General features: G+C 70.6%; 55 protein-coding genes and 1 pseudogene. 26 read left to right on the plus strand and 30 right to left on the minus strand.

The genetic code is table 11. From position 1 onward, the window contains the following. Window positions 1-594: pseudogene (locus Pka01_RS38955) on the minus strand (hypothetical protein); the annotation flags it as partial. Window positions 595-885: 291 nt separating this feature from the next. On the opposite strand from Pka01_RS38955, the gene Pka01_RS38960 reads away from it, so the two are divergent. After that, window positions 886-1,380 (plus strand): beta-class carbonic anhydrase, encoded by a 495-nt coding sequence (locus Pka01_RS38960; protein WP_203888037.1) that lies wholly within the window; start codon window positions 886-888, stop codon window positions 1,378-1,380. On the opposite strand, the gene Pka01_RS38965 is transcribed toward Pka01_RS38960, so the two are convergent. From Pka01_RS38965 to Pka01_RS38975, 3 genes are read right to left on the minus strand one after another with little or no spacing between them, the layout of a single operon-like run. Next, complete coding sequence (locus tag Pka01_RS38965; RefSeq protein WP_203888038.1) at window positions 1,370-2,449, minus strand: methyltransferase; 1,080 nt, start codon at window positions 2,447-2,449, stop codon at window positions 1,370-1,372. The two genes, Pka01_RS38960 and Pka01_RS38965, sit on opposite strands and share 11 nt — an antisense overlap. A 5-nt stretch (window positions 2,450-2,454) precedes the next feature. Then, entirely contained in the window at window positions 2,455-2,829 is a 375-nt protein-coding gene (locus Pka01_RS38970; protein ID WP_203888039.1) for a winged helix-turn-helix transcriptional regulator, read from the minus strand. Window positions 2,830-2,839: 10 nt separating this feature from the next. Further along, window positions 2,840-3,427 carry an NADPH-dependent FMN reductase gene (locus tag Pka01_RS38975; protein ID WP_203888040.1) on the minus strand — a complete coding sequence of 196 codons (588 nt, stop codon included), beginning with the start codon at window positions 3,425-3,427 and terminating at the stop codon, window positions 2,840-2,842. A gap of 213 nt (window positions 3,428-3,640) precedes the next feature. Here Pka01_RS38975 and Pka01_RS38980 point away from each other — a divergent pair, with 213 nt between their 5' ends. Next, complete coding sequence (locus Pka01_RS38980; RefSeq protein WP_203888041.1) at window positions 3,641-4,465, plus strand: ArsR/SmtB family transcription factor; 825 nt, start codon at window positions 3,641-3,643, stop codon at window positions 4,463-4,465. Window positions 4,466-4,511: 46 nt separating this feature from the next. Here the strand turns inward: Pka01_RS38980 and Pka01_RS38985 are convergent, their stop codons facing one another. Next, window positions 4,512-4,940: a DUF3147 family protein gene (locus tag Pka01_RS38985; RefSeq protein ID WP_203888042.1), complete on the minus strand. Its 429-nt coding sequence runs from the start codon at window positions 4,938-4,940 to the stop codon at window positions 4,512-4,514. A gap of 20 nt (window positions 4,941-4,960) precedes the next feature. Beyond that, window positions 4,961-5,311, minus strand: coding sequence for a hypothetical protein (locus tag Pka01_RS38990; protein WP_203888043.1), 351 nt, complete (start codon window positions 5,309-5,311; stop codon window positions 4,961-4,963). 240 nt (window positions 5,312-5,551) lie between these two features. On the opposite strand from Pka01_RS38990, the gene Pka01_RS38995 reads away from it, so the two are divergent. The 5 genes from Pka01_RS38995 to Pka01_RS39015 all read left to right on the plus strand — a co-directional run bounded on the left by Pka01_RS38995 (window position 5,552) and on the right by Pka01_RS39015 (window position 9,658). Then, window positions 5,552-6,412, plus strand: a complete 861-nt coding sequence (locus Pka01_RS38995; protein ID WP_203888044.1) for a class I SAM-dependent methyltransferase — start codon at window positions 5,552-5,554, stop codon at window positions 6,410-6,412. A gap of 163 nt (window positions 6,413-6,575) precedes the next feature. Continuing rightward, window positions 6,576-6,968, plus strand: coding sequence for a hypothetical protein (locus tag Pka01_RS39000; RefSeq protein ID WP_203888045.1), 393 nt, complete (start codon window positions 6,576-6,578; stop codon window positions 6,966-6,968). 90 nt (window positions 6,969-7,058) lie between these two features. Then, the gene (locus tag Pka01_RS39005; protein ID WP_203888046.1) at window positions 7,059-7,559 is read left to right on the plus strand and encodes a hypothetical protein; all 501 of its coding nucleotides are present in this window, start codon (window positions 7,059-7,061) and stop codon (window positions 7,557-7,559) included. Window positions 7,560-7,577: 18 nt separating this feature from the next. After that, on the plus strand, window positions 7,578-8,255 hold the full coding sequence (locus Pka01_RS39010; RefSeq protein WP_203888047.1) for a response regulator transcription factor: 678 nt from the start codon (window positions 7,578-7,580) through the stop codon (window positions 8,253-8,255). Continuing rightward, the gene (locus tag Pka01_RS39015; RefSeq protein WP_239116259.1) at window positions 8,252-9,658 is read left to right on the plus strand and encodes a sensor histidine kinase; all 1,407 of its coding nucleotides are present in this window, start codon (window positions 8,252-8,254) and stop codon (window positions 9,656-9,658) included. Before Pka01_RS39010 ends, Pka01_RS39015 begins: the two co-directional genes overlap by 4 nt. Window positions 9,659-9,679: 21 nt before the next feature. Here Pka01_RS39015 and Pka01_RS39020 read toward each other — a convergent pair whose 3' ends face one another. Next, on the minus strand, window positions 9,680-10,417 hold the full coding sequence (locus Pka01_RS39020; protein ID WP_203888048.1) for an ATP-binding protein: 738 nt from the start codon (window positions 10,415-10,417) through the stop codon (window positions 9,680-9,682). A gap of 156 nt (window positions 10,418-10,573) precedes the next feature. On the opposite strand from Pka01_RS39020, the gene Pka01_RS39025 reads away from it, so the two are divergent. Beyond that, window positions 10,574-11,407 (plus strand): SDR family oxidoreductase, encoded by an 834-nt coding sequence (locus Pka01_RS39025; protein ID WP_203888049.1) that lies wholly within the window; start codon window positions 10,574-10,576, stop codon window positions 11,405-11,407. Between the two features lie 49 nt (window positions 11,408-11,456). Here Pka01_RS39025 and Pka01_RS39030 read toward each other — a convergent pair whose 3' ends face one another. From Pka01_RS39030 to Pka01_RS39080, 11 genes are all read right to left on the minus strand, one after another. Continuing rightward, window positions 11,457-11,915, minus strand: coding sequence for a hypothetical protein (locus tag Pka01_RS39030; protein WP_203888050.1), 459 nt, complete (start codon window positions 11,913-11,915; stop codon window positions 11,457-11,459). A gap of 54 nt (window positions 11,916-11,969) precedes the next feature. Further along, window positions 11,970-12,338 (minus strand): gas vesicle protein K, encoded by a 369-nt coding sequence (locus Pka01_RS39035; protein WP_203888051.1) that lies wholly within the window; start codon window positions 12,336-12,338, stop codon window positions 11,970-11,972. Beyond that, window positions 12,319-12,561, minus strand: coding sequence for a gas vesicle protein (locus tag Pka01_RS39040; RefSeq protein WP_203888052.1), 243 nt, complete (start codon window positions 12,559-12,561; stop codon window positions 12,319-12,321). The genes Pka01_RS39035 and Pka01_RS39040 overlap by 20 nt, the downstream gene beginning before the upstream one ends. Next, window positions 12,558-13,415 (minus strand): GvpL/GvpF family gas vesicle protein, encoded by an 858-nt coding sequence (locus Pka01_RS39045; protein ID WP_203888053.1) that lies wholly within the window; start codon window positions 13,413-13,415, stop codon window positions 12,558-12,560. Before Pka01_RS39045 ends, Pka01_RS39040 begins: the two co-directional genes overlap by 4 nt. Then, entirely contained in the window at window positions 13,408-13,932 is a 525-nt protein-coding gene (locus Pka01_RS41070) for a gas vesicle protein (protein WP_239116260.1), read from the minus strand. The genes Pka01_RS39045 and Pka01_RS41070 overlap by 8 nt, the downstream gene beginning before the upstream one ends. 5 nt (window positions 13,933-13,937) lie before the next feature. After that, the gene (gene gvpO / locus Pka01_RS39055; RefSeq protein ID WP_239116261.1) at window positions 13,938-14,333 is read right to left on the minus strand and encodes a gas vesicle protein GvpO; all 396 of its coding nucleotides are present in this window, start codon (window positions 14,331-14,333) and stop codon (window positions 13,938-13,940) included. Between the two features lie 4 nt (window positions 14,334-14,337). Continuing rightward, window positions 14,338-14,571 (minus strand): gas vesicle protein GvpG, encoded by a 234-nt coding sequence (locus tag Pka01_RS39060; protein ID WP_203888054.1) that lies wholly within the window; start codon window positions 14,569-14,571, stop codon window positions 14,338-14,340. A 25-nt stretch (window positions 14,572-14,596) separates the two neighbouring features. Continuing rightward, window positions 14,597-15,382 carry a GvpL/GvpF family gas vesicle protein gene (locus tag Pka01_RS39065; protein WP_203888055.1) on the minus strand — a complete coding sequence of 262 codons (786 nt, stop codon included), beginning with the start codon at window positions 15,380-15,382 and terminating at the stop codon, window positions 14,597-14,599. Between the two features lies 1 nt (window position 15,383). Continuing rightward, on the minus strand, window positions 15,384-15,794 hold the full coding sequence (gene gvpJ, locus Pka01_RS39070; protein WP_203888056.1) for a gas vesicle protein GvpJ: 411 nt from the start codon (window positions 15,792-15,794) through the stop codon (window positions 15,384-15,386). 149 nt (window positions 15,795-15,943) lie between these two features. After that, window positions 15,944-17,233, minus strand: coding sequence for an SRPBCC family protein (locus tag Pka01_RS39075; RefSeq protein ID WP_203888057.1), 1,290 nt, complete (start codon window positions 17,231-17,233; stop codon window positions 15,944-15,946). Window positions 17,234-17,239: 6 nt separating this feature from the next. Continuing rightward, a complete protein-coding gene (locus tag Pka01_RS39080; RefSeq protein ID WP_203888058.1) occupies window positions 17,240-17,887 on the minus strand; it encodes a hypothetical protein in 648 nt (215 codons plus the stop codon). Between the two features lie 297 nt (window positions 17,888-18,184). Between Pka01_RS39080 and Pka01_RS39085 the strand changes: the two genes are divergently transcribed. From Pka01_RS39085 to Pka01_RS39115, 7 genes are all read left to right on the plus strand, one after another. Further along, entirely contained in the window at window positions 18,185-18,706 is a 522-nt protein-coding gene (locus Pka01_RS39085; RefSeq protein WP_203888059.1) for an Asp23/Gls24 family envelope stress response protein, read from the plus strand. Further along, a complete protein-coding gene (locus tag Pka01_RS39090) occupies window positions 18,703-19,023 on the plus strand; it encodes an Asp23/Gls24 family envelope stress response protein (RefSeq protein ID WP_203888060.1) in 321 nt (106 codons plus the stop codon). Before Pka01_RS39085 ends, Pka01_RS39090 begins: the two co-directional genes overlap by 4 nt. Next, complete coding sequence (locus Pka01_RS39095; RefSeq protein WP_203888061.1) at window positions 19,020-19,205, plus strand: hypothetical protein; 186 nt, start codon at window positions 19,020-19,022, stop codon at window positions 19,203-19,205. Before Pka01_RS39090 ends, Pka01_RS39095 begins: the two co-directional genes overlap by 4 nt. Next, on the plus strand, window positions 19,202-19,504 hold the full coding sequence (locus Pka01_RS39100) for an Asp23/Gls24 family envelope stress response protein (protein ID WP_203888062.1): 303 nt from the start codon (window positions 19,202-19,204) through the stop codon (window positions 19,502-19,504). The genes Pka01_RS39095 and Pka01_RS39100 overlap by 4 nt, the downstream gene beginning before the upstream one ends. Continuing rightward, window positions 19,501-20,133 carry a DUF6286 domain-containing protein gene (locus tag Pka01_RS39105; protein WP_203888063.1) on the plus strand — a complete coding sequence of 211 codons (633 nt, stop codon included), beginning with the start codon at window positions 19,501-19,503 and terminating at the stop codon, window positions 20,131-20,133. The genes Pka01_RS39100 and Pka01_RS39105 overlap by 4 nt, the downstream gene beginning before the upstream one ends. Next, window positions 20,130-20,732, plus strand: coding sequence for an Asp23/Gls24 family envelope stress response protein (locus Pka01_RS39110; protein ID WP_203888064.1), 603 nt, complete (start codon window positions 20,130-20,132; stop codon window positions 20,730-20,732). Before Pka01_RS39105 ends, Pka01_RS39110 begins: the two co-directional genes overlap by 4 nt. A gap of 201 nt (window positions 20,733-20,933) precedes the next feature. Further along, a complete protein-coding gene (locus tag Pka01_RS39115; protein ID WP_203888065.1) occupies window positions 20,934-21,359 on the plus strand; it encodes a hypothetical protein in 426 nt (141 codons plus the stop codon). Here Pka01_RS39115 and Pka01_RS39120 read toward each other — a convergent pair. Genes Pka01_RS39120 through Pka01_RS39130 form a run of 3 tightly spaced genes read right to left on the minus strand, consistent with a single transcriptional unit; the run spans window position 21,350 to window position 24,289 of the window. Then, a complete protein-coding gene (locus tag Pka01_RS39120; protein WP_239116262.1) occupies window positions 21,350-22,609 on the minus strand; it encodes an MFS transporter in 1,260 nt (419 codons plus the stop codon). The two genes, Pka01_RS39115 and Pka01_RS39120, sit on opposite strands and share 10 nt — an antisense overlap. 25 nt (window positions 22,610-22,634) lie before the next feature. Further along, window positions 22,635-23,102 carry a MarR family winged helix-turn-helix transcriptional regulator gene (locus tag Pka01_RS39125; RefSeq protein WP_239116263.1) on the minus strand — a complete coding sequence of 156 codons (468 nt, stop codon included), beginning with the start codon at window positions 23,100-23,102 and terminating at the stop codon, window positions 22,635-22,637. Between the two features lie 29 nt (window positions 23,103-23,131). Next, on the minus strand, window positions 23,132-24,289 hold the full coding sequence (locus Pka01_RS39130) for a permease (protein WP_203888067.1): 1,158 nt from the start codon (window positions 24,287-24,289) through the stop codon (window positions 23,132-23,134). A gap of 217 nt (window positions 24,290-24,506) precedes the next feature. Here Pka01_RS39130 and Pka01_RS39135 point away from each other — a divergent pair, with 217 nt between their 5' ends. Next, complete coding sequence (locus Pka01_RS39135; protein ID WP_203888068.1) at window positions 24,507-25,880, plus strand: sensor histidine kinase; 1,374 nt, start codon at window positions 24,507-24,509, stop codon at window positions 25,878-25,880. A 40-nt stretch (window positions 25,881-25,920) separates the two neighbouring features. On the opposite strand, the gene Pka01_RS39140 is transcribed toward Pka01_RS39135, so the two are convergent. Further along, window positions 25,921-26,358 carry a VOC family protein gene (locus Pka01_RS39140; protein WP_203888069.1) on the minus strand — a complete coding sequence of 146 codons (438 nt, stop codon included), beginning with the start codon at window positions 26,356-26,358 and terminating at the stop codon, window positions 25,921-25,923. A 194-nt stretch (window positions 26,359-26,552) separates the two neighbouring features. On the opposite strand from Pka01_RS39140, the gene Pka01_RS39145 reads away from it, so the two are divergent. Further along, a complete protein-coding gene (locus Pka01_RS39145; protein WP_203888070.1) occupies window positions 26,553-28,151 on the plus strand; it encodes an acetyl-CoA acetyltransferase in 1,599 nt (532 codons plus the stop codon). Window positions 28,152-28,423: 272 nt separating this feature from the next. Here Pka01_RS39145 and fmdA read toward each other — a convergent pair whose 3' ends face one another. The 3 genes from fmdA to Pka01_RS39160 all read right to left on the minus strand — a co-directional run bounded on the left by fmdA (window position 28,424) and on the right by Pka01_RS39160 (window position 31,326). After that, entirely contained in the window at window positions 28,424-29,671 is a 1,248-nt protein-coding gene (gene fmdA / locus Pka01_RS39150) for a formamidase (protein WP_203888071.1), read from the minus strand. 102 nt (window positions 29,672-29,773) lie between these two features. Next, window positions 29,774-30,013, minus strand: a complete 240-nt coding sequence (locus Pka01_RS39155; RefSeq protein WP_203888072.1) for an FmdB family zinc ribbon protein — start codon at window positions 30,011-30,013, stop codon at window positions 29,774-29,776. Window positions 30,014-30,096: 83 nt separating this feature from the next. Continuing rightward, window positions 30,097-31,326 (minus strand): glycosyltransferase, encoded by a 1,230-nt coding sequence (locus Pka01_RS39160; RefSeq protein ID WP_203888073.1) that lies wholly within the window; start codon window positions 31,324-31,326, stop codon window positions 30,097-30,099. Window positions 31,327-31,425: 99 nt separating this feature from the next. On the opposite strand from Pka01_RS39160, the gene Pka01_RS39165 reads away from it, so the two are divergent. Beyond that, window positions 31,426-32,019 (plus strand): TetR/AcrR family transcriptional regulator, encoded by a 594-nt coding sequence (locus Pka01_RS39165; protein ID WP_203888074.1) that lies wholly within the window; start codon window positions 31,426-31,428, stop codon window positions 32,017-32,019. Here the strand turns inward: Pka01_RS39165 and Pka01_RS39170 are convergent. Continuing rightward, window positions 32,006-33,229, minus strand: coding sequence for an RNA polymerase sigma factor (locus Pka01_RS39170; protein ID WP_203888075.1), 1,224 nt, complete (start codon window positions 33,227-33,229; stop codon window positions 32,006-32,008). The two genes, Pka01_RS39165 and Pka01_RS39170, sit on opposite strands and share 14 nt — an antisense overlap. A 149-nt stretch (window positions 33,230-33,378) precedes the next feature. On the opposite strand from Pka01_RS39170, the gene Pka01_RS39175 reads away from it, so the two are divergent. Beyond that, a complete protein-coding gene (locus tag Pka01_RS39175; RefSeq protein ID WP_203888076.1) occupies window positions 33,379-33,894 on the plus strand; it encodes a P-loop nucleotide/nucleoside kinase family protein in 516 nt (171 codons plus the stop codon). 73 nt (window positions 33,895-33,967) lie between these two features. Continuing rightward, window positions 33,968-34,924 (plus strand): DUF1152 domain-containing protein, encoded by a 957-nt coding sequence (locus Pka01_RS39180; RefSeq protein ID WP_239116265.1) that lies wholly within the window; start codon window positions 33,968-33,970, stop codon window positions 34,922-34,924. 381 nt (window positions 34,925-35,305) lie between these two features. On the opposite strand, the gene Pka01_RS39185 is transcribed toward Pka01_RS39180, so the two are convergent. Then, window positions 35,306-35,854: a dihydrofolate reductase family protein gene (locus Pka01_RS39185; RefSeq protein ID WP_203888077.1), complete on the minus strand. Its 549-nt coding sequence runs from the start codon at window positions 35,852-35,854 to the stop codon at window positions 35,306-35,308. Window positions 35,855-36,094: 240 nt separating this feature from the next. On the opposite strand from Pka01_RS39185, the gene Pka01_RS39190 reads away from it, so the two are divergent. Both Pka01_RS39190 and Pka01_RS39195 read left to right on the plus strand, forming a co-directional pair. Next, window positions 36,095-36,733 carry a TetR/AcrR family transcriptional regulator gene (locus tag Pka01_RS39190; RefSeq protein WP_203888090.1) on the plus strand — a complete coding sequence of 213 codons (639 nt, stop codon included), beginning with the start codon at window positions 36,095-36,097 and terminating at the stop codon, window positions 36,731-36,733. 85 nt (window positions 36,734-36,818) lie between these two features. Beyond that, window positions 36,819-38,336, plus strand: coding sequence for an MFS transporter (locus Pka01_RS39195; protein WP_203888078.1), 1,518 nt, complete (start codon window positions 36,819-36,821; stop codon window positions 38,334-38,336). Between the two features lie 112 nt (window positions 38,337-38,448). On the opposite strand, the gene valS is transcribed toward Pka01_RS39195, so the two are convergent. Next, complete coding sequence (gene valS, locus Pka01_RS39200; protein WP_203888079.1) at window positions 38,449-40,962, minus strand: valine--tRNA ligase; 2,514 nt, start codon at window positions 40,960-40,962, stop codon at window positions 38,449-38,451. A gap of 325 nt (window positions 40,963-41,287) precedes the next feature. Here valS and Pka01_RS39205 point away from each other — a divergent pair, with 325 nt between their 5' ends. The 3 genes from Pka01_RS39205 (at window position 41,288) to Pka01_RS39215 (ending at window position 44,741) form a co-directional block, all read left to right on the plus strand. Beyond that, window positions 41,288-42,364: an NBR1-Ig-like domain-containing protein gene (locus Pka01_RS39205; protein WP_203888080.1), complete on the plus strand. Its 1,077-nt coding sequence runs from the start codon at window positions 41,288-41,290 to the stop codon at window positions 42,362-42,364. A 62-nt stretch (window positions 42,365-42,426) separates the two neighbouring features. Then, the gene (locus tag Pka01_RS39210; protein WP_203888081.1) at window positions 42,427-42,906 is read left to right on the plus strand and encodes a hypothetical protein; all 480 of its coding nucleotides are present in this window, start codon (window positions 42,427-42,429) and stop codon (window positions 42,904-42,906) included. Between the two features lie 122 nt (window positions 42,907-43,028). After that, window positions 43,029-44,741: an NlpC/P60 family protein gene (locus Pka01_RS39215; protein WP_203888082.1), complete on the plus strand. Its 1,713-nt coding sequence runs from the start codon at window positions 43,029-43,031 to the stop codon at window positions 44,739-44,741. Between the two features lie 64 nt (window positions 44,742-44,805). On the opposite strand, the gene Pka01_RS39220 is transcribed toward Pka01_RS39215, so the two are convergent. Together Pka01_RS39220 and Pka01_RS39225 are read right to left on the minus strand one after the other, a co-directional pair. After that, window positions 44,806-45,672, minus strand: a complete 867-nt coding sequence (locus Pka01_RS39220) for an ABC transporter permease (protein WP_203888083.1) — start codon at window positions 45,670-45,672, stop codon at window positions 44,806-44,808. Continuing rightward, window positions 45,669-46,652 (minus strand): ATP-binding cassette domain-containing protein, encoded by a 984-nt coding sequence (locus Pka01_RS39225; protein ID WP_203888084.1) that lies wholly within the window; start codon window positions 46,650-46,652, stop codon window positions 45,669-45,671. Before Pka01_RS39225 ends, Pka01_RS39220 begins: the two co-directional genes overlap by 4 nt. Before the next feature lie 88 nt (window positions 46,653-46,740). On the opposite strand from Pka01_RS39225, the gene Pka01_RS39230 reads away from it, so the two are divergent. Continuing rightward, complete coding sequence (locus tag Pka01_RS39230) at window positions 46,741-47,376, plus strand: TetR/AcrR family transcriptional regulator (RefSeq protein ID WP_203888085.1); 636 nt, start codon at window positions 46,741-46,743, stop codon at window positions 47,374-47,376. Window positions 47,377-47,703: the final 327 nt, after the last annotated feature.

A 47,703-nucleotide genomic window follows, 5' to 3' on the forward strand; every position in this document is an offset into this window, starting at 1 on the left:
AGCGGTTTTGGCGCGGATCATGGCCACGGGGCGCAGGGTGCGTCCGACCACCCACCACGTCGCCCACGCCGCGAGCGCGGCCGCCACCAGGACGCCCGCGCCGGTCAGCAGCTCCAGTTCGTACGTGGACAACAGGCGCGGCTCGGCCATCCCCGCGTAGACGAAATGTTGCCGTCCCTGCCAGAGCACCCGCGTCTCCAGCGGCGGGACCCGGATGGCGGTAAGGACGACGCATCCGTCCTGGTCGGTGCACTGGGTGGTGTGCGCGATGCGGTCGTCGACCGGTGGCCGCAGGGTGCTCAGGGGTGACCGGCCCGCCGCGGCGCTCTCCGCCACGACAGTGCCCCGCTCGTCGATGAGCTGGAGGAGATCGATCCGGTTCTTCGGCAGAGCGGGGTAGGCCGTGCCGGGCTGAAGGGACCCGATCCAGTCGCTCGCGAGGCGCTCGGTCTCCTTGAAGATGTTGTCGTGGACGCGGGTCCAGATCGCGAGATCGAGTCCGACGCCTATCACCGCGAAGATGACCAGGGAGATGACTGCGGCGACCAGCGTGAAACGCGCCTGGATGGAGTGGGGGCGTAGATTCGGGAACACCGCCCTCCTCCTGTCCTGGTCGCCGGATCAGCCTGGTCACGTCGTTGGAAAACGACCCCGATGAAAACGACTTCTCGGTCAAAACACTATTGATGAGCGCCCGTGGTTACGGCAAAAGATGGGGGCAGGGCTGATATCCGAACCAAAACCAGGCCTACTTATGACCGCGACTTTGAATTCCACCACCTCGGGCGGAGATCATCTTTTAATGGCCGACTAGATACCCATTGACACTGTAGGAAATACAGATAATGGTGCAGGGGCCACCGCCCCGTCAGGAGAGGGGGACCCATGAGCGTCACCGACGAACTCCTCGCCAACGCCGAGCGCTACGCCGCGACCTTCGACAAGGGCGGCCTGCCGCTTCCCCCTGCCAAACAGGTCGCGATCCTCGCCTGCATGGACGCCAGGCTCAACGTCTACGGCCTGCTCGGCCTGCAGGAGGGCGACGCCCACGTCATCCGCAACGCCGGCGGCGTCGTGACCGCCGACGAGCGCCGGAGCCTCGCGATCAGCCAGCGCCTCCTCGGCACCCGGGAGATCATCCTCATCCATCACACCGGCTGCGGGATGCTGACCTTCTCCGACGACGCGTTCAAGGAGTCGATCCGGGCGGAGGCGGGCATCAAGCCCGACTGGTCCGCGGAGGCGTTCTCCGACCTCGACGAGGACGTCCGCCAGTCGGCCGCCCGGATCAGGGCCGATCCGTTCATCCCCCACACCGACGCGATGCGCGGCTTCGTCTACGAGGTGGAGACCGGCCGGCTGCGCGAGGTCAAGATCTGAGGGTCGCCTCGACGACGGAGTAGGGATTGCCCGAAGGACCGGGAACGACCCGGTCGAAGGTGAATCCCGCGCGGCTCAGCAGCGACGCGTACTCCCGCGGCGTCCGCTCCCTGCCCGTCAGCATGGCCATCATGATCAGGTCGGTGCCCCTGGCGAGGTGCGGTTCGTTGCCGTCCTCGGGAAGGACCATCTCGATCACGACGAGCCGCGCTCCGGCGCGGGCGGCGGCGGCGATGTTGCCCAGGATGCGCGCGCAGGCCTCGTCGTCCCAGTCGTGCAGGATGGCCGAAAGGAGGTAGACGTCGGCGGTGGGCACGCTCTCGAAGAAGTCACCGGCGACGAACTCGGCGCGTCCTGCCGTCCCGTCGCCGGTCTCGGCCCGAATCGAGGCCTGGATCGAGGCCTGGATCGAAGCCCGAGTCGAGGCCCGGACCTCGGCCACGACGTGGGGCAGGTCGAAGACGACGGCGCGCCGGCCGGGCTCGTCGCCGATCAACTGGGCGGACACCGATCCGTCGGCCCCGCCGACGTCCACCACCGTGGCGCCCTCGGGCAGCCGGTAGTTCCGGAGGAGGTCGGCCTTGAGCGCGGCCGTGACGTCCGCCATCGCTCCGGTGAACCGCCTCCCCTGCTCGGGCTCGCCGGAGAGCCAGTCGAAGAACGGCCGGCCGTAGTACGCGGTCGCGGCGGGAACGCCGGTGCGCACGGTGTCCACCAGGCCCGCGAACGGCGCGTAGTGCGTCTCCATCCAGGACAGGGCCAGGTCGCGTACCGATCCGGCGACGCCGCGGGCCAGCGTCGCGCCGAGCGGGGTGACGGAGTAGACGTCGTCTCCCTCGTCGGCGAAGACCCCCAGGCCCGCGAGGTCACGCAGGAGCCTGCGCAGCATCCCGGCGTCGCACTCGAGGCAGGCGGCGAGGTCGTCCACACTCCGCGGACCCGCGAGCAGTGCCGTGGCGAGATCGAGCCGGGCCACGACGTACAGCGCCTGCGACAACTGGAAGCCGGCCAGCAGCCGCGTCATGGTCAGGACCTGAGGGCCCTCGGCGGACTCGCGGCCGGCGGACATGGGCCCTAGTCTCCCCCGGCCTCACCGGCGCCCTGCGCGGCGCCGACGGGCTCCTCGTCGCCGGGAAGCGGGATCCACTTGTGCGACCAGGCCTTCACCGCGTCGAGCACCACCTCGAGGTCGAGGCCCTTCTCGGTGAGGTGGTACTCGACCTGGACGGGGGTCGACGCGATGACCCGGCGCTCCACGATCTCCTCGGCCTCCAGGGTGCGCAGCCGTTCGGCCAGCATGGTGTCGCTCAGCCCGGGAACCGAGGACTTGATCTGCGCGTACCGGTGATGTCCGGTGAACAGGGCGCGCAGGATGGCCCCCGTCCATCGGGCCCCGATCAGTTCGATGGCCGCGTGATAACGCACGCAGACGCGGTGGACCTCGTTCATGTTCTCCCGCTCATCTCGCCGCGGAAACCGCATTCTCCCGCAGCGCCCCCAGGGCCTCGGTCACGACGACGAGTTCGTCGAACATCGCCTTCGCCGCCCCCGTCATGACGTCGTTCGGAACCAGCTTATTGTCGTCATCGATGAACTGACGGACAAAGGGGATGGAAACCGCCTCGAACAGCGGGGTCATCTTCAGAGTCGTGACCACCTGCTTGATCATTTGCGCCGCCCGGGTGCCGCCGGCGATTCCCCCGTAGCTGACCAGCCCCACCGGCTTGTACTGCCATTCACGGTGGAGATAGTCGATCGCGTTCTTCAACTCCGCGTTGTACCCGTAGTTGTACTCGGGCATCACGAAGACGAACGCGTCCGCCTCCGCGACCTTCCGGCTCCAGTCGCGGGTGTGCTGGTGGACGTACTCGCCCAGCCGGGGGTGGTTCGGCTCGTTCATGAAAGGCAGGTTCACCTCGGCGAGGTCGATGAGCTCGATCTCCGAGAACCCGCCGTGCGCCACCGCCTCCGACTCGATCCACCGCCCGATCTCGATCCCGACCCGGCCGGGGCGGGTGCTGGCGACGATGATCTCAAGTTTCGACACGGCACTTTCTCCTTGCATCTCGTGTGATCACGCGGCTGCGGCCGGTCCGATTCTCCGGGCCGCCTGCGCCTGACCAGGGTACACAAGAATGCTTAGCTCATAAATATTCCTGAGTGAACTTTTACTCAGCGCCGCTTGATTGACATGCAACCAACTGGCTGCCTATCGTCCGATACACGCAGCCGATCGGCTGCACATCCGAGGTGAGACGTGATGGACGAGGTGTTCAAGGCGCTGGCCGACGCCAGCCGCCGGCGACTGCTCGACGGTCTGAACACCCGCAACGGGCAAACCCTGCGGGAGTTGTGCGCCGGGCTCGACATGGCCAGGCAGTCCGTGAGCAAGCACCTGGCCGTGCTGGAGGCGGCCGGACTGGTCACCACGATCCGCAGGGGCCGGGAGAAGTTGCACTACCTGAACGCCGCGCCGATCAACGCCATCGCCGAGCGCTGGATCAGCCGGTACGACCGCGCACGGGTCCACGCCCTCGCCGACCTGAAGAGAGCATTGGAGCAGGAGCCCATGGCCGACCCCGAGTTCGTCTACACGTCCTACATCACCACCACGCCGGAGCGGCTCTGGCAGGCGCTGACCGACCCCGCGTTCACCAGGCGCTACTGGGGCGTCGCCTTCGAATCGGACTGGAAGCAGGGATCGCCCATGGTGTGGGAGGAAAGCGGCGTGCGGATGGCCGACCCCGCCCAGGTCGTCCTGGAGTCCGAGCCCTTCCGCCGTCTGTCCTACACCTGGCACACCTTCACGCCGGAGTTCGGCGAGGCCCACGCGATGGACCCGGACGAACTCGCGAAGTGGGCGGCCGAGAGCAGGTCCAAGGTGACCTTCGAGATCGAACCGCTCGGGCGGATGGTGAAGCTGACCGTCGTGCACGACGGCTTCGACCCGGGAAGCACGTTGCTCGACGGCGTCAGCGACGGGTGGCCGCACCTGCTGTCCAGCCTCAAGTCGCTGCTGGAGACCGGTGAGCCGCTGCCCGATCCCGACTCCTCCCCCGGCGCGGACCTCGCCCCGACCGGCTGACCTCGGGGGCGCCGATCTCGCCACGACCGGCCGGCCCGGCCCGCGGTCACCCACCCGTTCTCGCGGCGACCCGGGACAGCAGGTACGACCCGAGGCCGAATACCGCCCAGGTCGCGACGGCGGCGGTCAGCGCGGCCCAGACGGGCCAGTGGACGGCCGTCGCGGCGACGACCACGGCGAATCCGATGAGGCCGAGCGTGCCGAACACCGAGCCCCGCGCCTCCGCGTAGGCCAGACGCGGGCCCTCCCTCCGTGCGACCAGGGTCAGCGAGGCGAGCAGGATCGCGGGGAAGGCCAGGAAGACGCCCCCGAGCGCAGGACCCGCCGCCAGGGACACCACTCCGGCGAGGGCGGAGACCCCCGCGCCGAAGAGGAACCGGATGACCAGGTCCTTGGGCCGCGTCCGGGCCAGTTCGCGCGGGACGAGCCGGATCCGCTCGTCGTCCTCGTCAGGAGCCTTGGATTCGTCGTCCATACCGCCGCCCGTGACCGCGTTCACGACTGGGGCAGCAGCAGGAAGGCCGCGGCGGCGGTCGCCCCCCAGACCGCGAGTCCGGTCAGCGCCGCGCGCCACACCCCCCATGTCTTCATGAGAGGAGGGACCACCAGGCAGTAGACGAAGAAGGCGGCCGCGCCCGCGCGCATGCCGTCGGCCGCGGCGCGCATGTCCGCCTGGCCGGTCAGCGCCACGGTCACCAGCAGGCTCCCGAGGGCGACCGAGGGCCCGGCCGAGAACACCCCGGCGAGCCGCTTGGGCGTCATCATCTCGGCCAGCACGGCGAATCCCAGGACGAACAGCCCGCCGGCGAGCGCCTTGAGCGCCACCTCCACGATCAGCCGAGCCACGGATCCCCCCGTCACGTCCGGCTGACCGCCCCCGCGTGCCCGCCTGTTGGCCTTCTCCTGGGCATTGCCGCCATCGTCTGTGCACAACCTCCAGACAGGCCCAGCCCTTTCACCAGGCAGGACGTACGGACGGTCATGTGATCCCGACGGTCGAGTGACACCCGCTCCAGCGGGTACGCGGGAGAGGACGCGGGCACTCGCGCGCAATGGCCGCACCACGCCACGGGGGACGGGCGGAGGATGGGGACGGAACGCGTTCACTTCACCGGGGAGAAGGCGACCATGCTGGCCACCCTGCACGCCAGGGCGAAGGACAGCATGTCCGCCGATCCCATCCTGGGCGACCGGATGGCCGAGGACCTGGTCGCACGGATCGACTACGACTTCGGCAGGTTCCGCATGCACCGGGGCTGGACCACCGGTGTGGCGATCCGGGCGAGGCAACTGGACACGTGGGCGGCCGAGTTCCTCGCCCGTGAGCGCGCCGTCTCCGTGCTGCATCTCGGCTGCGGCCTGGACAGCAGGATCTTCCGGCTCGACCCGCCGAGCACGGTCCGCTGGTACGACGTGGACTATCCGGATGTCATCGCCGTCCGCCGCCGCCTGTATCCCGACCGGGAGAACCACCGGATGATCGGCACCTCGGTGACCGACGCCCGGTGGCTCGAGCAGATCCCCTCCGACCGGCCCGTGCTGGTCGTCGCGGAGGGCCTGCTGATGTACCTGTCCGAGGAAGGCGTCAGGAGTCTCGTCCGCGGGATCGTCGGCCGGTTCCCGTCCGGGCAGCTGATGTTCGACGCCGTCAACGGGCTCGCCGTCCGGCTGCAGCGCTTCAACCATCCCGTCCGCGCGGCGGGGGCCACCTTCACCTGGGCCCTGGACGACCCGCGCGACCTCGAGCGATGGGACCCGCGGATCCGCCTCGTCGGCGGGCTGACCGCCCTCGACCTGCCCTGCGTCGAGAGGCTGCCCGCCGGCTACCGGATCGCGATCCGGGCGATGCGCCTGATCCCCGCTCTCGCGCGGGCCGGCCGGCTGCTGCGCTACGAGTTCTCGCAGCCGCGGGAAGGGCGCCGGGCGCCCGGAGGGGACCGCACGTGAAGGTGCGGCCGGTCGAGCACGAGGGCAGGCCCGCGAAACGACCCCATCCGGGAGAAGTTTCACGGTGTAGACATTTCTCCCAGGGGATTACTCCTACACCACTGGCACCATGATCACATCGGCTTTCCGCACTAGTGTCTGCGACCAAAAAGGGACCCCGCCGATGCGTCGCCGAACGACCATGACCACTGCCGCCGTCGTCCTCCTCGCAGGCGCGGCCGGTGTCACGTACGCCATGACCCGCAGCACGGCGCAGACGCCCTGCGAGGCCGCGGCGGCGCTGGTCGCCAAGGCCAGGGAATCGATCAGCAGGGACGCGAGCACCATCGTCTTCAAGGCTCCGGACGGCTCGCAGCCCATCTGGCTGGGCATGACGGCGAGCGCCGAGGAGCTGACCAGCGGCAGCCTGGAGACCGTCGAAGGCGAGCCTTCGCCGAAACTCGTCGACGCTCTCTACGAGTTCTCCCGTGCCGACCCCACCAGCGCGAAGGACCTCACCGACCCTGCGGGGAAGGTGCAGTCGTCCCTCGCGCACATCTCGGCGGCGTGCCCCTGACCCGGCCGACGGGCGGGCGCCAGGCCCATTCTCAAGAATCTCCCAGGATTCTCCCCGGACTTCCCCACGGCCCGGCGATGTGCTGAGGGCATGAGGAAACAAGCGAACCGCTTCATCATCGCGGGCTCGGTGGCCGGGGCCCTCGCGGTCGGCGTCCTTGGCGGCGCGGCCATCGCCGACCGGCAGGGCGCCGACGTATCGCTCACCGCCGGCGGTGAGGGCACCGCGGCGCTCAAGACCGCCAAGGAGGAAAAGGACGGCAAGCCCGCACGCGCCGGATGGCGGGCGCTGAAGCGCAGGGGTCTCGGCGTGCACGGGGAGGCCACGGTCAAGAAGAAGGACGGCTTCGTCGTCCGCGCCTGGCAGCGGGGCGACGTCACAGGGGCCGCCGCCGGCTCCGTGACGGTGAAGAGCGCCGACGGCACGTCGTGGACGTGGAAGGTCGACGGCGACACCCGGGTGCGCAAGGACGGGAAGAAGACGGAAGCGTCCGCGCTGACCACAGGTGACACGGTGTTCGTCGCCGGCACCCGCACCGGGGACAGCCGCACCTCCGTCGCGGTCGTCGCTCCCAAGAAGGCGAACGACTGAGGCACACTTGATGCCACTATGAGCGAAACGAGGGTCCTCGTCGCCGACGATGAGCCGAACATCCGCGACCTGGTCGGCATCGCGCTCCGGTTCCACGGGTTCACCGTCACCGGCGCGTCCTCCGGCCACGAGGCCCTCGAACTCGCCGCGCCCGGAGATTTCGACCTGATCGTCCTGGACGTGATGCTCCCCGACCTCGACGGCTTCGAGGTGTGCCGCAGGCTCCGGGCGGCGGGCGACGAGGTGCCGATCATCTTCCTGACCGCGAGGGACACCACGGCCGACACCGTCCACGGCCTCACGCTTGGCGGCGACGACTACGTCACCAAGCCGTTCTCCGTCGACGCCCTGGTCGCCAGGGCGCGGGCGGTGCTGCGGCGCGGCGGCCGCGCGCCGGCCAAGGACGACGTGCTCCGCGTGGCCGACCTCGAGCTGGACGAGACCGGCTGGGAGGTGCGGCGGGGCGGCGTGCGGGTCGAGCTGTCGCCGACCGAGTTCCGGCTGCTGGCCTTCCTGATGCGCCACAGGAACCAGGTGGTGACCAAGGCGCAGCTGCTCGAGCACGTCTGGGGCTTCGGCACGCAGTCGCAGGTGGTGGAGACCTACATCTCCTACCTGCGCCGCAAGCTCGACCCGCTCGGCCCGGCGCTGATCCACACGCAGCGGGGCGTCGGATACGCCCTGCGCACGCCGTGACCACGCTTCGCGGCCGGCTGCTCGCCGGGCTCATCGGCGTCACCGCCCTCGGGCTCGCGGCCCTGTCCCTGGTCAGCATGCTGATGTTGCGCAGCCACATGATCCAGCGCATGGACGCCTCCCTGCTGACTGCCGCCAACGCGTCGGCCACCAGGCTGGCCCGGGCGTCCGGCATCGCCGTGGTCCAGGCGGGATCGACGTACGCGGTGGTCACGCTGAACGCCTCGACCGGGCGTGCCAGGCTGGTGGGCGGGGACGACCCCGACGCGGCGGCCCTGCCGGGGCTCGTCCAGTCGGTCGGCGCCGGCAGGCTCGGCGCGCACGCGGACGCCGGTGAGACGTTCACCATGGGCTCGCGCCTGCGTGCCGCCGCGGCGCGGATGGCGGCCGGCGACCGCGTCGTCGTGGTCGCCGTGCCGCTCGACGAGATCAGGAACACCCTGGCCCGTCTCCTGGTCACCGAACTCGTCACCGGTGGCGTGCTCATCGGGCTGCTCGCGCTGTTCGGCCGGTGGCTGATCCGCGGCGGCCTCGCGCCGCTGGCGCGGATGGCCGACACCGCCCAGCGCGTCGCCGCGGGCGGCGACCTGTCGACGCGGATGCCCGAGGGCCCCACGGAGGCGGGCAGGCTCGGCCGGGCGATCAATGTGATGTTGGCGCAGATCCAGCAGGCGTTCGCCGCCCGGTGGGCCTCGGAGGAGCGGCTGCGACGCTTCGCCGCCGACGCCTCGCACGAGCTGCGCACCCCGCTGACGACGATCCACGGCTACGCGGAGCTGTACCGCAAGGGCGCGATCCCGGACGAGGACGTGCCGCAGGTGATGCTGAGGATCGAGAACGAGTCCGCCCGCATCACCCGCCTGGTGACCGAGTTGCTCGAGCTCGCCCGGCTCGACCGGGGCGCGGCGCTGTCCGTCGCCCTCGTCGACCTGGTGCCCGTGGTCGCCGAGGTGGTGGACGACTTCACCGCGCTCAACCCGGACCATCCCGTCCGCGTCGAGTCGCCGCCGGCGCTGGAACGGGAGGTCGACGAGGCGAGGATCCGGCAGGTGCTGGTCAACCTCCTCGGCAACGTCGCCGCGCACACGCCTCCGGGCACCTCGGTCCTGGTGCGGCTGGCCCCGCCGGGCGTCCTCCAGGTCGCGGACGACGGCCCCGGCATGCCGGAAGGGGACGCGGCACGCGCGTTCGACCGGTTCCACGGCGCCGGCTCCGGGCTCGGCCTGGCCATCGTGCAGGCCATCGCCGCGGCGCACGGCGGCACGGTCACTCTGTCGTCCACACTCGGCCAGGGGACCGTCGTCACGGTCGACCTGGGACCCCGCGCGGACGCCCGGTCCCCGGCCGGGCCCGCGGAACCCGTCACGACACCGCTGGCCGGGCCCCCGGCAGGGTCGGCGTGACAGCCGCGGGCACGCGTGCCCTCACATGCGCGCGGCCGCGCGCAGGTCGTGGTTGAAGGCCCTGATGTCCTCGTCGGTCAGCGACGACCGGGTGCCCGCTATCGCGTCCAGGTAGTCGCCGGTGTCCCGGACGGGCTCCTCCCCGGGGACGCCTCGGCCGTCCGCGGTCCTGAGGTGACGTTCGAACGCGGTCTGCGCCGCCGTCCGCGCCGCGTACTCGATGTCGGCGGGCGTGAACCGGGCGCTGGCCTCCACCAGTGCGTCGAGGTTCACCCGGGCGAGGCCGCCGGTCCCGATGTACCGCGCCCAGATCGCCCGGCGGGCGTCCGCGTCCGGCGGCCCGACCGGGATCAGGTAGTCGAACCTGCCCGGCCGCAGGAAGGCCGGGTCCATGCTGCGGACGGCGTTGGTCGCGCAGACGAGCAGCCTGCGGTCCCTGCGCCTGAAGATCGGGATGAGTTTGAGCAGCTCATTGGTGATCCGGTGGGTCAGCGATGCCGGGTCGCGCCGCTGCGAGGCGATCTCCTCCGCCTCGTCGAAGAACAACACGATCCGGTCCAGGTGGTCGACCCGCGAGAACAGCTGCCGCAGCGCGGCCGCGACGCCGTTCGGGTCCGTGGCGAGCTGGTAGGGGAAGACCTCGACGAACGGCCATCTGAGCCGCGAAGCGACCGCTCTGGCGAAGGTCGTCTTGCCCGTTCCCGGCGGACCGAACAGCACGACGGCTCGGGGCGGCTCGACGCCGTACTGCTCTGCCACTTCCCGGCCGCTAACCAGCCGAAACCCGGGCGAACCGCCTCATGGGCCGTCGTTTGCCCGGCCAGTGGCGGCGAACTAACGTGATGAACGTTCAAGTTCAGTTTCGGGGGTCGGCCGGGTGCGGCCTCCCCGTCGAGCAGATACGCCGGTTCCCCCATGACTTCGAAGATCTGGTTCATCACCGGGACGTCTCGCGGCTTCGGGCGCGAGTGGGCCCTCGCCGCCCTCGACCGCGGCGACCGCGTGGCGGCCACCGCACGCGACGCCGCCTCGCTCGACGATCTCGTGGACGAGTACGGCGACGCGATCGCCGTGTTCACCCTCGACGTCACCGACCGCGAGGCGGTCTTCGACGTGGTCGCCAAGGCGCACGACCACTTCGGCCGGCTCGACGTCGTGGTCAACAACGCGGGCTACGGGCAGTTCGGCATGATCGAGGAGATCACCGAGCAGGAGGCCCGGGCCCAGATCGAGACCAACCTGTTCGGCGCCCTGTGGGTGACGCAGGCGGCGCTCCCCTACCTGCGCGAGCAGGGCTCCGGCCACATCATCCAGGTGTCCTCCATCGGCGGCGTCTCCGCCTTCCCCAACGTCGGCATGTACAACGCGTCCAAGTGGGCGCTCGAAGGCCTCAGCCAGTCACTCGCCCACGAGGTCGAATCCTTCGGGATCAAGGTGACCATCGTGGAGCCTGCCGCCTACGACACCGACTGGGCCGGCTCGTCCGCGAGCCGCGCCGCTTCACTGCCCGCGTACGAGGACGTGCGCGGGCGGGCCGCCGAGCAGCGTGCCCGCAGGGTGGGGACGCCCGGCAGGCCGGAGGCGACCCGCGAGGCCGTCCTTCGGGTGGTCGACGCGGAACGGCCCCCGTTGCGGATCTTCTTCGGCGACGGGCCGCTGGCGATCGCCGCCGCCGACTACGAGTCGCGGCTGGCCACCTGGCGGGAGTGGGAACCCGTGTCAGTGGCCGCGCACGGCAAGCAGGACTGAGCCGCGCAGAAGCCGGGAGCGAGCGCGGCCGGTCAGGCTTCGCTGCCGGTCAGAGAGCGCCGGAGTCCGCGGGCTCGTCGGGGTCACCGGCGAGCTCGCGGGCGGCCCGCACCTGGTCGCCGTCCATGCCCTCCGTCCCGGTACGGTCGCGGAACGCGGCCTGGCCGTCGATCCACCGGGTGTGGGCCTCCCAGGCGGACTGCTTGGTGGTCCCGAGCGCCGCGCCGATCTGCGACCAGGAGGCACCCGCGGCCCGTGCGGTCCTGACCGTGAGCTGCCTGCCGTACGCGGCCTTGCGCGCGATCACCTCGCCGAGGGCGAGCAACTCGAGGGCCTCCTCCTTGGACAGCGCGGCCTGCGGTGGAGCGAACCGGCCGCTCATGGCGTCGGGCCAGTCGAGGTCCTCGTCGGCCGGCGATCCTAGGGACTCGCGGACGCGTAGCTCGTCGTAGCGCGCGACGGCGGTGCGGAGCGTGTGGTCGCGTTCGGCGCTGTCAGGCGTGTACATGGCGCCATCCTCCCGTCAGGGCATCCTGACGTCAAGGCACCCTGACGAGTGTCGTCACCGATCCGTGGGAAGCAGCGTGCCGAGCGGGCCGAGATCCAGGTTCAGATCGGAGGGCGACAGGCCGAAGCGCTCGCACAACTCGGTCATCGCCTCCTCCAGGCGCATCAGGGTCAGCCCCAGCGTCTCGATCTGCTCCTCGGTCAGATCGCCCTCGCCCATCCGGCGGATGCACTGCCGTTCGACGAGCTGGCGCACGAGCTCCACGAGTGTCAGGACGAGCCGGCTCAGGTCGCGCTCGACCGCCTCGGGATCGGTGTTGAGGCGCCAGCTGTCGGACCGCGTGCCGTCCCCAGCCGGCCTGTCGGTGGCGCGCCCGCCGATGGTCGCGGGCCTGCCGGCGGCGTCACGACCAGGACGGCCCATGATCGACCTCCGTCTGCGTCTCGTCGGGGCCCCGCACGGACGCGATCAGCGCGCGCAGGGAGATCCGGACGAGCTCGATGTCGGCGATGGACAGCACGAGGTCCCCGGTCACGACGACGCCGCCCGCGAGCAGCCTGTCGAGGAGGTCCACGAGCGCCACGCGCTCCGGCGGCAGGCGGCCCTCCTCGGCCAGGGCGGCGCCCCGGCGGACGTCCGGAGTCACCGCGCGCCTCCCTCCCCGCCCTCCGTCTCCAGCTCCACGGCGGTGAACGAGTAGGGCGCCCAGGGACCGGTCAGCTCCACGTCCATGCCCGCACCCTCTCCGGGACCGGCGGCGGACGCGGCCTCGCGGAAGGCCGCGACCGCCGCGGCGAACTCCGCACCCCGGTCCTCCTCAACGAGGTAGGCGCCGTTGAGCACCATCCACTCCCTGCGGCCGGACAACTGCGGATCCTGCGGCCGATGGCGGCGGCCGGCCACGGCGATCTCCCCCAGGGCCGCGTGCAGCCGTTCCGCGCGCGCGACCGCCTGACGCCACAGGTCCTGGCGGTTGTGGAGGTTCTCTTTGCGGCGCTGGAGGTAGGCCGTTCCCGGCCCGGCGCCCGTACGCCCGGTGGTGGCCTCACGCCCGGCAGAAGACTCACGTCCGGCGGCGCCTTCCGCCGTGCGGGACGCGGCATCCGGGTCGACGTACGCCTTGACGCCCCATTCCCGGCGGCCCGCGACCCGGGACAGGACCGCGAGGAAGTCGTCGTGCCGCCGCTCCAGCAACTCCCGGACCTGCTCCTCACCGCTGTAGACGGTGACCAGCCGCACCGGCGCCGTCGGCCCCGCCTCCGCCACCGCCTCGACGACGCGGTGGTGGGCACGGGCCACCTCGCCGACCCAGTCCAGATCCTCCAGCAGGCGTGCCAGCGGCTCCTCGCCGAACTGGTCAAGAGGGACGGTGCTCACGTACGCCGCGAGATCTGCGGCGCCGACCTTCCGGACGGGCGCGCCGAGGACGCCGCGCACGCTCAGGCACGCGTCGCCCGCCTCGCTGGTCACCGCGTACAGGTAGATGCCGGATTCAGTCACCGCTCCTCTCCCATCCGCGCCGATCCGCCTCGCGCCTGTCGGCTCGGCGCCCGTCCCCTCCGCGCGGCTCCGCCTCGCGGGGCTCGACTTCGCGTGACTCGTATTCGCGTGGCTCCATGGCGCGCGGCCGCCCCTCGACTTCGCGCGGCCGCTGCTCGGGAACGCGCGACGGGAGGCCTTCGCGCTCGTCCAGGCGCTCCTCGATCGCGGCCAGGCGGTCGCGCAGCCGCCGGTTCTCGTCGACGAGCTCGCGGTTCTTGCCCGTCAGCCAGGGATCGTGCTCCCACCAGTCGATGCCGAGCTCCCGTGCCGTGTCAACCGACGCGATGAGCAGCCGGAGCTTGATCGTCAGCAGCTCGATGTCGAGCAGGTTGACGCGGATGTCCCCCGCGATCACCACGCCCCTGTCGAGCACCCGCTCGAGGATGTCGCCCAGGTTGGAGGACTCGCGGCCGGTCGTCATCGGCTGCGCGTACGACTCCCGCATGACGGGCCTGAACCTGGCCGGATCCGTCATCGCGGCTAACCCTCCCCGACCGTGTTCGTGCCGCGGCGGTAACGTCCCAGGCGGCGGTAGGACAGCAGGTTCCCCTCCTCGTCCAGCTCGGCCTCGTAGACGGCGAGGACGTCGCCCGAGGACGGGATCCGGCGGTCCTCCACGATCTCCACGTGCACCGTCCAGCCGTCCTCGGCCGGCTCCACCAGCGTGACGGCCTCCGGGTCTCGCGCGGTCAGGTCGGCGATGTACCGCAGGCCCTGCTCTCCCGCGGTCACCGCGGTCATGGTGCGGCGCCGCCTCCGCGGCTCGGGCGCCTGCTCGTCCGCCTCCACCATCACCGGCGCGTACTCGTCGGACTCCTCGCGCCTGTACGGCTCCGCGGCTCGTACGTCGCGCGCCCTGCGCCTGGGGGAACCCACGCCCTCACCCCCTCCGCGTGCCTGTCATCGTGCTGAGGATCCGCTCCACGGCCCGGGACTCCTCCTCCGCGGAGATGAGCCCGGAGCGCCTGGCCTCCTCGATCTCCTCCAACCGGCGCCTGACGACGGCCGGATCCCTCAGCTCGTGTTCCACCTGGTCCTGGATCAGCTCGCCGAGCCGGATCACCGCGCGCACGGGTGCGACCGGCCAGGTGAAGATCAGGCCGATCAGTCCCACGAAGACCCCTCCCTTCGGCGGCCCGTCACCCCGAGGTGACGAAGTCGTACACGGCCATCGGGCCGAGCACCCGCACGTCGATCCGGTCCGCCCATTCGCGCCGCAGTTCGCCGAGCACCATCTCGAAGTCGTCCTCCTGGTCCGAACGCACCATGAAGGCGACGTTGGCCGCGTCCCGCTCGTGCGCGGGATCCCGGACGACTGCCGCCACGGTGCACGGGGCGAAGCAGTCGAGCACGGTCTGCGTGTCGGCCTCCCGCTTGACGGCGATCGCCTGGGTGATCAGCTCGCCGATGCGGATCCGCTCATTGCGGGTCGCGTCCTCAGGCCGGCCCCTGACCTGGTCGCGGAGCCGCCTGATCTCGGCGTTCTCTGCGAGGATCTCGTTGAGAACCCACCGTTCGGCGTAGGTCGCCCTGATGACGTACTGGACGTGCCCTTCGACCTCCTTCAGCGCGGCGGCGAACTCGTCGTGGTGGGGTTCGAGCAGCTCACCGACCACGGCTTCCGGCGACGTCAGCACGGCCCCGAACCTGAGGGGCAGCACCGGCACCTCGGCCGCCGTACCGTTCAGCAGCGCCTCGTGTCCCACGAGGTCCTCCGCTCGGCCGAGCGGGCGGTCCACCGCCACGTCGCTGACCAGCGCCCCGATCCGGCCGTGCCGGATGAGCCGCACCCGGCCGGGCGGGTCTCCCACGCCGACCGCGTCCGGGCTGACGTCCACGTCTTCCGGCACGATCCCGTACACGTAGCAGGCGATGCCTTCGACGGCCGGCCTCGCCCGCCGCGATGTCTCCGTAGAGCTCGACATGTCAGCCACCGCTCCTTCGCCGCACTCGCCGTTCCGGCTCCGGCTCCTCCAGCGTGCCCGCGATGTAGTCGTGCAGTTTCTCGCCTGCGGCCTCGATCACTCCCTGGGCGGCGCCCTTGGTCTTGCCGCGCGCGACCCCCTGTGTGACGTCGCCGACGAGTTCGGGAAGCCCCGCCTTGTCCTGTCCGAGGTCCAGCCGGTTCACCGCCTCGGCGAAGCGCAGGTAGGTGTCCACGCTCGCCACCACGACGCGCGCGTCGATGGTGAGCACCTCGATGCCGACGAGCGAGACCCGGACGAAGGCGTCGATGACGAGTCCCTTGTCCAGGATCGTGTCGATGACGTCCGCCAGGCCTGAACCCGACGTGCGGTCCGGCAACCCTCCGCCTCCCGAAGGAACGGTCACCGTCATCCCCTCCACCTCCTCGTATGGGAATCTTCGCGGCGGGGTCGCGCCCCCGTGAGCGATCTCCCGCTCGATGCGACCCCGCCCCGCGCGCGCCGGGCGCCGTTCTCACGGTCCCGGCCGTCTCCGGCGCCGGCGGTCCTTCCGACCCGGCTTCACCGGCCGTGCCGCAACGACGCGGAGGACGCGCGCCTCTCCGGGGCCCTGCGGCGCCGGCGCTCCTCGGGCTCCTCCTCCTCGCCGGCCTCCTCGCGCTCCCTGGCCGGGCGCTCCTGCCCGCGTCTGCGCGCCGGGCGCTCCGCCGTCGGCCTGCGCGGCCTGACCGGCCGTGAGGACGCCCGCCGGGGCGCCTCGGCCTCCGGCTCCTCGGCCTCTTCCTCGAAGTCCTCTTCGTAGGGCTCTTCCTCGGGCTCTTCCCCGGGCCGCTCTTCGCCCTCGGCCTCCTCGAACTCGGCCTCTTCCTCGTAGGGCTCTTCCTCTTCCGCCCGCTCAAGGTCCTCCGGTTCGCGGCCCTCCTGCTCCTGCTCCTCCTGCACGGCGGTCTCGTGGTCCTTGACCACCTGGCTGTCGTGGATCACGCCACGCCAGCCTTCGATCTCGTCGGGGTGCAGCAGCGCCTGGGTCATGACGTGCCGCCGGAAGTGCTTCAGCTCCAGCCGGACCCGCCGTCCCTGGGCCCGCCACAGGTTGCCGGTACGCTCGAACATGCCCTGCGGGTGGTACTCCATGACGAGCAGGACCCGGGTCATGTCGGGCGTGACCTCGTGGAAGGTCACCGCGCCGTCGACGTGCCCCTTCGGCCCCTGCGACCGCCAGACGATCAGCTTGTCCGGTGTCTGCTCGAGGATCGTCGCCTCCCACGTACGGTGGGACCACCAGACCTGCGCCTTCCAGTCGAGCTTCTCGTCGGACTTCTGGTTGACCGTCTCGACCTTCTTCATGAAGCTCGGGAACTGCTCGAACTGCGTCCACTGGTCGTAGACGACGCGCAGCGGGGCGCCGATGTCGACGGACTCGACGATGTTGGTCAGCTTGAGCTTCTTGCTCCTGCCGCCCTTGCCTCCCCCGAGACGGCTGAAGATCCCCTTGACCTTCTCCTTGGCGTAGGTGGCGAGGGCCGACCGCATGGGATGGCTTCCTCCGCCTTCCGACCCGGTCAGCGAGCCGAGCAGCCCGGACACCCCCGGCCCCCGGGCCAGCGAGGACAACATCCCGGAACCCGACTTGCCGGTCACGGCCTCCATCAGGCCCGTGCCGCCGTCCTCGACGTAGCCCGTCAACCGGCCCGCGAGCCCGTCGATCTTGCCCGTGAGGTTGCTCAGCGCACGTTCGGCCACCGCCGTGGCCAGGCCCTGGAACTCCTGGCCGAGCCTGGCTGTCGGCAGTTCCTTGATCCCCGCCTTGAGCGGCCCTTCTCTCGTCTGCTCAGTCGCCTGCCCGGCCATACCCGATCACCTCCGAGCCCGCGTGACGGGCCGGGCCGGGCGCTGCGGTCTCCGCCTCGGCCTCTCCTCCGGCTCCGCCGCTTCGGGCTCCTCGTAGTCGTCCTCGTAGGGAGCCTCGTCGTACTCGTCTTCGTACTCGTCCTCGAAGTCCTCTTCCGGTTCCGGCCGCGTGGGAGCCTTGCCCCTCTGCCGGGGAATCCGGCCGCCGACCTTGCCCACCGTCTCCCCTGCGCGCTCCCCTACGCGCTCACCCGCACGCCCGGCGGCCTCACCGGCCCGGCCGGCCGCCTTTCCCGCGACCTCGCCCGCCTGCTCTCCCGCCTGTCCGGCGGCCGCGGTGGCGGCGCGCAGCGACTCCGCCCGCTGGTGCAACCGGTCGCTCAGGGAGTCGATCTGCTTGCTCGTGGCGTTGACTGCGGCTGCCTTGCCGATCTCCATCAGGTCACCGCGCACCCGCTCAGTGATCTTCCCGAGTTCGGGAGAGGCGCCGCCGAGCAGCTTGGTGCCCTGCTCGAGAAGCCCGCCGACACCGGCCCCCTTCAGGCGTTTGGCCAGCACTGCCATCGCCAGCGTCGCGGCCAGCCTGAGCTTGTGGTGCCGGCCGAGGTAATAGCCGGCGACCACGGCGGCGGCCATCTTGCATTCGTCCTTCATCGTCACTCCTCACGTGCTCGCCGGCCCGGCATGTCGCGCCACCAGACCAGCGGGTCCCCTGCCCCTTAAACCGACAGAGAAACACATATGACTCAATAGACGACAAAATCGATTAATGCCCTGCTAGCGCCTAATCCCTGCAATACAGCCCATAACCGAAATTCTTGGGCGTTTCGAGACGCCTCGGTGACCGAACCTCGCCCCACCCGGCGTCATCACACTACGCAAACGGGGTAATACGGGTGATCGATAGAGGAAAACGGACACATCAAACCAAGGGTGAAGTGGGGGATTCACATGGCAGGGTCCAGGACGCCGCCGGTACAGGGCATACCCGCTCAGCGGGAGAGCGGCGCCGAGCAGAGTCCCGCACAGGAGAGGAGCACCCTCACCCGGGAGCGCCGGACCGAATCGGCCCTGGTGACCGATCGGGGGCGCACCACCATCGCCGCGGAGGCGGTTGCGAAGATCGCCGGAGTCGCCGCCAGGGAGATCCCGGGGGTGCATGATTTCGGCACCGGTCCGGCACGGGCCTTCGGCGCGCTCAAGGGCAAGCTCGGGGTCGACGAGAGCGTCACCCGAGGTATCGCCGTCGAGGTCGGTGAACGTCAGGCCGCGGCGGACATCGCCCTGGTCGTGGAGTACGGCGTCGCCATCCCCGATCTCGCCGGAGCCGTCCGCCGCAACGTGATCAGCTCGGTGGAGAACATGTGCGGGCTCGAGGTCACCGAAGTCAACATCGCGGTGGACGACGTGCACCTGCCCCACGAGGACGAGGGCGAGGGCGGCGAGACCCAGACGGCGCCGCGGGTCAGATGAGCGGCGAGGTCGCGAGGATCGTCGCCGAGCGGGCCAGGACGTGCCCGTACGTGGCCGCGCTCTCGACCGGTCGGTTCGGGACGGTCACGACCTACCTGCCGGGCGAATCCGTGCCCGGCGTGTCGGTGCGGGACGACGAGATCGACGTCAGCGTGGTCGCGAATTACGGCTCGCCGCTGCCGAAGATCGCAGCCGCCGTCCGGGACGCGATCGGCGACGCGGCCGGCGGCAGGCGCGTGAACGTGACCATCGCCGATGTCCGGCCGATCAAGGCGGTCGAGAAGGCGGTCCAGAAAGACGAGAGGGGATCATCATGAAGCAGCTCCCCGTCATGGCCCTTGCCGGCCTCGCGTTCGGCACGGTCCTCGGCGTGGTCGGGGCCTTCGGCGGCCTCAACGCGTTCCTGATCGTGCTCGTGCTCGGTGTCGTCGGCTTCTTCGTCGGCCTGGCCGTCGAAGGCGGCGTCGAGATGCCGACGATGCGGGCGAGACGGCAATGACCGGCGCCGGCGGGCCCGGGGCGGTCGCGATATCCGATCGCGCCTTCACGAAGATAGCGACCGAGGTCGCGGCCGAAGACGACCGGATCGCGGAGCGGCCGCGCGTGGAGGCGTCCGTCAGCGGAGGGGTGGCCGCCGTGCGGTACCGGCTCTCCATCCGGTACCCGGCGCCCGTACGGCAGGTCACGGCAGAGGTGCGGCACCACGTACGGCAGCGGGTGCGCGAGCTCACCGGCATCGACGTCGAGAGCGTCGACATCGACGTCGTCGGGCTCGTACCCACGGAGGAGGCTCCATGACGACAGCCGAGACAGGTCCCGGACCCACCCGGCCGTCCGCGGCGCCCGGCGGGCACGTCACCGAGCCCACCGCGCCGGCGCGGCCGAGGGCGGCGGTTCGCGCCTTCCGGCCACGGCGGGTGATCCCCGCCGCGATCTCGGCGCTCGCGCTCCTGGCGGCGGGGATTCTGACCGCGGTCGAGACGATCTCGGCGCTGGCGGGCCGCCCGGCGAGGCTCCTGCCGTACGACCAGGTGTCCGAGTGGGCCGCGACCACCGCATGGCAGGACAGGCAGGCGCTCACGTCGGCGGGCATCACCGCCGTTCTGGGCCTGCTGCTCCTGCTGTTCGCACTGGTCGCCGGGCGTCCGCGCCTCGTCGCGCTGCGCACGGGAGACCCCGATCTGGTCGCGGGCGTGCGGCCGCGGACTTTGGCCAGGCTCCTCGGCGCGGCGGCGAGCGGCGCCGACGGGGTGCGGCGCGCCCGCACGAAGATCCGCGGACGCCAGGTCGTCGTCAAGGCCGCGACCGACCTGCGGGACACGGCCGGAGTCGAGCAGCGGGTGCTCACCGCCGTCGAGGACGAACTCGGCAGACTCGCGCCCATCGGCCGTTACGGGGTCCGGGCACGCGTGCGAGGCCCGTCATGAGGCGCCGCGCGGCGAAGGGCCGCGCTCTGGGCCGGGAGACCGCGCGAGCGAACCGGGCCGGTCTCACCACGCTCGGGCTGATCCTGTTCGCCGGAGGCGGGGCGGCCATCGCCCGCGGCCTGGGGGCCTTCGGCACCGCGGCGGCGCGGGAGCCGCTGCTCGACGGGGGCGTGACGTCCCTCACCCGGCAGGGCTGGTTCTGGCCGGCCGTCGCCGCCGGGTCCATCGTGGTGGCGCTCATCGGCCTGAGCTGGCTGCTCGCCCTGCTCCGGCCCGGCAGGCTCCGGCGGGTGCGCCTCGAGTCGGGAACCTCGGGAGTCACGGAGATGAACGGCCGGCTGGCGGGCGACGCGCTGGGAAGGCAGGTGAGCGGCTTCCCCGGCGTCCGGCAGGCGAGAGCCGTGCTGCGGGGCACCGCCGACAGGCCCGCTCTGGACGTGCGCGTCACCACACGCGACCCGGCCGCTGTGGGTTCCGTCCTGGCCCGGCTGCGCGACGAGGCGTTCCCCGCCATCAGGACCACGCTGGGGTTCGAGCGGCTGCCCGCGCTCGTGCGTCTGGGGTTCGCGAAGAGCAGGCCGCCCCGCGAGGTCCACTGACCCGCGAGCGGCATCGGGGCCGGGCGTGCGCCGGCCCCGCATTCGCCGTCCGGCCGCCCGGGAATCCGGCCCCACGCCGACCTGGAGCCTCCGGCATTGCCGGGAATCGCCGGGGCGAAGCGTTCACAGCGCGTTACCGTCGTCGTCGGCCCCGGGGCGTTCGCGGTCCCGGGGACATCCGTCCCCCCGGAAAGGCCCCCCATGATGCACGCGTCCCTGCGAGCGACCTCCGCCCTCGCCCTGCTCCTGTTCTCCGCCCTGTTCTCCGTCCTGGCCGCCGCGCCCGCGCACGCGCGGACCTGCGCGTACGGCTTCTGCGGCGAGGTGCGGAACACGTTGCCGCGGTCGTTCACGGTGAAGGCCGCGGCCTTCGGCGAGGGATCGGAACGCTGCGCCACCTACAACGCGGGCGGCTTCCCCTGCCGCACCTACTGGCTGCCCAGCGGGAAGAGCAGCAAAGACGTGGGGGTGGAGGACGCGGACGCGTTCATGGTGACGTCGACCTACCAGGTGGGCCGGATCGCGGGCACCACCGTTCCCGGGTTCACCTGGACGAGGATCACCTCCCCGCTCACCGCCTTCTGCGGGCTGCCCCGGGAGGCGACCACGCCCACGTGCTACTGGTGACCTCGCGTCCCGTGCGCGACCGGGCCGGGCTCGGGTTCTGGCTGGGGCGCCGGCTCCTCGCCGCCCGCGGCCTGGACGCGTTCGGAGTGCCGCAGGTGCTCACGGGCGGTGAACAGGATCAGGATCCCGACGACCAGGGCTCCGGCGCCGACGTAGAACGGCACGTGCACGTTGGTGTGCTCCACCAGCTTGCCCGCCGCGAACGGGGCGAGCCCGCCGCCGATGAACCGGACGAACCCGTACGCCGCCGAGGCGATCGGCCGCTCGACCGGGGAGACCGTCATCACCGCCTGTGTGGTCACCGTGTTGTTCACGCCGATGAACACGCCCGCCACGATGACGGCCGTGATCAGCACGGGCGGATGATCGGTCCAGATGGCGATCACCAGCACGGTGACGGCGAACAGGGCGAGGTTGGCGTACAGCGTGCGGGCGACGCCGAAGCGGCTCTGGAGGCGGGGCGCCCCGAACACGGCGAAGACGGCGACGAGCACGCCCCAGCCGGTGAAGACGAAGCCGAGCTGGATGGCGTCGAGCCCCATCGGGAACGGCGCGTACCCGAGGACGGTGAAGAACGCCCAGTTGTAGCACAGAGCGGTGAGCGACATGGCCAGCAGGCCGCGGTGCCGCAGCGCGCGCAGCGGCTCGCCCACGCCGGTCTTCCTGGCCGGAGCCGGCGTCGGCCGCACCAGCACGACGGTGGAGATCAACGCGATCGCCATCAGGAACGCGACCCCGAAGAACGGCCCGCGCCAGCTGATGGTCCCGAGGAGGCCGCCGAGCAGCGGGCCCACGGCGATGCCCACTCCCAGCGCGGCCTCGTACAAGATGATGGCCCCGATGAATCCGCCGCTCGCAGAGGCGATGATCACGGCGAGGGACGTGGCGATGAACAGCGCGTTGCCCACGCCCCAGCCCGCGCGGAACCCGACGATCCCGCCGATGCCGGAGGAGGCGCCGGCCAGCGCGCTGAACACGACGATGAGGGCGAGGCCCGCGATCAGGGTCCGCTTGGCGCCGATGCGGCTGGACACCCAGCCGGTGATCAGCATCGCGACGGCCGTCACCACCAGATAGCTGGTGAACAGCAGGGTGACCTGGCTGGGAGTGGCGTTCAGCTCACTGGAGATCGCGGGCAGGATCGGGTCCACCAGCCCGATCCCCATGAAGGAGACCACGCAGGCGAAGGCGACCGCGAAGACGGCCTTCGGCTGCTTGAAGGGGTTCGCGGCCACGGAATGACCACTCATCGGCATGCTCCACATCAACGGGGGTTCAGAAGGTCCGGCCTGCTGCCGGGCGCTCGTCGGGCATCAGGCTCGTCAGGCTGCCGATGGCGGGCAGCGCGGTGACGAGGGCGTCCAGTTCCTCCTCGGGCAGCCGGGACAGCAGCTCGGAGAGCAGGGCGGCGCGGGCCGCCCTGCGCTCGGCCAGGGCGGCCCGTCCGGCGTCGGTGACGTGGACCAGCACGACACGCCCGTCGTCGGGATCGCCCGCGCGTACGGCGAGGCCCGCATCCTGCAACCGGGAGACGAGCTGGGTCATGGCGGGCTGGGTCACGCCCTCGCCCATCGCCAGATCGGTCAGCCGCCTGGGGCCCGACCGCTCGAGGAGGGACAACACCGACACCGCGGTGAGCGACAGTTCGCCGCGGGGCGCCAGCCGCAGGAACATCCGCGTCAGCCGTTCCAGCGCCGTCGTGATCTCGATCGCGGGCAGGTCGCGGTCACCTGAAAAATCCATAAGTAACTTATATCAAGACATTATGCACATCATGCACGCGGGTGTTCTCCGGCATCGCCAGGGCGGCCGCCCATCATGCGCAACATCGGCACGCCGCCCGTACGGACGAAGCGGACGACCATCGCGGCCGCCAGGACGAGGAAACAGATGTTGAGCCAGGTCGTGTAGTTCCACGCCACATGGGCCTCGACCACCCGGGCCGCCCGTTCCCGCGGCGTCAGGCCCAGCGCCCAGAAGATCAGCTCGACGAGATACCCGGCGGCGGCCATCGCGAGGAAGAAGGTGCCAGCGATGAACGCGGCCATCCGCGGGCCGTAGTACTTCCGGTAGATGTTGAGGATCGGCAGGATGATCAGGTCGGCGAAGATGAACGCGACCACTCCCCCGAAGCTGATCCCGCCGTTCCACAACACCGCCGCGAGCGGCACGTTGCCGATCGAGCACACGAAGCTGACGACGGCGACCAGCGGCCCGACGACCGGCCCCCACAGCACCGAGAGGAGCGGATCCTCGGTGAGGAAGAAGCCTTTCCAGAACTCCATGGGAACCCACGCGGCGAGCGCGCCGGTGATCAGCAGTCCGACCACGATGTCGCGCCAGATCGCCGCCCACTCCATGACGAAGATGTGCGACACCGAGGTGAGGCCCCGCGGCGAGGTGAGCCGCCGCAGGAACGAGCCGCCGCCCGCCATCGACATGTCCATCGCGGCGTGCCCCTCCATCGATCCGGCCAGCCCCTTGCCCGACTGCCGCAGCGCGTCGGCGACGAGCCTGCGCCGCAGGAGGATCCGGTACAGCACCGCGATCAGCACGATCATGATCGGCCCGCCGACGAACTCCGCCAGCGTGAACTGCCAGCCCAGCAGCAGGGCCAGCAGGATGCCCAGTTCGAGGACGAGGTTGGTCGAGGCGATCTCGAAGGTCATGGCCGCGGTGAAGGTCGCCCCCTTGCGGAACAGCGACCGCGCGAGCGCCACCGCCGCGTAGGAGCACGACGAGGAGGCCATCCCCAGCCCCGTCGCGGCGGCGAGCGCCCTCGGCGAGTCGTCGCCGAGCAGGGCGGTGACGGCCTGACGGCGCACAACGGCCTGCACGATCGCGGACAGGACGAACCCGAGGATCAGCGCCCAGAGGATCTCCCACCCCATGGCTCCGGCGAGCGCCAGCGCGTGCCACAACCAGTCCATCCGCGGAACCTCCCGGCAGGCGGCCCCCGATCTCGCGGGCGTGGCTTCGTGAGCGGGGTTCTCGGGCCGTGCGTACCCGTACGGGATCCGGACTAACGACGCAGTCTTTCCAAGATTTGGAGTTCCAGATCGAGCGCCCTGGATAGGGCTCACGTAGCCTCTGAAAGGTACATATGTGGATGAAGTTTCAAAGGAGGGGCCGCCCGGGGAGGAAGGGATGCCGGTGCAGCTACGCCCTCACTCGATCCGGGCGCGCTTCACCCTGGTGACCGCGGTTCTGGCCCTGATCGTCTTCACCCTCATCGGCATCGGTCTCGACTTCGCGGTCCGGATCAGGATCCAGGACGGCATCTTCGCCGAGTCGCAGCGCCTCGCCACCTCCTGGATCGACTGGCAGCCCTACGCCGCGCCGCAGCCCGCCACCACGACCCGGATCGATCTGCTCCAGTTCACCGACTCCCACGGCACGGTCCTCGCGGCCAGCAAGGCGGCAGGCCACGTGCCGATCAGCACGCTGCACCCGCCCTCTGACGACCGGATCCTGCACGGCATCTCCTGCACCCCCGCGCGGTGCGTCGTGTTCACCGTCGTCCGGCTCCCTCTTCTGCAGACGACGATGCTCTGGTCGGGCGAGCCCCACTTCGTGTACGCCGGAATGGTCCAGCCGCCGATCCTCTCCGGGCACCGCCTGGAATGGCTCACCGGCCTCGGCGTCGCGCTGATGTCCGGCCTCGCGGCATGGGTGGCCTGGTGGGTGGTCGGGCGCACGCTGCGGCCGGTTGCGGAGATCCGTGCCAGGACGGCCGAGATCACGGTCAGCGACCTGAGCCTGCGCCTCCCCCAGCCGCCCGGCCGCGACGAGATCGCCCAACTGGCCCGTACGACCAACCGGACCCTCGCCCGGCTGGAGGAGGCGGTGAACCAGCAGCGCCAGTTCGCCTCCGTCGTCTCGCACGAGCTCAGGAACCCGGTCACCGGCCTCTACACGCGACTGGAGGAGGCCGTGCTCCACCCCGACGAGGTGGATCTCCGGGAGACCGTCGCGGCGGCGCTGTCGACCACGAAGCGCATGCACGCGATCATCGACGACATCCTGGCCCTCGCCAGGCTCAGGACCGTCATCCCCGCACCGCCCGAGCCGATCGATCTCGGCGCCCTGGTGGCGGAGGAGGCGGCCGGCCAGGTGAACGGCCCGCCGGTGCGCACCCGCACCACCGCCGGCCTGATGGTCCTGGGCAATCGGATCCAGCTGATCGGCATGCTGAACAACCTCCTGGCGAACGCCTGCAGGCACGCCGAGACGACCGTGGAGGTGAGCACGGGACGGGCGGGCGGATACGCCGTGGTGAACGTGGTCGACGACGGGGCGGGCATCGCGCCCGAGGACAGGGAGCGCGTGTTCGAGCCGTTCGTCCGCCTGGCCGACGGCCGCCGGCGAGACCCGGGAGGCAGCGGACTCGGCCTCGCCATCTGCCGCGGCATCGCCGGCGCCCACCACGGGACCTTGAACGTCGAGGACTCACCACGTGGCGCCCGGTTCGTCCTGCGCCTGCCGCTCATGGAGACGCACCGGTCGCAGGCGCACGACTGACCGGGCACCGGCCGGGCGGATCAGACCGGATCAGACCAGATCAGACCAGGCAGAACTCGTTCCCCTCCGGATCGGCCATCACCACATGATCAGGCCTTCCCTGCAGGTCGTCCTGACGGATCACGGTCGCGCCCGCGGCGGTCAACCTCTCCACCGCCTCGACCACGCGCGGCCACCTCATCTCCCAGGGCGTGGCCCGCCCTCCGCCGACGTGCACGTCGAGGTGCACCCGGTTCTTCGCCGCCTTCGGCTCCGGCACCCGCAGGAAGGACAGGTCGGGGCCCACACCGTCGGGATCGGACAGGTAGGCGCCGTCGCCCCACTCCTCTTCGGGCACGTCGTGATGCGCGAACCACTCCTCCCAGCTCCCGAAGCCGGCCGGCGGCGGCTTCTCCGTGTATCCCAGGGCCAGCGCCCAGAACCGCGCAAGCGTCGCCGGCTGCGCACAGTCGATCGTCAGATTCCATCTGGTCGCCATGGAGTCTCCTCTTCCTGCCGAGAACGGCGTCTGCGCATCATGCCCCTCAGCGAGGGCCGGGGTGAAGCTCCGGCGGCCCGCCCATCGCGCGATTCGGGTATGTCGGAAACTTCAGCCCAGTCTTCTTGTTCGCGGACGATCTCCATCTATAGGTTGAGGCCGCCCGTATGTCGCCGCATCCCCCGGGGGCTCGCATGACCGGCCAGGACCTCGACCCTCACACCCCGGTCGTCGTCGGTGTCGGTCAGTCGTCGGAGCGCCTGGACGACCCCGGCTACCGCCGGTCGTCCGCGGTCGACCTCGCCGCGGCGGCGGTGCGTGCGGCGCTCGCCGACACCGGCGCCGATCCCGCCGCGGTGGCCACGGCCGTCGACACCGTGGCGGGCGTGCGGCAGTTCGAGACCTCCTCCCCCGCCGCCCCGGCGCCGCTGGGAAAGTCCACGAACTTCCCCCGCTCGGTCGCGCGCAGAGTCGGCGCGGACCCCGCGCGGGCGATCCTCGAGGTGACCGGCGGCCAGGGACCGCAACACCTGGTCAACGAACTCTCCGCGACGATCGCCGGCGGCGACTGCGACGTCGCGCTGATCTTCGGCGGTGAGGCGATCTCCACGGTCCGGCGCTTCGCCGGCGCACCCGATCGGCCCGACTTCTCCGAGACGGTCGAAGGCGACCTCGAGGACCGCGGCTACGGGCTGGCCGGGATGGTCTCGCGACTCCAGGCGGCCCACGGGCTGACCGGGGCCCCCAGCCAGTACGCGCTGTTCGACAACGCGCGCCGCGCGCGCCTGAAGCAGAGCCGCGAGGAGTACGCGGCCGGCATGGGCGCGCTGTTCGCGCCTTTCACCAAGGTCGCCGCCGCGAACCCGCACGCCGCCGCCCCGGCCGAGCGCACGGCAGCGGAGCTCGTCACCCCGACCGAGCGCAACCGGATGATCGCCGAGCCGTACACGCGCTATGTGGTGGCAAGGGAGAAGGTCAACCAGGGCGCCGCCGTCCTGCTCATGTCGGTGGCGGCCGCCCGCCGCCTCGGCGTGCCCGAGGACCGGTGGGTCTTCCTCCCCGGCCATGCGGACCTGCGCGACCAGGACCTGCTGGACCGTGCCGACCTCAGCGCAGGTCCCGCGTCGGTCATGGCGGTCCGGCACGCGCTGGAGGTGGCCGGCGTCGGCGTCGCCGACCTGCTCACCATCGACCTCTACAGCTGCTTCCCCATCGCGGTCTCCAACATCTGCGACGGGCTGGGCCTGACCGCGGACGATCCCCGGGGCCTGACCGTGACCGGTGGGCTGCCGTTCTTCGGCGGAGCGGGCAACGACTACTCGATGCACGCCATCGCCGAGACCGTACAGCGGATGCGCGCGGCTCCGGGAGCGTACGGGCTGGTCGGCGCCAACGGCGGGCTCCTGAGCAAGTACTCAGCCGGCGTCTACTCCACCACGCCGGGCGGCTGGCGGCCCGACCGCAGCGCCACGCTCCAGGCGGAGATCGACTCCTGGCCCGCTGTGGAGCAGGCCGTACAGCCCGACGGGTGGGCCACGATCGAGACCTACACCGTCAGGCACCGGCGCGGAGGCGACAGGTTCGGCATCGTCGTCGGCCGTCTCGAGGCGGACGGCCGGCGGTTCGTCGCCAGGACCGTTGACTCCGACGCCGGCATGCTCGACCTGCTGAGCACCGGCGAGCCGATCGGCCGCCGCGTCTACGTCCGCTCCTTCTCCACGGGCAACCGCGTCACCACCGGCGACGCGCGGATGGACGAGCTGTTCCCGCCGCCCCCCAACCCCTTGGCGTGATCATGCACAGATTCGCGCTCAGGCCGTTCCACCTGCGCATCCCCTCACCGTGATCATGCGCAGATTCGGCGACAAGCCCTCTGACCGGGCTGAACCCGGTTCGTGATCATGCACGCCGTGGACGTCCAGATCACATGCATGATCACGAATGGTGTGCACGCAGCCCAGGACGCCGATCTACGAACCTGAGCATGATCACGAACAGGAAATGCTCAGGTCGGGTGACATTCCGACGAATCCGTGCATGATCACCCACGAGGACGCGCGGCGGTTCAGGAGGTGACGGCGCACCTGCCGCGATCCGCCCTGACGGGACCCGCCGAGGTGGGACGCACGTCGAAGTCGAAGATCGCTGTAGGGATGTACAGCGAGCAGCAGGCGTTCGGGATGTCGACGATCCCGCTGATCCTGCCCTCGATCGGTGCGGCTCCGAGGAGCAGGTACGCCTGCTCCCCCGAGTAGCCCCACTTCTTCAGGTACTCGATCGCGTTCAGGCAGGCCCGCCGGTAGGCCAGGGTCGCGTCGAGATAGCGGTTGGCGCCGTTCTCGTGGTCGACGGAGATCCCGATGAACGACAGGAACTCGGAGTAGCGCGGTTCGACGTTGCCCGGCTGGAAGATCGGGTTGGTCGTCACGCCGTACTTCTCCATGCCGTCCTTGATGAGATCGACGTGGAAGTCGATGAACCCGCCCATCTCGATCGCGCCGCAGAAGGTGATCTCGCCGTCGCCCTGGCTGAAGTGGAGATCGCCGACGGACAGCTTGGCGCCCTCGACGAACACGGGACACAGGACCCGCGCGCCCCGGGTGAAGTTCTTGATGTCCTGGTTGCCGCCGTTCTCACGGGGAGGGACCGTACGGGCGCCCTCGGCGGCGATGCGGGCCGCCACCGCGCCGGTGGCCGTGCCGGTGACGGCGTTGCGAGGCTCCGGCGGCAGGCCAAGCGGCGGCACGCGGCCGGGATCGGTGTCGATCAGGGCCTGTTCCCGGCGGTTCCAGGCCGCGAGCAGGTCGGGAGACGGAGCCGTGCCGAACAGACCGGGATGGGTGATGCCCGTGAACCGGACCCCCGGCAGGTGGCGGGAGGTCGCCTGCTGCCCGTGGAAGTCCCAGATCGCCTTGTAGGCGTCGGGGAAGCGGTCAGTGAGGAAGCCGCCGCCGTTGACCTCGGCGAAGATCCCTGTGTAGCCCCATCCCTGTCCCGCGATCTCACCGGTCTGCTGCGGCACGGGACCGAGATCGAGGATGTCGACGACCAGCAGGTCGCCGGGCCGCGCGCCTTCGATCGCCACGGGCCCGCTCAGCATGTGCGGAAGCGTCAGATCGATGTCCCTGACGTCGTCGGCGGAGTCGTTGTTCCCGATCTGGGCGTCGGTCCAGTCCCTGCACTCCACCCGGAACTCGTCCCCCGGCCGTACGGTCGCGACGACGGGGACGTCCGGATGCCACCTGTTGTGGCCGGGCACCTCCTGATCCCGCATGGAACGGGACTGGTCCACCTGGAAAACGACCTCGGGCATGGCGACCTCCTCCGTCGACGCCCGGCCCGCGCGTGCGGACCCCGCTTCGACGCCGGAGCGGAAGGACCTCCTCGCGGGCCCGGGTGCCGGTTAATTCGGCCGTCAGCGGCGCCGCCCACGACGGGGCACGGTGGAGACGACCTCGGGTTCGTCCCGGCTCCGCTCCTCCCGTGCCAGCGCGCCGGACAGTGCCGGGGCCAGCCGGGACAGGCGGGGGGCGGAGTAGACGCGGCGGGCGCCCCCGCCGCACCACGGGCACTCCCGGTGCTCCGACGCGGTCCCCATGGGCAGGACGACGTCGAACGGTCCGCAGGCCGAGCACAGGAATTCATAGGTGGCCATGGCACCCCCCGTTGAGCACGATCCGGACATCCGGGGCCACCTCCCCACAGTACGCCCGGCCATCCAGCGAACTTCGATCCCCGTCAGCCGTCCAGCCCGCCCACGGCCTCGACGACGGCCAGAGCGCCGTCCTCCGCGCCGACGCGGCCGGCGAGCTCGGCCGCCCTGCGCCGATAGGCCGGTTCGGACACGGCGGAGCCGAGTGCATCGGCCAGCCGGTCGGCCGACAGGTGCCGGAACGGTAGCGCACCAGGACCCACACCCAGCACGGCCAGCCGCGAGGCCCACAGGCGCTGGTCGGCGACGACGGGCAGGCCCACAGCGGGAACACCGGCCCGTATTCCGGCCGCCGTGGTCCCGCTTCCGGCGTGGTGGGCCACCGCGGCCATCCGCGGGAACAGCCAGTCGTGCGGCACGTCCTCGACGCCCAGAACGTCGTCACCCTCCGCCGCCATGCCTGCAGGCCCGGTCTGCAGAACGCCCCGCAGCCGTGCCCGCCGGAGCGCCGCGAGGGCGATCTCGGTGTGGCGGCCGAGGTTCGCCGAGGCCATGCTGCCGAACCCCACGAACACCGGGGGCGGGCCCGACTCCAGGAAATCGAGCAGTTTCGCCGGAGGCCGCCAGCCAGGCGCGCGCTCCGGCCACCAGTAGCCGACCACCTCCAGCCCCTCCCGCCAGTCCGCCGGGCGCGGGAGCACGCAGGCGCTGTATCCGTGGAGGACCGGCCATCGGGTGGCCTCGCGGCGCCGGTAGACCTTCCTGGAGGTCGTCGGGGGAAGACCGAGCCGGGCGCGCAGATCCTTGGCTGAGCCCGCGTGCGCGGGAGACGGAACGGTGAACAGCACGCGGGCGGCGGCCCGGTTGCCCCACCGGCCGAGGGAGCGGGAGAAGGCACCCATGACCGGCGGGAAGTCTCCGGTCGGCTCCACCGGCTGCAGATGGACGCCGATGCTGGGAAGTCCCATGGCCTCGGCCACGTGATATCCGGCAGAAGCCGGAGCGTTCAGGAGGAGCACGTCGGCGCCCCGCTCCGCTGCCTGGACGATCCCGTCCGCCGTCTGCCTGCCGTACTCGGCGAACATCCTCGCCTTGGCCGTCGGCGCGGCCTTCAACCCGCCGGCCACCACAGGAAGAAGCGGAATCGGGTCTCCGGGTATGGCGCGGAACTCCAGGCCGGAGCCGGTCACAAGGGGGCCATAGGGCTGGTGCGCGGCGATCGCGACCTCGTGACCCGCGTCGCGGAGACGGGCTCCCAGGCCGGTGTACGGTGCGACGTCGCCGCGGGTGCCGAGCCCGATGATCAGCACTCGCATACGGAGAGATCTCTGTGGCGAACGATGGGCATGGTCGTCCTCTCGAGGCGATTACAATGCACTCGCATCGTAAAATGCGCCATCCGGGGAATCAATCAGATGCCCAAGATCGTCGATCACGAGGCGCGGCGGCGGCACATCGTCGACGCCCTGCTCCGCATCGCGTCCAGGGACGGGCTGGACGCGGTGAGCCTGCGGGAGGTCGCGGCGGAGGCAGGCGTGTCGATGGGCATGATCCAGCACTATTTCGCCACCAAGGACCGGATGCTCATGTTCGCCCTCACCCAGCTGAACGCCAGGATCGGCGAACGGGTGGCCGCCGCCATGGACGCGCCGTCGCCACGGGCGTTCCTGCGGGCCGCGATCCTGGAGCTTCTCCCGCTCGACGACGAGCGCCGTTCGGAGGCCCGCATCGGCCTCGCCTTTCTGGCCCGATCAGTCGTCGCCGATGAGCCGGCGGATCTGCTCCGCCAGGCCCTGCCGTACGTCATCGGTTTCTATGCCGAGCAGATCCGCGCCGCGCAGGAACTCGGCCAGGTGCACGCGGACCTCGACTCGCGGATCGAGGCGGTGATCCTGTACACGATGGCCCAGGGGCTGGCGAACCCCGCCCTGATCGGCCACCTCTCTTCAGACGATGTGGTCGCGACGGTCGACTACCACCTCGACCGGCTCTTCCTCACGCCCGGGTGATCGCGTCGCGACGGCGGGACAGGAAGGCGCGCTCCGCCGCGTTGCCCGCGCAGGCGATCGCCGCCTCGTAGGCCCGCACGGCCTCCGCGTCGCGGCCCAGGCGCCGGAGCAGGTCGGCGCGTACGGCATGGAAGAGGTGGTAGCCGCCCAAGTCGAGATCGTCGACGAGGGCGAGCGCCGATCCCGGCCCGTCGATCTCGGCCACGGCGACGGCGCGGTTGAGGGCCACGACCGGCGTCGGCGTGAACGTCAGGAGCAGGTCGTACAGCTGGAGGATCTGCCGCCAGTCGGTCTCTGCGGCGGTCGCCGCGTCGCTGTGGACGGCGTTGATCGCCGCCTGGATCTGGTACGGCCCGGGCCTGTCGCGGCGCAGGCAGCGCCGGACGATCCGCCGCCCCTCCTCCGCGAGGTCGCGATCCCACAGGCTCCGGTCCTGGTCGGCAAGCAGGACCAGGTCTCCGGCCGGCGTGGTGCGGGCCTTCCCGCGCGATTGGACGAGCATCATCAGCGCGAGGAGCCCCATGACCTCCGGTTCGTCGGGCATGAGCTCGGCCAGGAGCCGTCCCAGCCGGACGGCCTCGGCACAGAGCTCCTCGCGGACCAGGCGATCGCCCGAACCGGCCGCATACCCCTCGTTGAAGATCAGGTATACGACGGCGAGCACGGCCTGGAGCCGCTCGGGCAGGTCGGCCTCCCTCGGCACCCGATAGGGGATGCGCGTGTCACGGATCTTGCCCTTGGCCCGGACCAGCCGCTGGGCCATGGTCGCCTCGGGCACCAGGAACGCGCCCGCGATCTCGGTGGTGGTCAACCCGCCCAGGAGCCGCAGCGTCAGCGCGACCTGGGCGGCCGGAGCGAGCGCGGGATGGCAGCAGGTGAAGATCAGACGCAGCCGGTCGTCGTGCAAGGGCCCCTCCTCTGCCGGGGCGTCCCGGGCGTGCAACAGGGCCGCCTGGGCATGCCTGTCCTCGCGCGACGCCTCGCGCCGCAGGCGGTCGATCGCCCGGTTGCGGGCGGTGGTGACGATCCATCCCGCGGGGCTCGCCGGCCGTCCGTCGGAGGGCCACCGCAGCAACGCCGTCGCGAACGCGTCCTGAACGGCCTCCTCGGCGATGTCGACGTCGCCGAAGGCGCGGACCAGCACGGCCACCGCCCGGCCGTACTCCCGGCGGAACACGCCCTCTATCTCCGATGTGGACACGGACGCCATGGCGGACGTCGACCCGTCCTCTCTCTTCTGCGCGGCCCGGCCCCGCTCGAGACGGCCGGCCCGATCCGGCCTCCACCGTCTACACGAACGGGATCCGCCCGGATCGACAACGCGACCCGAACTCTCGTCTCTGGGGCAGGATGTCACGCATGCTGATCCTTCTGTCCGGATTGCCGGGGACCGGGAAGAGCACGCTGGCGGACGCACTCGGCCGCGCGCTTCCGGCGGCGGTCTTCTCCGTCGATCCGATCGAGTCCGTCATGGTGGCCGCCGGGTTGCCGCGAGGATTCACCACAGGTCTCGCGGCGTACGGCGTGGCCCAGCGGCTGACCGGCGACCACCTCGCGCTCGGCCAGTCGGTGGTGGCGGACGCCGTCAACGACGTCGAGGAGGCGCGGGACGCCTGGCGCGAGATCGCCGCCCGCAACGGCGTACGGCTCCGCGTCGTCGAGTGCGTGTGCTCCGATCCGGCGCTGCACAGGGAACGCCTGGAAGCACGTGATCGCGGCCTGGCCATACCCGAGCCGACCTGGGACTCCGTACAGCGCCGGCGAGAAGGGTGGAGGCCCTGGCCCGAGCAGACCGTGGTGGCCGACTCCGCGAGGTCCCTGCCGGAGAACCTCTCCATGGTCCTCGCGGCCCACCGGCCGCCGGCCGCGACGTAGGGGCATCCGGACGTTCCCCCTATCCGGCGACATTCTTCCGTTTCGTCAGCGATCACGCTGGTAGCTTGCCGTGATGTTCTCGCTGCAGGAGCCACCGCTTTTCTCGCGGCTCAAGGCCGCACAACGCGTTCTCGTGGCGGGCGCCGGCGGTGGGTTCGACGTCTTCGCCGGCCTCCCCATCGCCCTCTCGCTGTGGGAGTCGGGCAAGCAGGTCCATCTGGCGAACCTCTCGTTCAGCGAACTGGCCGGCCTTGACCTGGACGTCTGGCTGGACGAGGACGTGGCCGCGATCACCCCGGCCACGCAGATCCGCGACTGGTACTTTCCCGAACGGTCGCTGGCCCGCTGGCTCGAGGCGAACGGCCTGCCGTCCACCGTGTACGCCTTCCCACGGGTGGGCGTCCGGCCGCTGCGGCAGGCCTATCGCACATTGGCGGAGCGGTTGGATCTCGACGCGATCGTGCTGGTCGACGGCGGCACCGACATTCTCATGCGCGGCGACGAGGCGGGGCTGGGCACTCCGGAGGAGGACATGGCGAGCCTGGCGGCGGTTCACGGCCTCGACGTCCCCGACAAGATCGTGGTCTGTCTCGGCTTCGGCGTCGACGCCTACCACGGCGTCAACCACGTCCACGTGCTGGAGAACCTGTCGGCGCTCGACCGCGACGGCGCGTATCTGGGGGCGTTCTCCATTCCCCGCAGCAGCCGGGAGGGTGCGCTCTACCTGGACGCCGTCGCCCGCGCCCAGGCCGACGTTCCTCGCCATCCGAGCATCGTCAACGGGTCGATCGCCGCGGCGATACGCGGCGAGTTCGGCGACGTGCAGTTCACTGAACGGACTCGGAACAGCGAACTGTTCGTCAATCCGCTCATGGCCCTCTACTTCGCAGTGGACGCCGACGGCCTGGCCCGCCGTTCCCTCTACCTCGACCGCCTGGAGAACACCGTCCTGATGAGGCAGATCAGCACGATCATCGACGAGTTCCGCGAGGAGCGCACCCGCCGTCCACCCAGGGCGTTTCCGCACTGACCTCCGGCCGGCGGTCCTGCTGACCTTCCACGACGGCGACAGCATCTGTCAGCAGCCGCCCTTCACCTTCCCCGGCGTACGGCTGTCGGATCTGGCGGCCCACCTTCGCGCCACGACGGACGATCTCTGGCCGGTCGTACGGCGAGCACGGCGAGGCGCACCGCTTCGCGCTGGCGCAACTGGCGGACCCGCGTTCGCTGCCGCGCTGCGCCACGGTCTGTGACCCGTTCGAGTAGCGAACGCAGAAGAGCCGGGGGGCACCACGTGGCCGGCGACCACAGGACCCCTCGACCCTTCTTCATCGCGCGCGAGCGCGGGGAGGACCGCACCGCGGCGACGGCCACCCGCCCGTCGGGGCGAGCCGGCCGGAGGACGCGCCGATCACTTGTCCGCGGGCTGGTAGATCAGGGAGAGCACACCGGTCTTGAAGGTCGTCGAAGAAGTGAGCTTCAGCGGGATCTGCTGCCCCTCCTCGAACAGCCGCTGCCCCTTGCCGACGGCGATCGGGTGGACCAGAAGACGGAGTTCGTCGAGCAGGCCGTGGCGCAACAGCGAGCGGACGAGCGTGGTGCTGCCGCTCATGCTGATGTTCTTGCCCGGCCGGTTCTTCAGCTCGGTGATCTGCTCGACCAGGTCGCCGCGGAGCAGCGTGGTGTTCTCCCAGTCCGCGGACTCGAGCGTCGTCGAGGCGACGTACTTGCTGATGTTGTTGATGAAACCGGCGAACGGGTCGTCCTCGGCGGTCTTGCCGGGCCAGTAGGCGGCCCATTCCTGGTACATGACCCGCCCCATGAGGAGCGCGTCCGACTCCTCCATCTGGGCGCCGATGGCCGCGCCCATGTCGTCGTCGAAGTAGGGGAAGTGCCACTGGTCAGGGGCCTCGACGACGCCGTCCAGCGAAATGAAGAACCCTGCGATGATCTTGCGCATGTCCGGTTTCCCGTCTCTCGTGGTGTGGCATCAGCCTTCCACCGACAACTTGTTTCGTCAAGACAGTTTTTTCATTCGGTGATGTATGTGACACAGCTCACGACGCGCTTCGAAATAAGCCCGGACGGTTCCCCTGTTTGCACGTACGTCACAGAAACGGGGAGAAGTTCCCCACTTATGTACGACAGGTAACGAAAGTTCTTACGGCAGACGACTGGGGGCACCGTGGGCAGCGTGAGCATGACCGCCGAGCGGAGCCGTGGTCCGAGGATGCGGGCGGACGCGTCACGCAACCGGGAGCGGATCGTGGCCGCCGCGCGCGAGGCGTTCGTGGAGCATGGCGCCGAGGTGACCCTCGACGAGATCGCGCGACGGGCCGGAGTGGGGAACGCCACCATCTACCGGCACTTCGCCGACCGGTCGGAACTGATCCGCCAGGTGACCCTGGAGGTCATGAACCGGATAGTGGAGCTCGCGGAGTCCTCCCTCGCCGGCGAGGGGGACGCGTTCGAGGCGCTGCGGCGCTTCGTCCACGGCGCCGCCGACGAGCGGATCGGGGCCCTGTGCCCGATCCTGTCGGACGGCTGCCGGCCGGTGGCGGAAGAGCTCGCGGACAAGCGTGACCGTCTCGAACGGGCCGTGCAGGGCATCATGGACCGCGCCCGCGAAGCGGGCTCGCTGCGCCCCGACGTCGGCCCCGGAGACATCCTGATCGCGCTGCCGCAGCTCACCCGCCCGCTGCCCGGCACCGGCTGCCTGAGCCTCGGCCGGTTCATCGATCGCCATCTCGATCTGTTCCTCGACGGGCTCCGCGCTCCTGCGCGCACTCCCCTGCCCGGTCCCGCCGCCACCTTCGAGGATCTTCGCGGCCAGAACTGACGACGCCCACACCCCATAGCCCCTTTTCCCTCACCCGCCGTTCACCTGCAATTTCGCTTTTCCTACATCGTTAGTGAGTCTCTCCATGCCTGAAACGGCCCAGGTCCAGCCGGACCCGCGGCGCTGGAAAGCCCTTGCGTTCATCGCCATCGCCCAGTTGATGGTCGTGCTCGACGGAACCATCGTGAACATCGCGTTGCCCTCCGCCCAGGCCGACCTCGGAATCTCCGACACCAACCGCCAGTGGGTCATCACGGCCTACGCGCTGGCGTTCGGCGGCCTGCTGCTCTTCGGCGGCCGCATCGCCGACCTCTGGGGGCGCAAGCGCGCCTTCACCACCGGCCTGATCGGTTTCGCCACGGCGTCGGCCATCGGGGGCGCCGCCGCCAACGAGGCGATGCTGCTCGGCGCCCGCGCGCTGCAAGGTGCGTTCGGCGCGCTGCTCGCTCCCGCCGCTCTTTCGCTGCTCGCGGTGACGTTCACCGAGGTCAGGGAACGCGCGAAGGCGTTCGGGATCTACGGCGCCATCGCCGGCGGCGGCGGCGCCCTCGGCCTGATCCTCGGCGGCTTCCTCACCGAGTACCTCGACTGGCGCTGGACGTTCTTCGTCAACATCCCCTTCGCCGTCGTCGCCGCGGCCGGCGCGTTCTTCGTCATCCGCGAGCCGGCCGGCGGCCGCAACGGCAACGGCCTGGACATCCCCGGCGTCGTCCTGGCGACCCTCGGCCTCGTCTCCCTCGTCTACGCCTTCACCCGCGCCGAGACCGACGGCTGGACCGCGGGCGCGACCATCGGCCTGTTCGTCGGGGCCGTCGTGCTGCTCGGCGCGTTCGCGCTGGTCGAGAGCAAGGTGCGGTCTCCGCTCCTGCCCCTGCGCGTGGTGACCGACCGCAACCGCGGCGGCGTCTACCTGTCGCTCGGCCTGGCCATCATCGCGATGTTCGGCCTGTTCCTCTTCCTGACCTACTACCTGCAGGTCATCAAGGGATATTCGCCGGTGCAGACGGGCTTCGCCTTCCTTCCGATGATCGCCGGAATGATCATCGGCTCCACGCAGATCGGCGCCCGCCTCATGACCCGGGTGCCGCCGCGCCTGTTGATGGCGCCGGGCTTCCTGACCGCCGCCATCGGCATGCTGATCCTGACCCAGATGCAGACCGACAGCTCCTACGCCGGGCTGGTCCTGCCCGCGCAGATCCTGCTCGGCCTCGGCATGGGCACGGCGTTCATGCCGGCGATGAGCCTCGCGACGTACGGCGTCCAGCCGCGCGACGCGGGCGTGGCCTCCGCGATGGTCAACACCTCGCAGCAGGTCGGCGGCGCGATCGGCACCGCTCTGCTCAACACCATCGCCGCGAGCGCCCTCACCGACTGGATCGCCTCGCACCAGGCCCAGGCGGCCACCCTCGGGACGGTCCGCTTCGCCAACGAGGCTGCGGTGCACGGCTACGCCACCGCGATCTGGTGGGCGGTCGGCATCCTGCTGGCGTCGGCGATCATCGCGGTCACCTTCATCAACACCGGGCGCCAGGGCTCCGTCGTGGTCTCGTCCTCGGACGACCAGGACCAGGACCAGGCGACGGTCCCGGTGATGTCGCACTGACCGGCGTCGGCCGTACATGAGTCGAGGGGCCCGGCCTGTGCCGGGCCCCTCACCCGACAACCAGGGTTCAAGCACGTGAGGGCCGCCGGGAACCGGCGGCCCTCACCGCGTCTCAGCCCAGGACGACCTCGACCGCGAGGTCCCCGCCGGTCTCGGCCAGGACGAGTTCCCCGATGACGCCGGCCACCCGCACGTCCTGCGCGCTCAACCGGACGAGATCCGCTCCCCGCCCGCCGACGGTCACGGACGCGGCCTGCGCCCGAATCGACACCTTGGCCTCGGACTTCGCCTTGCGCACGTGCCTGAGCACCTCACCGGCGGCCGACAACACGGCGGGGTCGCCCGCGCCGTGCTCCGGGGCCGGCCAGGGCGCGAGGTGGATCGAGCCCGTGCGCCACCACGACCACACTTCCTCGGTGACGAACGGCATGAACGGCGCGAACAACCGCAACAAGGTGTCGAGGGCCCGCCGCAGGGCCACGCGGGCGGACGCCGCCGGCGCGTCGGCTCCGCCGTACGCGCGCCCCTTCACCAGTTCCAGGTAGTCGTCGCAGAACATCCAGAAGAAGCGCTCGACCACCTCGATCGCCCGGGCGTGGTCGTAGGCCTCGAAGGCGTCGGTCGCCTCGCGCACGGCGTCGGCCAGTTGCGCCAGCATGGACAGGTCGACCGGCTCGGTGACCTCTCCGTCGCCCGCGCCAAGCCCGAGCACGAACCTCGAGGCGTTGAGAATCTTGATCGCCAGCCGTCGGCCGATCTTGAGCTGTCCGGCGTCGAAGGCCGTGTCCACGCCGTACCGGCCGTTGGCCGCCCAGTAACGCACCGCGTCCGAGCCGTGCTGCTCCAGCAGGTCCATCGGGGTCACGACGTTGCCCTTGGACTTCGACATCTTCTTGCGGTCGGGGTCGAGGATCCAGCCGGAGATCGCCACGTCGCTCCAGGGCGGGCGGCCGAACTCCAGGTCCGACCTGACCACCGTCGCGAAGAGCCACGTCCGGATGATCTCGTGCGACTGCGGGCGCAGGTCGGCGGGGAAGACCCGCCGGAACAGGTCGTCGTCGGTCTCCCAGCGGCCCGCGATCTGCGGGGTCAGCGACGAGGTGGCCCAGGTGTCCATCACGTCGGGGTCGGCCATGAAGCCGCCGGGCACGCCGCGCTGGTCCTCGGTATGTCCGGGCGGCACATCGGAGCTGGGATCCACCGGCAGCGCGTCCTCCGGGGGCGTGATCGGCTCGCCGTACACCGGCTCACCGGCGGCGTCGAGCCGGTACCACACCGGGAACGGCACGCCGAAGAACCGCTGCCGGGAGATGAGCCAGTCTCCCGCGAGCCCCTCGACCCAGTTCTCGTAGCGCACCCGCATGTGCGCCGGATGCCAGGCGAGCCGGCGTCCCCGGTCCAGCATCCGCTCCCGCAGGCCCGCGTCGCGTCCGCCGTTGCGGATGTACCACTGCCGGGTGGTCACGATCTCCAGCGGCCTGTCGCCGCGCTCGTAGAACTTGACCGGCCGCGACACGGGCCGCGGTTCGCCGTCGAGGTCGCCGGACCCGCGCAGCATCTCCACGATCCGCTCACGCGCGCCGTGCACGGTCCTGCCCGCCAACTCCTTGTACGGCTCGGCAGGCACGCCCTCGGGCGGGTCCGCGAGCAGCCTGCCGTCCCGGCCGACGACCGGACGGGTCGGCAGCCCGAGCTCCCGCCACCAGGTGACGTCGGCCACATCGCCGAACGTGCAGATCATCGCGATGCCGGAGCCCTTGTCCCGCTCCGCGAGGCGATGGGCGAGGACCGGCACCTCCACGTCGAACAGCGGGGTGCGCACACTCGTGCCGAACAGCGGCCGGTACCGCTCGTCGTCGGGGTGCGCGACCAGTGCGACGCAGGCGGGGATCAGCTCGGGCCGTGTCGTCTCGATCCAGACGGGCCCCCGGTCTCCGCGGAAGGAGATCCGGTGGAACGAGCCCGGCCATTCCCTGTCCTCCAGCTCGGCCTGGGCGACGGCCGTGCGGAACGTCACGTCCCACAACGTGGGAGCCTCGGCCAGGTAGGCCTCGCCGCGGGCCAGGTTGCGCAGGAAGGCCCGCTGCGAGACGGCCCGCGCCTCGTCGCTGATCGTCGTGTAGAGCAGCGACCAGTCGACCGACAGGCCGACCCGCCGCCAGACCGCCTCGAACGCCTGCTCGTCGATCGCGGTCAGCTTGTGGCACAGCTCCACGAAGTTGCGCCGCGAGATCAGCACGTCCCGCTTGCCCGGCTTGTCCGGCGGCACGAAGTCCGGGTCGTAGGGCAGCGACGGGTCGCAGCGGACGCCGTAGACGTTCTGCACGCGCCGCTCGGTGGGCAGGCCGTTGTCGTCCCACCCGATCGGATAGAAGACCGACTTGCCGTTCATCCGCTGATAACGCGCCATGAGGTCGGCGTGGGTGAAGGAGAACACGTGCCCCACGTGCAGCGAGCCGGACACAGTCGGCGGCGGGGTGTCGATCGAGTAGACCTGCTCGCGCGGCTTCGACCGGTCGAACCGATAGGTCCCCTCGGCCTCCCAGCGGGCTACCCATACCGACTCCAGGCCGTCGAGAGTGGGCTTCTCGGGCATGGAGGCGTGGAGCCGTCGCTGTTCTGTCATGCGTAAACGATAGGGCCCGGCCCGCCGTGACCCCAGCGCGTCGCGGACGCCCTGACAGACGAGTCAGGAGGGGCTCTCCGGACGGGCGCGACCCGGTGGTGGCACCGGCCCCGCCGCAGGGCGGCCCTGAGGATCGCCCCGGCCGCACGAACCCCGCGTGGTCGGCGGAATCCGCCCCGGTGCACGGCCTCGCGGATCGGTCGGGCATGATCAGCAGGACCTCTGACACGGCCCTTTCGCGCCGGTTTGATCACGAAGTGGGCACGGGCTAGATTCTCGGCGGTCGCGGAACACTTGTGGTCGGACAGCCGGGACGGAGGCCGCTGTGCGTGATGCGGTGTCAGGCAAGCGGGAACGTCAGGAGCGATTCGCCAAGGAACTGCGGGCGCTGCGAGCGGAAGCGGGCAATCCGTCGTTCCGCGTGATGGCCGCCAGGTCTCACAGCGTCAGCCACGCGACGCTGCACGAGGCGGCCAAGGGCACCCGTTTCCCCAGTTGGCTGACGACGGAGGCGTTCGTCGAAGCGTGCGGAGGAGACGTCGGCGACTGGCGGACGCGGTGGCGCGAGGCGCTGGGCGAGCCCGAGACCACTCTTGAGGTCCCTGACGCGCCGCTCGGGACCTCCGCGGTCCCGCTGGTTCCGGTGCCCCCGGGTGACGCGGTCGGAGACGCCCCAGTGGACGACTCAGCGGACAACTCAGTAGACGACTCAGTGGCGCACGACGTCCCGGCGGACGATGCCCTGACCGCGGGCCCCGCAGTGGACGACCTTCCCGCGGACGGCCCCGCGGGCCAGGGGTCCGCCGCGTCATCGGCCCCCGGCGATTCCGAACCCCCGGTGGAACCGGTCCTCGTCCGGCGGTCGTCGCGGCGGCGCCGCCGTACGGCACTGGTCGTCGCGGGGTGCGCGGCCGCGCTCACCGCCGCCGGTACGGCCGTCCATCTGCAGACGTCGCACGACCAGCGGACGCCGGTGCGCGCGAAGCCCGGCCCGCAGCCGACGGCGGCGCCGGTGTTCACCTCGGCAGAGGGGACGGTCCCGCGGATCGCGGGTGACAAGAGCGTGTTCGTCGCCGACGTCACGATTCCCGACGGCACCGTCGTGGCACCCGGACAGCAGTTCACGAAGACCTGGGAGATCGCCAACATCGGGACGGTCCCGTGGCACGGGCGCTTCCTGGAGCGCGCCCCGCTGCCCGCCGACAACGGGACGTGCTCCACGCCGGGCAAGGTCCGGATCCCGGACACCGAGCCGGGTGCGCATGTGCGCATCAGCGTGGCGGTCATGGCCCCGGACGATCCCGGCTCCTGCTGGGTCGGCTGGAAGATGGTCGACGGCGAGGACCGCCCGTTCCTGCCCGGCTCGCGGCCGATCTACTTCGTGGTCAACGTCGCCGGATGACCGGCTGTCAGAGCATGTCAGAACCTGTAAGACGCGCTACCTGACAGCGCACGCCGCCGCCCATGATGACTCCGATCTTCAACTGGCCGAAGCCGGCCGGGGAGTCCATCGCCAGAAAGGCGGCACTTTTGAAGGCAGGACGTTTCGCGAAGGGCGCGATCGTCGCGCTGCTGTGCGCTCCGGCGGTCGCCGGGATCTCGGGGACCGCCCACGCGGAATCGGCTCCGGGCTGCGCCGGCACGACGCAGATCGGTTCGACCGCCTACATCACCTCGGGCGGCACGACCTTCGCGTCCGTGAAGCAGTTCAAGGGGTGCGGCAAGAACTGGGCCTACCTGTACGTCTGGGAGGGCTACCGCAGCACGCACAGCACGTGGGACGCGTGCGTCGCGGTCGGCACCACCGGCACCCTGAACGGCACCCAGTGCAGGACCCACACGACCGAGGTCTGGTCGCTCGGCACCAACACCCTGTCGGTGTGCACCCAGGCCATCGGCTGGATCCCCGATGGGGCGAGCGCGAAGACCAGCGAGCGCTGCTGACGAGGCTCTCCGGCGCCCGGCGGTCCCCTGTGGTGGCCGCCGGGCGTCAGCGGCGAGCACGCCCGCTCCCGCGGGCGACGTTCCCCCGCGGCTGACGCCGCTCTTGTGAAAGGACCCCCCTTTTGAAGTCTGGACCTTCGCGGCTGCGCAAGATATGCGCGCCGCTGATCGGCGCGGCGGCGATGTTCGCCGCGCTGTTCGTCGCGCCGGGCGCGGCCGAGGCCGCCGTCGGCGCGCATTCCTACACGGTCACCGCGACCCTCGACGGGCGCACGGCCAAGGACCTGAGCAACCACGCGTACCCCAACAAGTACGCGAACGGCAGCACCATCACGGTCACCTGCCAGGACAGCGGGCCGGACGCCTACGGCAGCACGGTCTGGGACCGCACCTCGGACAGCCTCTGGGTCCCCGACTACTACGTGAAGACCGGGCACTCGGGCTTCACCGACGAGGTGCCGCGCTGCGTCAACGGCAACACGCCGGGCAGCGGCACCGGCCGGCCGTACACCGTCTCGGCGACCCTCGACGGGCGCACCGAGCGTGACGTCGACAACCACGCGTTCGTCAACAAGTACCCGAGCGGCGGCGTCGTCTGGATCCTGTGCCAGACGACCGGTCCCAACGCGTACGGCAGCAACCTGTGGGACCTCACCGACGACAACCTGTGGATCCCCGACTTCTACGTCAAGACCGGCTACAGCGGCCCGACGCCCCAGCTCCCGCGTTGCGGCGGCGACGAGGTCGACCCGCCGGCGACCGGCCCGCACTCGTTCCCGGTGACGGCCACGCTCGACGGCCGCAGCGTCAAGGACGTCAACAACCACGCGTCCGTCGACCGGTACTTCGAGGGCCAGTACGTCGAGATCAGCTGCCAGGACAGCGGCCCGGCCGCCTACGGCAGCACGATCTGGGACCTCACCGCCGACGGCTGGTGGATCCCCGACTTCTACGTGAGCACGGGCACCTCCGGGTACTCCCCGGTGCTCCCCCTCTGCTCCGGGGGCGGCGCCGCCGGCGGCGGCCCCATCGGCGGTCACTCGTACGTCGTGACGGCCACTCTGGACGGCCGGACGGCCAAGAGCCTGAGCAACCACGCGTTCCCGGACAAGTACCCGTCGGGCAGCACGGTGACCATCACCTGCCAGGCGTACGGCGAGTTCACCTACGGCGGCTCGGCCATCTGGGACAAGACCAGCGACGGCCTCTGGGTCGCCGACTACTACGTCAAGACGGGCACGAGCGGCTTCGTCTCCGGCATCCCGCGCTGCGACAACACGCCTCCGCCCGCCGGTGGCGACCCGTCCGGCTGGGACCCCGGATCGCCGGCTCCGCCGTCCTCCAGCCACCAGGAGAAGGTCAACGCGGCGATCGCGGCCGCCCGCGCCGAGATCACCAACCACCCGCTGTACGCGTGGGGCGGCGGTCACGGCGCCCACCCGGGCCCGACCCGCGGCTACTGCGACGGGGTCAACGGCTACGACGCCACGGGCGCGTGCGCCGCGGACAAGCGGATCGGCTTCGACTGCTCGGGGCTCATGCGCTGGGCCTTCTACCAGGCCACCGGCGTCGACATCGGCAACGTGTCCACGTACGACATGTACCGGCACCGGCCGTCCATCTTCGCCTACACGATTCACCGGGTCTCCGACCTGCAGCCGGGTGACCTGATCCTCAGCCGGCCCGACGAAAAAGGGCTGCCTGCGCACACCGTGATCGTGTCCAAGGTGAGCGGATCCACGATCACCATCATCGAGGCGCCGCGCACCATCATCCCCCTGCGGGAGACGACGTTCCCGACCGAGACCTTCATGGTCGCCTACCGCCTCGCGTAACCCTTCTGAGCGAACGGCCCCCGCACTCCGGCGAGTGCGGGGGCCTCGTCGCTTCGGTCCGTGTTCAGTCCGTCTTGCTGAACTCCGCGATCGCGATCGCGAGCAGGACGGCCCCGATGGCCGCCACGACGCCGACCTCCAGCAGAGTCGGCACCCGCCAGCTCCCCCAGGTCATGCCCGCGTCGAGCCGCTGCCGTACGGCGGGGGCCAGCGTCAGATGGGAGAACACGATGCGCCTGATGGGGTCGACCGCGTAGGCGAGCGGGTCGATCCGGTTGAGCACGCTCAGCCAGGTGGGCAGGTTCGACGCCGGGAAGACGGCGCCGGACAGGAAGTACAGGGGCAGGATCAGCATCTGGGTCAGCGCCATGAACGACTGCATCTGCTTGATCCGGGCGGACATCATCACCCCGAAGGCCGTGATGGTGAACGCCAACAACAGCTGGATCCCGAACACGCCGAGCACGAGTCCCGGCGCGTACGGCACGCCGACCAGGCCCGCGATGGCGATGACGATCACGCCCTGGAAGGCGGCCACGGTGGCCCCACCGGCGCACTTGCCGATGACGATCGAGCTGCGGCGGACCGGCGCGACGAGCATCTCGCGCAGGAAGCCGAACTCGCGGTCCCAGACGATGGAGGCCGCCGAGGCCATCGCGGTGAACAGCACGGCCATGGCGAGGATGCCCGGGTAGAGGAAGGTGCGCAGGCTCAGCCCGCCCGTGCCGCCGGAGGTCAGCTGCGACAGCCCGGTGCCCAGGACGAACAGGAAGAGGAACGGCTGCACCAGCGAGGTGAGGATCCGCAGCCGGTCGCTGAAGAACCGGATGAGCTCCCGCTGCCAGACGATCTTGATGGCGCGCAGCTCACCGGCCACGCTGCGGCTGGGTACCCGGATCCGCGACACCGGCGCGGTCTGGACGGCGGTCATCGGCGCATTCCTCTCAGCTTCGCGATGGTCTCCCGGCTGCGCTGTCCTGCGGTCGCCTCCGCGTCACGCATGGTCTTGCCGGTGTAGGACATGAAGACGTCGTCGAGGCTCGGGCGGGCCACGTTGACCGCGCGGATCGGCAGCGGAAACTCCCCGAAGAGCGTGGGGACGAACTTCTCGCCCTGCTCCACGAAGAACGTGACGGCGCCCTCCGACGCGGTCGCCTCAAGCCCGAACCGCTCGGCGAGCAGGGCGATCGCCTTCTCGTCGTCGGTGTCGATGCGGACGCGGTCCTTGCCCACGCTCGCCTTCAGCGCCTCCGGGGTGTCGAGGGCGATGATCCGGCCGTGATCCATGATCGCGATCCGGTCGCAGTTCTCCGCCTCGTCCATGTAGTGGGTCGTCAGGAAGATCGTGATGTCCTCGGCCTGCTTGAGCTCGCGGATGTAGGCCCAGATGGAGCTGCGCGTCTGGGGGTCGAGACCGACGGTCGGCTCGTCGAGGAACAACACCCGGGGCGAGTGGAGCAGGCCGCGGCCGATCTCCAGCCGCCGCTTCATCCCGCCGGAGAACGTGTTGACCTTGCTCCCGCGCCGGTCCCACAGGCCGACCATGTCGAGCACCTGCCGCAACCGGTCGCCGAGCTCGCTCTTCGGCACGCCGTACAGGCCGGCGTGCAGGCGGAGGTTCTGCTCGGCGGTCAGGTAGCCGTCCAGGGTGGTGTCCTGGAAGACCAGCCCGATGTTGCGCCGCACCTCGTCGCGTTCCCGCACGATGTCGTGCCCCGCGACGGTCGCGGTGCCTCCCGTCGGGGTCACCAGCGTGCACAACATGCTGATGGTCGTGGACTTCCCCGCGCCGTTGGGGCCGAGGAAGCCGAACGTCTCGCCGCCCTCCACCGTCAGGTCGAGTCCCCGCACCGCTTCGAATTCGCCGTAGCGCTTGGTCAGGCGGGTCGTGGCGACCGCCGTCCGTGTCATGTCATCTCCTGATTTAAGTACTCCAGGTGTAAGAATACTCTTAGTGTAGGCAAATCAGGAGCAAGGTATGAACCGCTACGCTGTGCCCATGCGACCGGCAGGCCTGCGTGAGAAGAAGAAGAGCCAGACGCGTCAACTCATCGCCGACACCGCCGCCTCACTCTTCCGGGCCCGCGGATTCGACGACGTCACGGTCGACGAGATCGCCGCGGTCGCCCAGGTGTCGAAGAAGACGGTGTTCAACCACTTCCCGACCAAGGAGGACCTCGTCTTCTACAAGGCCGAGGAGCGGGAGGCCATGTCGCTGGCCGCCGTCAGGGAGCGGGCCCCCGGGGTCTCCATCCTCGACTCGTTCAGGCAGCTGTGCCGATCGCAGACCCGGCTCGTGGCGGGCATCAGGCGGGATCAGGCGCACCCCCGCGGATTCTTCGACCTGGTGAACGCCAACCCGTCGCTGCAGCGGAAGATGTACGAGGTCAACGCGCATCTCGTGAACACCCTCGCCGAGGCCGTGGCCGCCGAGACCGACGCGGAGCCCGGCGACCCCATCCCGTCAATCGTCGCCTCCACCCTGATCGGCGCGCAGCGTGCGCTGTACCGCCGGCTCCGCGAGCGGGTGGCGTCTGGCGACGACGACGAGACGATCGAGCGCGCGCACCACGAGGACGTCCAACGGGTCTTCGACCGGCTGCGCGACGGCTTCGGGGACTACCCTTCCCGCTGATCCGGAAGGGCCGGCCGGTCCGGGTCCCAGTTCGGGTCCGGGTCCACGTCCGGGTCCGGGTCCGGTTTGGTGGTATTCGATCTTGTGGGTGCCGTCATCCAGGCGGACGCCCGAGGCGAACCAGGCCGGATCGACTTGGTCGGGCTCAACGATGACGGAGGTGTTGCCGGCCATGCACAGATCTCCGGCTCGGGCGCAGACAGGAGGTCGCCCGCGATCAGGGCGGGTTCGGATCGCGGGCAGCCGCTGCTGTGCCGTTCATGCTGTCGCGGGTCTCAGCCCGTGAGGGCGGTGGTTTCCGGGTCGCCGGCCTGGATCCCATCCGGA

Source organism: Planotetraspora kaengkrachanensis (assembly GCF_016862895.1).
Classification (GTDB): domain Bacteria; phylum Actinomycetota; class Actinomycetes; order Streptosporangiales; family Streptosporangiaceae; genus Planotetraspora; species Planotetraspora kaengkrachanensis.

Coding starts and splice junctions, on each gene's coding strand:
- Pka01_RS41070 (WP_239116260.1), bottom strand. CDS start 13,932: ATGACGGATCCGGCCAGGTTCAGGCCCGTCATGCGGGAGTCGTACGCG.
- Pka01_RS39105 (WP_203888063.1), top strand. CDS start 19,501: ATGACGACAGCCGAGACAGGTCCCGGACCCACCCGGCCGTCCGCGGCG.
- Pka01_RS39010 (WP_203888047.1), top strand. CDS start 7,578: ATGAGCGAAACGAGGGTCCTCGTCGCCGACGATGAGCCGAACATCCGC.
- Pka01_RS39180 (WP_239116265.1), top strand. CDS start 33,968: ATGTTCTCGCTGCAGGAGCCACCGCTTTTCTCGCGGCTCAAGGCCGCA.
- Pka01_RS39140 (WP_203888069.1), bottom strand. CDS start 26,358: ATGGCGACCAGATGGAATCTGACGATCGACTGTGCGCAGCCGGCGACG.
- Pka01_RS39165 (WP_203888074.1), top strand. CDS start 31,426: ATGCCCAAGATCGTCGATCACGAGGCGCGGCGGCGGCACATCGTCGAC.
- Pka01_RS38960 (WP_203888037.1), top strand. CDS start 886: ATGAGCGTCACCGACGAACTCCTCGCCAACGCCGAGCGCTACGCCGCG.
- Pka01_RS39095 (WP_203888061.1), top strand. CDS start 19,020: ATGAAGCAGCTCCCCGTCATGGCCCTTGCCGGCCTCGCGTTCGGCACG.
- Pka01_RS39170 (WP_203888075.1), bottom strand. CDS start 33,229: ATGGCGTCCGTGTCCACATCGGAGATAGAGGGCGTGTTCCGCCGGGAG.
- Pka01_RS39005 (WP_203888046.1), top strand. CDS start 7,059: ATGAGGAAACAAGCGAACCGCTTCATCATCGCGGGCTCGGTGGCCGGG.
- Pka01_RS39210 (WP_203888081.1), top strand. CDS start 42,427: ATGATGACTCCGATCTTCAACTGGCCGAAGCCGGCCGGGGAGTCCATC.
- Pka01_RS39145 (WP_203888070.1), top strand. CDS start 26,553: ATGACCGGCCAGGACCTCGACCCTCACACCCCGGTCGTCGTCGGTGTC.
- Pka01_RS39160 (WP_203888073.1), bottom strand. CDS start 31,326: ATGCGAGTGCTGATCATCGGGCTCGGCACCCGCGGCGACGTCGCACCG.
- Pka01_RS39000 (WP_203888045.1), top strand. CDS start 6,576: ATGCGTCGCCGAACGACCATGACCACTGCCGCCGTCGTCCTCCTCGCA.
- Pka01_RS39185 (WP_203888077.1), bottom strand. CDS start 35,854: ATGCGCAAGATCATCGCAGGGTTCTTCATTTCGCTGGACGGCGTCGTC.
- Pka01_RS39135 (WP_203888068.1), top strand. CDS start 24,507: ATGCCGGTGCAGCTACGCCCTCACTCGATCCGGGCGCGCTTCACCCTG.
- Pka01_RS38970 (WP_203888039.1), bottom strand. CDS start 2,829: ATGAACGAGGTCCACCGCGTCTGCGTGCGTTATCACGCGGCCATCGAA.
- Pka01_RS39100 (WP_203888062.1), top strand. CDS start 19,202: ATGACCGGCGCCGGCGGGCCCGGGGCGGTCGCGATATCCGATCGCGCC.
- Pka01_RS38980 (WP_203888041.1), top strand. CDS start 3,641: ATGGACGAGGTGTTCAAGGCGCTGGCCGACGCCAGCCGCCGGCGACTG.
- Pka01_RS39130 (WP_203888067.1), bottom strand. CDS start 24,289: ATGGACTGGTTGTGGCACGCGCTGGCGCTCGCCGGAGCCATGGGGTGG.
- Pka01_RS39230 (WP_203888085.1), top strand. CDS start 46,741: ATGCGACCGGCAGGCCTGCGTGAGAAGAAGAAGAGCCAGACGCGTCAA.
- Pka01_RS39030 (WP_203888050.1), bottom strand. CDS start 11,915: ATGTACACGCCTGACAGCGCCGAACGCGACCACACGCTCCGCACCGCC.
- Pka01_RS39125 (WP_239116263.1), bottom strand. CDS start 23,102: ATGGATTTTTCAGGTGACCGCGACCTGCCCGCGATCGAGATCACGACG.
- Pka01_RS39075 (WP_203888057.1), bottom strand. CDS start 17,233: ATGGCCGGGCAGGCGACTGAGCAGACGAGAGAAGGGCCGCTCAAGGCG.
- Pka01_RS39025 (WP_203888049.1), top strand. CDS start 10,574: ATGACTTCGAAGATCTGGTTCATCACCGGGACGTCTCGCGGCTTCGGG.
- Pka01_RS39110 (WP_203888064.1), top strand. CDS start 20,130: ATGAGGCGCCGCGCGGCGAAGGGCCGCGCTCTGGGCCGGGAGACCGCG.
- Pka01_RS39085 (WP_203888059.1), top strand. CDS start 18,185: ATGGCAGGGTCCAGGACGCCGCCGGTACAGGGCATACCCGCTCAGCGG.
- Pka01_RS39220 (WP_203888083.1), bottom strand. CDS start 45,672: ATGACCGCCGTCCAGACCGCGCCGGTGTCGCGGATCCGGGTACCCAGC.
- Pka01_RS39155 (WP_203888072.1), bottom strand. CDS start 30,013: ATGGCCACCTATGAATTCCTGTGCTCGGCCTGCGGACCGTTCGACGTC.
- Pka01_RS39120 (WP_239116262.1), bottom strand. CDS start 22,609: ATGAGTGGTCATTCCGTGGCCGCGAACCCCTTCAAGCAGCCGAAGGCC.
- Pka01_RS39090 (WP_203888060.1), top strand. CDS start 18,703: ATGAGCGGCGAGGTCGCGAGGATCGTCGCCGAGCGGGCCAGGACGTGC.
- Pka01_RS39065 (WP_203888055.1), bottom strand. CDS start 15,382: ATGTCGAGCTCTACGGAGACATCGCGGCGGGCGAGGCCGGCCGTCGAA.
- gvpJ (WP_203888056.1), bottom strand. CDS start 15,794: ATGACGGTGACCGTTCCTTCGGGAGGCGGAGGGTTGCCGGACCGCACG.
- Pka01_RS38995 (WP_203888044.1), top strand. CDS start 5,552: ATGGGGACGGAACGCGTTCACTTCACCGGGGAGAAGGCGACCATGCTG.
- Pka01_RS39190 (WP_203888090.1), top strand. CDS start 36,095: ATGACCGCCGAGCGGAGCCGTGGTCCGAGGATGCGGGCGGACGCGTCA.
- Pka01_RS39080 (WP_203888058.1), bottom strand. CDS start 17,887: ATGAAGGACGAATGCAAGATGGCCGCCGCCGTGGTCGCCGGCTATTAC.
- fmdA (WP_203888071.1), bottom strand. CDS start 29,671: ATGCCCGAGGTCGTTTTCCAGGTGGACCAGTCCCGTTCCATGCGGGAT.
- Pka01_RS39035 (WP_203888051.1), bottom strand. CDS start 12,338: ATGGGCCGTCCTGGTCGTGACGCCGCCGGCAGGCCCGCGACCATCGGC.
- Pka01_RS39195 (WP_203888078.1), top strand. CDS start 36,819: ATGCCTGAAACGGCCCAGGTCCAGCCGGACCCGCGGCGCTGGAAAGCC.
- Pka01_RS39115 (WP_203888065.1), top strand. CDS start 20,934: ATGATGCACGCGTCCCTGCGAGCGACCTCCGCCCTCGCCCTGCTCCTG.
- Pka01_RS38985 (WP_203888042.1), bottom strand. CDS start 4,940: ATGGACGACGAATCCAAGGCTCCTGACGAGGACGACGAGCGGATCCGG.
- Pka01_RS38965 (WP_203888038.1), bottom strand. CDS start 2,449: ATGTCCGCCGGCCGCGAGTCCGCCGAGGGCCCTCAGGTCCTGACCATG.
- valS (WP_203888079.1), bottom strand. CDS start 40,962: ATGACAGAACAGCGACGGCTCCACGCCTCCATGCCCGAGAAGCCCACT.
- Pka01_RS39175 (WP_203888076.1), top strand. CDS start 33,379: ATGCTGATCCTTCTGTCCGGATTGCCGGGGACCGGGAAGAGCACGCTG.
- Pka01_RS39225 (WP_203888084.1), bottom strand. CDS start 46,652: ATGACACGGACGGCGGTCGCCACGACCCGCCTGACCAAGCGCTACGGC.